Consider the following 57,671-nt stretch of genomic DNA (forward strand, 5'->3'; position numbering starts at 1 on the left):
CACCTATAACGCTTCCTAACGCGATAATTCCGAAAGCTATCGCCCATGCCATCCCTCCGGAGGTGCCGGATGCTTCTTCGGGGGTCAATTCAGTCACGTGATAGGCTGCCATGTCACTCTTCATTGTGGTCTCCGTTCCAGAGCTGAAGTGAGAAGATGCCAAGGTCCCGTCGGGAGCTCCTGGCGGCGCGCAATAAAGAGATTCAAAATTCGTGCCAATGCAGAAAGAGCGAAAAGCATCAACTGGTCTGCATGCTTTCAATGGCTGCCCCCAGAGCGCCGCGATGTGCCAAATCGCACATCACCGTGTCTCAAGCACGACAAACCCGACTAAGGGTTCTGAATGAACGTCCTGACCGGGAGCCGACAGGTCCAAGTTCGTTGAGGGCGGTAAGCGTTCGGCCATGGATGTCACAATCCGAATTATTCGAATGCCGCCATAATGGAATGGCATTTGAGCGTAAATGTCTTTCCGCATCTAAAGCAAGGACAGCTCGTTTTAGCGACTTCGAGGATGCGCAAGTCCTGGATCTCCAACTTGGCTGGCATGACCTTTGCCTCTCCGATTTGACGGCGGCGGGAACGCGCGCGTCCGGCATTCTATGAGGGGACGCCTTACTGCCTGGCGACGAAAAGCACTCCCTTTAGGCGCAGAACTTCATTTGATCGAAGGAAGACCAGACGTGAGATCTGGACATGACAAGCCGGACTCGAGACGAAAGTCATTGCGCGCAGCGTCATCGATTTTTGTCTCGAAAAAATACAGTGGGGCGCATTTGCCTTGGTATACCATTTACCCAACGATTCAGGAGTTTTCTTCAGAAATCGGCGCCCACACTTATGAGCAATGGCTGAAAAGCCTGGAAACTGATGACGCTGTTTCGCTCTATCTTCACATTCCATTCTGCCGCTCGATGTGCTGGTATTGTGGTTTTCCGACTAGCATCACTCGTCTTGATACTTTGATCATCAATTATTTAGCAATGTTGCGTGAGGAGATCCGGGTGGTCGCCGAACAAACGCCACAGGCACTCCCCGTGAGCGACGTGCACTTCGGTGGCGGATCCCCGACCATCATGCCGCCGGCAGGCTTCCTGTCGCTAATGGAACTCCTGCGCGGCTGTTTTGCGTTCGAGAAAGCGGCAAACATCGCTATCGAGGTCGACCCCCGCACGTTCACCACCGATATGGCCGAAGCCTTAGAAAAAGCCGGTGTAAACCGCGCAAGCGTCGGTGTGCAGAGCTTCGATCCCATCGTACAAAAAGCGATCAACCGGGTTCAGAGCGAGGCGCAAGTGATGACTGCGGTCCAAAACCTGCGCCTGCATGGAGTAGGGCGCATCAATTTCGACCTGATGTTTGGTCTGCCGTATCAAACAGTCCAGTCCTGTCGCGAGAGCGCGTTGCTAGCTATTGCGATGCGTCCCGACCGCCTCGCGGTTTTCGGCTATTCCCACGTTCCATCTTATAGAAAAAATCAGCGCTTGATTGACAGATCAGCGCTGCCCGATATAGCCGCGCGCGCTGAGCAGGCCTCAGTCATGGCCGATACTTTGATTGCAGCCGGCTATCTGCAAATCGGGCTCGACCATTTCGCCTTGCCGGATGATGAGCTTGCACTAGCGCAGAGAACCGGTCGTCTGCGGCGCAATTCGCTTGGTTACTCCGCCGAAACGCGCCAAACTGTGATTGGCTTCGGCGCGTCGGCCATCGGTCGTTGCGGCGAGGGCTATGTTCAAAACGAACTCACACAAAGCTTTTATAACCGACCCATTGCGTCCGGCCACTTAGCGACGTCGAGAGGCTATCGTCTAACCATCGAAGATCGCGTACGGGCCGCAATCATCGAGCAACTCATGTGCTACTTGGAGGCAGACGTACCAGCAATCTGTACGGCCCACGGATTTGATCCGATCCATCTGCGTAATTCAGCTAAGCAGTTGGACATTCTGGCCGAGGACGGGATAGTTGATGTCGACAATGGTTTAGTCCGTGTGCGGCAGGAATGTCGATTTGCGCTTCGAGATGTCGCTGCTGCATTCGATGCTTATCTTGGCCGCCCGTCCCTCTAGAGCGGGGCTCCAATTAGCGGTTGTCGTCTTGTGCGTCACCTGCTGGCATAGGTGTCGAGCAATGCCTCGCAGGCATGCAGCCACTCTTCAGCCTCGGCTCTAAGAGCCGCGCCATAAAGTCGAGTTTACAGAGCAGCCTTGGAGGTTCTCCAAATCGACGTCATCTCCTCAAGCTCGGCGTAGGTGAAGTGGTCCGCTGCCCGTTCCTAGCGATCTCCGCATCGAAATCCCCGCACTCGTCGATGAACTCCAGGCCTGGGCTCTCGTTCTTCGTACCGTTTGGGATAAGCTAGAGAGTTGCGCGGCTAGTCCGCCACACCTTCACCGCAGAGATCAGAAGAATGATTGCCAAGGCCGGAAGCAATATCGCATTCGGAACGATGCCGAGCAGTAGACCGCCGATAAATGTGCCAACGACCGATCCTGCCGCCATTACCAGCATGAACGTCTTGTTCCGGCCGATCACCGAGAAGCTCTGATCCCGGCTGTATCGCGTGAAGCTCACCAGCATCGTCGGCAGACTGACGGCGAGTGAGAGACTACCGGCGAGCTTGACTTCCGCCCCAAACAGAAGGACAAGCGTTGGGATCAGTAGTTCACCTCCGGCGACGCCGAGCAATGCCGCGACGATGCCGATGATGAGGCCTGCAATCACCCCTGCGACAAGTTGGGCTGCTCCCGTCAGCAATGGCTGGCCCGCTGTGGCGGCGTGCCCAAGGACCAGGACGATCGCGATGGCCGCGAGTATGATCGCAATGACCTTGTAAAGGGTCTCTGATCGAAGCCTCGTCGCCCAGCCCGCCCCGAACCAAGCGCCGATTAGGCTGCCCGCGAGAAGATTGACCACGATCGGCCAGTTGTCGGCGATAACACTAAAAGGCACGGTTCCTGCGCGAAAGGGCAGCGCGGTCGCGACGACGACGAGGCTGATGGCTTTGTTGAGAATGACCGCCTCAAGGGCCGCGAAATTGAAGAATCCAATCAGGATCGGAAGTCGAAACTCGGCGCCACCGAGGCCGATGAGGCCGCCGAGAGCGCCAATAATGGCCCCTCCACTGAAAGCAGCAGCAGGATGACGGGATAAGGATGTATTGGCGGTGTCAGACATGGATGTTATGTATGCACAGATATTACGATGGTGGATAGTGGATAAGGGGTGGAAGAGCCGCGAGTGGCTATGCCGCTGTCGATGCATCGCCGATGTTTTTTAGGATCCTCGAATGCTCTCTTGAGTTCCTGCAGAACTGCACGCCTGCGACGGCCGCTTCTCCTTCAACAGATTCTTGGCCTCGTCTGCAGCACGAGCCCATGCTGCCGATGCCTGGCGGGAATCTCGGCACCTCGATCGCCTTTGGACCCCTGCCACGCCGGCACCGATGGTCGGAGGGCGATCAGCGCGGCAATGCGCTGGCAACCCTGGTGAAAGCCGACGCGTTCCAGACGCGACATCAGTGAAAACACATCGCCTTTTTCCTCCCCGAGCGGGTCGAACCAGCCGCGCCCGTCATGCGTAGCATGATGATCTCACTTCCGCGGCGATACTTCATCGCCCGCCTGGTGCTTTCTCTGACGTCGATTGCAAAACCCAAGGTCGCCAGCACCGCCCGCAACCGACACTGCATTGTCCGATGTGTCACAATGTCTGGCATGCAAGACGGCGGGTTCGATCGATTACGCTGTATCAAAAAAGAGAGTTTTGCTTATGGCAGGCATCTTGCGTGAGCCATTTGCAGGTGCGCAAGAGAGCAACGATAGATGTGCGGAGAATGTGGAAATGTCAAAAAATTGCTTTCCGCCGGGGCCTGCATCCGATCCTTCTACAGTAGAACGGTCCAGGTGCAGACGAATTAAGAGGTCGTACAGGTATAGTCGAGCCAAGGCTGCACAGGAGCTTGCCGCGGTTCCCTCGCGCGGACGCCCAACTCTACATTCGTTCCAACCCGGCGAGATCCTCGATGTCCAGCGCTTTCACGGCAACTGCGGGAGGGGCTGATGATTCATGATGAAATGGATTCACTGGCGCAGGAAATCCGCGTCCCCTATTACCTCAGAGCCGGCTGGGCCTGGCCAATTCCGCGATCAGCGACAAAGAACCACAATTGTTTGCAGGGAAGGAAGACGGCCCGTAGGCAAGCTGCCTGGCCGACTTCTCCATCAGCATGGGCGGCGGGTAAGGCCCGAGGACTTGCGAACCTCGTTGTGATCGAAGCTCTCGATGTGCTCGGTTTGCGGCCTATCAAAATCCTGTTCACAACGATGGCCGCCGCCTTGCTGGCAACCACCGCCTTTACTGCGGATCCGATCCCCGCAGACCTCAGAGCAATGGCGCTGGCTACCTTCAAGGCTTTGCCATCCACCACGCCGGCAGTCGTCAACAACCCGATCACACCGGAGAAAATCGTCCTCGGCAAGGCACTGTTCTTCGATCCACGCGTCTCGGCGTCAGGCGTTTTCTCATGCAACTCGTGTCACAACCTGGCCACTGGGGGCGACGACAATCTTGAAACCTCGATCGGCCATGGTTGGCAGAAGGGACCGCGCAACGCGCCGACGGCACTGAACGCTGTCTTCAACATCGCGCAGTTCTGGGACGGTCGCGCCGAAGACCTGAAGGCTCAGGCCAAGGGACCGGTCCAAGCCAGTGTCGAAATGGCCAATACACCGGGTCAAGTCATTGCCACGCTCAAATCGATGCCGCAATATGTCGAGTGGTTCAGTGCAGCTTTCGCGGGTGACGCCGATCCCGTCACCTTCGACAACTTCGCCAAGGCAATCGAAGCCTTTGAGGCGACACTTGTCACGCCGGCTCCCTTCGATGGCTTTCTCAATGGCGATGACGCCGCAATGACTTCCGAACAGAAACAGGGCCTAACGCTTTTCATGGAAAAAGGCTGCTCGTCCTGCCATGCCGGTACCAATGTTGGTGGGAATGGCTATTACCGTTTTGGCATTGTCGAAAAGCCCAGCGTCGACGTCCTGCCGGAAAAAGACGAGGGCCGTTTTGCCGTCACCAATACATCCGACGATTTATATGTTTTCCGCGCAGCTCCGCTGCGCAACGTAGCACTCACGGCACCTTACTTTCATTCGGGTAAGGTTTGGGATCTCAAACAGGCCGTCGCCATCATGGGGACCTCCCAGCTCGGCGAAGCATTGAAGGAAGAAGAAGTCGACCTGATCGTTGCCTTCCTTAATTCGCTGACCGGAAAGGTACCAGAGGTCGCCTATCCCCTTTTGCCCGCCGAGACGGGGGGAACACCTCGCCCTGTGTGGATAAAGGAGGGGAGTAGGGGCTCTATCGGACGATAGGATCTAGGACTGAGCTATCAGACGTGCCGTAGAGGCGGCCGTACATTCCTACGACCTCCTTCTCGGTCAGGCTAGCTACACAGTCAGCCGTAAATCTCGCTACGTTTTCCTCTGCTATCTCCCAAAGATAGCGAAGCTTCACGGGGAGAAATGTCGGATAAGTGCCCTTCGATTCTGAGTATATTGCCTCATATAGAGATCGCAGAATGTTCTTTTGACCGTGCTGCTGCGCGATTAGTGGCGGGCTTTTAATGATGAACTCTCTGAAGATCTGCTTTAATAGGATGACCGTCGTCTGCTCGTCTTCACCAATCCTGACTTCTTCCGGCGACACCACCTCCGCAGCCTTGATAAAACGGCCAATTAGTGTCGAAGTGAGATTTCTGAGCTGTAGGCGCTGATCCTTGCTACCTACGTAACGCTCGTAAAGAAGACTGTCGTAAAACTGGTTAAAGAACTCGAAGAGCCGGTGCAGAGAGTCGGACAATAGCTGCTCCGCATTAGGCGGCGCGTTATGCCATTTTTCGGCGGCGGCGTCGACAATTTGGTCGTGCGCTCCGAAGACCTCAATCCAAGGTATGGCCCCGCAGCGATGGAAATCCTCTAGGTCGTGCACTGAGTAGGCGATATCATCCGCCCAATCCATAAGCGCCGCCTCGACTGTCCTCTTGTCGCCACCATGGCATTTACTCGCGAAAACAAAGGCCTCTGCATCAACCTTGTAGGCAGACCACTTAAAGGTTTTGTTCTTGTCCTTGCGATCACGCAGCCAGGGATATTTTAGTGTGGCTGCGAGCGTAGCTCTCGTTAAATTAAGGCCATTGTGTTCTGGAAATCTGAGCGCGAGGGTGGTGAGAATTCGAAAGGTCTGGGCGTTGCCTTCGAAACCGTCCTGATCGTCACCGGAGACTAGCTGATCCAGCAACGATTCACCCACGTGGCCGAATGGCGGATGCCCCAAGTCGTGCGCGAGGCAAGCTGCTTCCACCACCTCTGCGTCGATCACGCTAGCGAATTTTGGATATTCATCGATGCAGCGTTGAGCTAGGCGTCGCCCAACTTGCGCAACCTTCAGGGTGTGCTGCTGCCTGTTGTGAAAAACTTCCTGCTCGCCGGCGCGCACCACTTGCGTAATGCCGGCGAGACGGTGAAACGCGGTAGAGTAAAGTATCCGGTCGCGATCTCTTTCGAAGTCATTCCGTTGGTCGGTTTTGGTAGCTTCGTAAAAACGCTTCGAACGATCGTTAGCTGTCCACATGCTTAGGCGGCTTCGGCCACCCGACCCAAGGTAAGCCGCATCCGGCTGTCGATTTCGATATACCCTTTGTCCAGCGCAGATTGAACAGCGCGCTGCAAAGTCCGCTTGTCCTGGTGAACGGCCTTCGCCAGCTCGGATGGACGTATCGTGCCTCCGGCCGCTCTAATGGCCCTTACGACTTGATCGATATCGTTCGACATTCCAGTGACCCCTTAAAAAGAGTTGCAACCAATGCCTAAAACAAACTGTTTTAGAATTGGTTAGTTCCCAATTTTGTTCTGCTTCCCTTGGCCCAAGCTGTTTTGCCCTCAGCTCGTTACAAAATGGATACCACTAGGCTACCTGCCGGACAAGCATAGAAACCAATGGAACAGAAATCACACTACAGCAAATGTGGTGCCGCGATAGGTCAAATGAATGGCCCATGTTGTCGCAGCGGCAACATTTTTTGTCCCACAAAAAACAGCGCCTGCTTCGGTGAGTGAAATTCATCAACGAAATCAATGTTAATCTCTGTCGGTGGTGCCCCATGCCGGTGTCGCACCAGGGAAGCACGAGGCCACGCCTCCCCTTCTTTGGACAGATGCCATCCTAAGCATCGACGCTTCTAAGATCGCAATCGGTCAAAAAAGTACTGGGCTGAAGTGTCGATCACCTATTTTGCCCCGTGCATTAAAATCCGGGGCCAGGCTCTCTACCCAAGGGCAGAGCTCCATCTTCTGTGGTAAAACCAGCGTACGCGTTTGTCGCCTCGGACAGGTCGCTGATGCCCGCCAGCCAATCGACCGGACGAAAGTGGTCCAAAAATCGCTTTCCCTCGGCTATCATTGCTGGTTTCTTATCTGTTTGTCTCAAAAACGCAGTCAATCTTCAATCATGTGAAAGCATAAATGGCAGTGGGTTAAGACAAGTTACGCAAGGCATCGGCGGATCAGAACAAATGGACCTCCGACTTCCCAGCCGTGACCAATGGGGATTTTGAAGTTCACCACAAACGTTTAACGGCGGGGAACGTGTCAAACACCTCGTCCGCTGAAATCAACGCCGCCCCAAAATCCAGCGCACTGGCTGCCAAAAGACGGTCGAACGGGTCGCGATGTTCCCACGCAAGAGTCGCCCCTTTCAAACAAATCTCCGGCGCCAGTGCGGCAACTCTGCCGCCTTGTTCTACCAGCAAGCTCGGCAAATGGTTGATGAATGGCTCCATCTCCGGCCACTTGCCGATACGAACCTTCTGCCCGATCTCGAAGAAGCTGATCGGACTGACGAAAACGCTGTCGGCGTCCGTAATTAGCGCGGTTGCTTTGGCAGATAAACGCGAATCGTCGGTCAGCGTCCATGCCCATGTGTGAGTGTCGAGCAATACAGCCGTCACTCTGCCCCTTCCCAAAGCGCCAATTCATCCTCACTCATAGGCTCGAAGAAATCTGGTCCATCTCCTGTGACCTTGTCTTTCAGTAGCCCGATGGTGAACCTGTTTTGCGCGATGGCAACGATCCGGGCAACAGGAGTCTTACCCTTGGCGATGACAACTTCTTCGCCAGCCTTCGCCGCCTCAATAAGTTTGGACAGGTTCGTCTTGGCGTTATGAATTGTCACCTGCATGGAAACCTCGGCTAGCTAAGTTAGCTATACTTACTGCTTCTCCATCTAAAAATCCAGCCTCACTGGCGTAGCCCTGCAAAAATATACGCATGGCTCATCCGCTGCCGTATTGTTTGCATTGATTCGGCCTCTGTCCAGATCACGGGGATCGGTCATAGCTAATGAAGACACGATCCATCGGCAACAACGATTAGCAATCTGGGTTATCGCGGGGGCCCAGTATACGCAGCAGCTTACGACAGGAAATCTACACCTGCCGATCTCATAACACCGTCCATTAGTTGCGACTAAATTAGGTGATCAACCTTCGATTTCCATGAGGTGGCAGTGATCGTTACGGTTGGCGGCGCGGTAAGGGACGGCCGTACGGGAGCTGAATCTCACGTTGCGCTGGTCCCCGTAGGTTCAGCTTTTCCAAGAGCGCTAAAACATCGGCTTGATGTCAGGCGTAAGCCACCATATCCGGGCATCAGTTTGCCATCGGAAGCCGTTCTGTGGTTTCCCAATTGGCGTTTCGTTCACCGTAATAGCCCACGACAGTACCCTCGCCGCCGCGCTCTCGCAGGGTGCTTGCAATGCTGTCCGACCGCACTCGCAACCTGCCTATGTGAGTTCTTCAGCGTTATGCTTGATCGCGATTCTGTTCGGGAATTACGCCCCAATTTTTTTCAAGAGTCATTGCAGCTACGCGAAGAGGCGCCCATGGAATAGCTATCGGTGCGTTATCAACGATGCAAATGAGAGTGAAGTACGAACCAGGTCGAAAGGCATCGTGTCGCGGACCCGACAAACCGAAGCGGTCGCTGCGACGAGCGTCTTCATAGGAGAAGCGGGCAGGGGACATCAACCAACGATGGCGGCGCGGCCCGCGGCACAGGTTCCATGTGGGTGTTGTGGTTAAAGCTTCTGTTCCGCCACGGCTATGTTGGAACGCGAAGGAGCTGATGGAACGTGTGCCATGGGTTTGGCAGAATAGACAGCTCGAACCCGTGAGGTGGAGGCTGCCGTAATGGGTGTTGGCTGATTTCGTAAACCTCCCTCATGGACTCCGCTTGTCTATCGGCACAACGTGGGGAACCGATGCGCTTCACCGTACGCACCGTGCCGCGGGCGAGGCTACTTCGCAGCGCGGTGATGGGTGGGTTTGATGCAACAGGCCATGGCGATTGGCCACTATCATAGGCAAATGTTTAAGATCAAGGACGTTTGAGGAGCTTGCGCCTGGCTACGGTTTCGTTCCGGCGCTCTAAGGCGGCGCAGGCGCTTGAAAGGTATTTGGTAGCCAAGAAGCCCTCGCTGGTGGATAAACAAAAAAGAGCGCGATCTGGAAAAACCAGACCGCGCCAATCCGCACTGGTGTGCGGCAGTTGCCCTGGGAGGCATTATTCAGCTGGGTGGGCGGACGTCGCTTTGATCTCTATCGGCGCTTCGCCTGCAAGCGCGGCGCGAAGCTGCGCCTGGTGGAGCTCGCCTTCCCACTTCGCCACGACCACCGTCGCGACCGCATTACCGACAATATTGGTAATTGCGCGGCATTCGGACATGAAGCGGTCGATGCCGAGGATCAGCGCCATTCCGGCGACCGGCACGGACGGAACGACGGAAAGCGTCGCGGCGAGCGTGATGAAGCCTGCGCCGGTGATGCCGGCAGCACCCTTTGAACTCAGCATAGCGACGAGCAAGAGCAGGATCTGATTGCCGTAGGAAAGCGGGGTGTCGGTGGCCTGGGCGATGAAGAGCGCCGCCAGCGTCATATAGATGTTGGTGCCGTCGAGGTTGAACGAATAGCCGGTCGGAATGACGAGGCCGACGACCGAACGCTTGCAGCCAGCCTTCTCCATCTTGTTCATGAGGCCCGGCAGTGCGGCTTCCGAGGACGAAGTGCCGAGAACGAGGAGCAGCTCCTCCTTGATGTAGCGGATGAGCGCAATGATCGAGAAGCCGTTGTAGCGCGCCACGGCGCCGAGTACGACGAAGACGAACAAGAACGAGGTGAGATAGAAGGTGCCGATCAGCATGGCGAGGTTGGCGATCGAGGCGAGGCCGTATTTGCCGATGGTGAAAGCCATGGCGCCGAAGGCACCGACCGGAGCAGCCTTCATCAGGATCGCCACCAGACGAAAGATCGGCAGCGTCAGCGCCTGCAGCAAATCGACAACCGGCTCGGCCTTCTTGCCGACCAGGGCGAGCGAGATGCCGAAGAGCACCGAGATGAACAGCACCTGCAGGATGTCGCCCTCGGCAAAGGCGCTCGTCAGCGTCGTCGGAATGATGTTCATCAGGAAGCCAGCGATCGACTGCTCATGCGCCTTTTCCGCATAGGTGCTGATCGCCTTACTATCGAGTGAGGTCGGGTCGATATGCATCCCCACACCCGGCTGCACTACATTGGCGACGATGAGGCCGACGACGAGCGCGAGGCTGGAGAAGGTCAGGAAGTAGATCATCGCTTTGCCGGCAACGCGGCCGACCTTGGCGAGATCGCTCATGCCGGCAATGCCGGTCGCGACCGTCAGGAAAATGACCGGCGCGATGATCATCTTAACGAGCTTGATGAAGGCGTCGCCGAGCGGCTTCAGCTGAGTGCCGAGCTCAGGATAGAAATGCCCGACCAGGATACCCGCGACGATCGCCGCCAGGACCTGGACATAGAGATGGCGGTAAAATGGTGTCTTGCCGCGGACCTCCGCGGGATGTTCGATGATCATGATATCCTCCACGTAGGCGCCCAGTCCAGCAACGCGCCGGGCCTCCCAGGTCGCTGTCCGAAGATCGACAGCCGCTGCTGCTCGTAGAGCTAGCAAGCAATCAATGTGCCAACTGACCCACAACACGAGGAGCGCTAGCTAGTGCCCTTCCATAAACGGTAAATCGCTGAAATTGTTGGAGGAATCGCGATATTGCCGCAGGTAAAACCCGGCGGTTTCAGGTATACTTTAGATCAAGCTACTGATTCTAAAGACAAACCCGTAACCGCCGGGGCCGACAATGCGCCAAGAACGCACCGTCCAATCCAGTATATTCGATCTTTTTGCCGGACACGAGATCGGCCGTGAATTGAAAGCCATGTCTCAGTGGCTGGATGAGCATAGCGATCTGCTCGGGTTGGTGGCGCGCGACCTGCGCCGGCATGGTCTCAGACAGACCGGCCGCGAGGGGCTACCAGCCGAGGCTGTGCTGCGCTGCGCGCTGCTCAAGCAGCATCGCCAGTTGAGTTACCAGGAACTGGCCTTCCATCTCGAAGACTCCGCCTCGTTCCGCGCCTTTGCCCGGCTGCCGTGGGGATGGAACCCGAAGAAGTCGGTCTTACACAAGACGATCAGCGCGATCCGGGCGCAAACCTTTGAAGAGATAAACCGGGTGCTGCTGGCGAGCGCCCGGCAGGAGAAGCTGGAAAGTGGCAAGGTCGTGCGCGTTGACAGCACCGTCACCGCCGCACTGATCCATGAGCCGAGCGACAGCAGCCTGTTATGGGACACTGTCCGCGTGACGGTGCGGCTGTTGCAGCAGGCCGAGGCACTGGGTAGCGCCATCCCATGGCATGACCACCGCCGCGCGGCAAAGAAGCGGGCTCGGGCGATCGAATATACCCGCGGCCGCCCCAAACGGATCAAGCACTACCGCGAACTGCTCAAGATCACGCGCACGACCTTGAGTTATCTGCAGCAGGCGAGTGAACAGTTGCCCCTGACGGCGAGGCCGGCGGTTGAACTCTGGCAGGCGCAAGTCTGCCACTATAAGCCGCCGCTTGTGCCGAGCGCGCCGTCGATCAGAATCAGTCTAAACCCATTCCGGCCGACGTGAACCGTCGCCTGAGCGCCTGCGAGCGGAGAAGCAACCAAACGGCGAGACTGAAACACAAAAGCAGACGCGAAAACCCAGGCCAAGGCAATAGGGCCATTCCCGTCCACCGAAGATAACCCTGTCTCTACGGAGTGGCGGCAAGACAAGGCTTAGGGCGTAGCTGTCTCCAGCGAAAGTGCGTCGGCTACGAGGGTGTGATCAACCATATCGCTTTTGCCAGAGGAATTTTCGACGACCAGGCGTTCTTCGTCTTGATTAAGCGCAGCGTCGCAGTCTCAACAATGTCGCACATTGAACAAAGCACTATGAACGGCATCTCATTGTTTTAAAACGAGTTGTCGTATGGCAGGCTACGTGCTTCACCGGTTAACGTTTTAACGAAGATCTGAAGGGCCTTACTGATGAATGAGCAGCTCATCATGCTTTTGACAGGAGCGAGCCGAGGTATCGGGCACGCGACAGTGAAACTGTTTCAAGAGCGAGGATGGAGAATCCTTACAGTTTCTCGTCAGCCCTTTTCAGAGGACTGCGCATGGCCAGCCGCACGCGAGAGCCACATCCAGGCAGATTTAGCGCAAATCGATAAGATAGACGAACTTGCCGAAGAGGTACGAAGCCGACTTCCCGCCGGCAAGCTTCATGCGATCGTCAACAATGCAGGTATCTCGCCGAAAGGTCCGAACCAGAGCCGGCTGGGCGTGCTTGGCACTGATTCGCGCACTTGGACAGAAGTACTGAACGTCAATCTCATTTCCACGGCTTTGCTCGTGCGTGGCCTTCTTCCCGAGCTTGAGATAGGGAAAGGCTCTATCGTGAACGTAACTTCGATCGCCGGCGCTCGCGTTCATCCTTTCGCGGGCGCTGCGTATGCAGCCTCTAAAGCAGGTCTCGCGGCACTCACCAGGGAAATTGCTCATGAGTTTGCTGGACGGGGGGTTCGCGCTAATGCCATAGCCCCGGGCGAGATAGAGACGTCGATCCTATCGGACGGCACGGACAAACTCGTTAGCAGCCAAGTGCCAATGGGACGTCTCGGCGACCCGGCTGAGATCGCCGAGTCCATTTATTTCCTCTGCACGCCTGCCTCGTCCTATATCAATGGTGCTGAAATCCACATCAATGGTGGGCAACACGTATGAGGGTTTTCGTAAAGGATTGGCTCGTCAATCCTCGGCCGTTGAGCAACTGTATTAGGGTTAGATCAAGTGCTCATATTCGTTCGAACACCAAGATAACACGGCTGTCCGCAATGTTAAGTCGGGGAGCCTTCAAAATACGAGCTCAGCAACAGCGGTTCAAGGGAGGTAACCTCGAAAGAGGGCTTGGACATATGTCGATCTCAGAGCTTAGGAGCTTCAATCCCGACCTCCCGTTGACGTCGGCGTGCGAAGACCGACAAGATCGATGGAGAGGCTCTGATGCGCACATTGCTCGCGTTCAGCGCGGCGAGCCACGCGTATGTGCGATGGTCAGAGCGCCAGATAGGAAGGACCAATACCGGCGTCGGGTTTGTCGCGACCCCCTATATCATTTTCTACACTGTTCATGACGATAACTTCCGTATCGAGAGAGTTTTGCATGGCGCCCGCGATATAGAAGCTATCCTTTGAGACGATTAGCGGCACACTGCCTCTCGCGGCAGGCGGTTTTTGGCTACCCCTGATCGTTGAGCGATGCTGTCCGAGGTTCTCGGCAATCACGTCAACGCTGATCCAGCCGTACGCCAGTAATCTTGCGGCGTTGATCCATTTCGATTTGGGAGTAGGCGCGCTTCATGTTAGTTCCTTGCAAGCGATAAAGCGTGGCGGCAAGGCGGGTGGTCTTTCGATGGGATGGCAGTCGTGGCGAGCCGTCCGAGGTCTATCTTGACGGCCATAGCTATCGATGAGGTGACAGATGCTGATGACCCAGCGTAAGCCGGCGACGGTTGGCGAAATCCTGACGGAAGAGTTCATGCAGCCGCTCGACCTGACGCAGGCGGCCTTGGCCTCGGCAATGGGCGTCCAGCGCAAGCATGTGAACGAATTGTGCAACGACCGGCGTAACGTGACAGCGGCAACCGCACTGATCCTAGCACGCGTGTTTGGCAACAGCCCGGACTTCTGGCTCAACGTGCAGCGGCGCAGCGACTTGTGGGATGCCATGCACAGCCCCAAGGAACTGGCGCGGATCGAGCGCGCGAAGGCGCTGGCGACGGCGGCATAGCCCGAAAGCGCCTCTAGGCTGAGTGCATGAGCAAATCAGCCATCGCAGCCCATCACTCCGCGGCATCAAGGCGAGAGAGCGCTTGTCGCCGTCGGGCAATGACAGCGGGATCGTTCATGAAATCCTTCCGGCATGCGCCCGGCGGTCACTTTCGACAAAATCCCGATCCGCTGCAGGTCACACTCGCTCATCGCAATCAATCCCATCCGCAATCTCCGCCGTCATAAAACCCGGGGAGAGGGGACTGCAGCCGGCAGTCCCTATCAAATACTTTAGGTTACACCTTCGCAGGAAACGAAGTCAGCCACCTCCTCGAGCGTCGTTCTTGCCCGGGCTACGACCTCAAGGGCCTGCTCCTCGGTGATGATCAAAGGAGGGCAAAAGATAAGCTGGTCGCCCAGGACGCGGACGATCAGATTGTTCTGCAGTGCGGAGGCAAATGCCTTTCCGCCTGCCTTGCCGAACTGACTAAAACCTTTCCGAGAAGATTTGTCGGGTACCATCTCAACGGCAGCCATCAGGCCGACGCCGCGAACATCTCCAACCAAGCAGTGACTAGATAGCTGCTGGAGGTTCTCCATGAAGACCTTGCCGACGCGTGCTGCATTTCCGACCAGATCGCGTTCCTCGATGATCTTGAGGTTCTCAAGTGCAACTGCCGTAGCGACCGGATGGCCTGTCGTGGTGTAGCCATGCCCCCAGGTCCCGATTTTGGCCGTGTTGTCCGCGAGGATGTCGTAGATTTCCTCAGTAAACAAAATTGCTGCGAGTGGCATGTACGATGACGTAAGTTGCTTGGACGTCACCATGATGTCCGGCTTGAATCGGAAATACGTCGACCCGAACATCGTACCAAGCCGGCCGAACCCGTTCACCACCTCGTCAGCTATCAGAAAAATATCGTATTTGCGGCACAGGGCTTCGACGCCTTGCCAATAGCCTGCAGGGGGCACCAGCACGCCAGCGGCGGCCATGAGCGGCTCGCCAATGAATGCTGCAATCGTTTCGGGCCCTTCTGCGAGGATCGTGTCCTCGATCTCCTTGAGCAGCCGAGCTGTGAACTCCGCCTCTGTCTCGCCATCGTGGCCGGAAGTGCGCAGATGCGGTGTTGTCAAATGAATGACCGGAATGATAGGCAGATCGAAGTCTCGGTGATTGTTCAGCAAACCGGTCAGGCTGCCCGATGCCATGGTGACACCATGATAGCCTTTCGTGCGAGCAAGGAACTTCTTCTTCTCAGGCTTTCCGCGCGCATTGTTGACGTACCACACCATCTTGATCACGGTATCGTTTGCTTCCGAACCGGAATTCGTAAACGACACTCTGGTAAACTGCTCGGGTGAGATCTCGACAAGCTTTTCGGCGAGCCTGATGTTAGGCTCGTGGCTAATGTGATTGAACGTATGGTAGAATGGCAATTTCTGCATCTGCTTCGTGGCTGCTTCCACGAGCCGAGGCTCGCTGAATCCGATAGCGACAGACCACAGACCCGCGAAGCTTTCGATATACTGCTTGCCGCTGATGTCGTAGACATAAATCCCCTCACCTCTTTCCATGATGAGCGGACCTTTCGTCTCATGCAGGCGGGCATTGGTATAGGGATGAAGGCCGGTGGCGATGTCTGCTGCGGCCAGAGAATTGGAGAATTGGTTTCCAGTGCTCATTTAACTGCTCCGGTGGTTTAGAATGGAAGCTCCCGCGAAGCAGCGCTTTCCTTCTGAAAGCCTTCGCACCGTAGCGCCTGCGCCGCTTCGAGTGCGGCGGCGCGTATGATCAACCCGCTATTGGGTCAAATTTGATTTCAAGAATTGAGCCATCTAGGATCACGAGGGCAAGTAGGCATTTTATAATGCCCATAACCCCATATCGGTTTCCTGGAGCGCAGCGGACGACGTTTGCGACGCGCTTCCGGGAGATAACGATAGAGGCCAAGCCCATAATCTTCCTTGGTGTAAATGAAGCGATAGATTGTCTCTTTACAGACGCGGACGTGGCTGTGTCGTCCAACAGCAGGCGCCCGGCGATCTGCTCCGGAGACCAGCGTGCCTCCAGCTGGTTGATGATCTCCGTGCGCAAGTTCGGGTGCCACCACAGCTTTCTCAGCCGGTGACGCCGTTCCTTAGAAATATCGTGAGCTACCGTGCTGTAGTAGCCGTCGTAGTCGGGCGGTTCACGACCGCTACTGGTGTTGCACTTGATCTCGCGGTAAATCGTCGAGCGATGACGGTCAAGCCGACGTGCCATTTCGAACGTCAACAACTAACCCAGCATCCTGAGAGACATGGGCTCCGGGCGGTTGGGGGAAAAAGCCGGCCGCAAGCCAGTTTTTTTATGTCTTGGGGGCAGGAGTGGCAGCGTTAAGAACGCGCATCTATATCGACGGATACAATCTTTACTACGGTTGCTTACGAAAGACCGCGTTTAAGTGGCTTGACGTGCTAACGCTGTTTGAGACGCATATCCTGCCCACAATCCTCTATCGGCCGGCACCGGACACCGCCCCGGCGAAATGATTCTGCATCCAGATTGTGCGATCAAATATTTCACGGCAAAGATCATCGACAGCGCCGCAAAGGGTGAGCCCTGTCCTCGCGGGCTCAATACCACAATGCGCTAACGGCGCATTGTGGTGGTCGCCTGTCCTTTGTGATGGGCAATTACTCGCTCTACAAGGCCAATCAACAAATCGTTCCAGCCGACGATCCGAAACGCTGGCCGCGTGACTGCGACAAGATCCAGGTATGGAAGCTCGAGGAGAAGCAGTCGGATGTGAATTTGGCCCTTCACCTCTACGACGACGCGCTGAACGGGGAGGTTGATCAGGTGGTACTCGTCACCAACGACACCGATTTAGCGCTGGCGCTGGAAATACTTAAGGTTCGTTGCCCACACAGCGTCCGCGGCCTGGTGATACCGACGCGCAAGGCGGGGCGGGCGGTGACCTTGAACGCGAAGCAAACGTCTCGCTCGCACAACTCGCCCATTGGGTCAGGCGGTATATCTCGGAGGATGAGCTGCGCGCCTCACAATTGCCATATGTCGTTCCTGGCCGCCGCCGCGCCAGCATCAAGCCACACTCATGGTATGCGAAACCGCATCACCTTGCGAAGATGCTGGAAATGGCCCGGCCGGTTCTGCGTAACGAAGGTGAGATCTTGAAATGGGCGCGTAAGGAAGGCGACCATCTCGGCGGTCATCGCCCTATCGATATGATCGAGACGGATGAGGGCGCGGCAGAGGTCTTTAACTACGTAAGCATATATCCGCGACAGGCTGAAAAACACCGGCGACCAAACCGATGAATCCTGAACCAGACGGGCGGGAAGGGAGTGCGAGGGCACGCCGCGCTGCTCGAAGTGAACGTGGAGGCGGTACCCATCCCATTTGACTTCCCAGCCCCAATCGTCGCCGCCAGGCGGCCTGGTCAGCAATTTTGCGAGTGCCGGTTCGATATGATTTGGCATGGGATCGGACAGGAGCTGCGGCTGCGCCAGGTCGCGTTGCCGGATCGGGCGGCTTTGAATCGGGGCGCCGTCATCACGTAACAGCGGCTTGGAACGCTTGCGCGGGCGCTTGGTCGTGACGGCATTTTATCAGAAATATTAAAATCCATTTTACTGAACATTGAAGGTTGCCGGTTGTCTCAAAACGTGGGGATCATACCGCCAATCTCCCTTCATCGTCTTTGCTGCCGATTGGGGTGGGGTAAGGGTGTTGTGCGTTACCGGCCTATGACGGTGGAAAATTGAGGCGGCCTCATCGCGCTGCTTCACAATCAGTTCGAATCGGCGGCATCTTGCTTGAACCTCGGACGAGACACATGCAGGGCTGAATGACCACCAACGAACAGAGTAGATTGAGAGAAGCGACCAAGCACACTGCCGTTATCGGAACCGTCGTGCAAATGTGGGAAAAACTCGCCTGGGATATCGACGTGTTCGAGGATATCCAGAGGAGCTATCCAAACGAGAAGCAGCCACTTGCCTATGCGGCGATCAATATCTGCATCGCCGCCGAGAGCCTCCGAGACTGGGTCATCGAAGCCATCAGATCGCTCGCGCCAGCCGGGAGCGAGCCTTCCAAAGATAACGTTCGAGATCAGCTAGCTTTGCAGATTCCTCAGCTCAACATGTGCACGGCGATCGCGAACACCGCGAAGCACCACAATTTCAAAGAGGGAAGGTGGGTCGGCGGGCGGGTCGAGCTTGGTTGGGAAGAGGGAGACGAGGACATTCCTTCCGGCTTTGCGCTCTACCACGTCGACAACGACGGACAGAGCATGACGCTGGCTTTCAGCTCTTTCCGGGCACTCAAAGAGGCCTGGTGGAATGCGCTGGTTGCCGAAGGACTTGCAGCGGGCCGAATGCCCACTCCGGAGTGGATGCAAAACAAGTTGGCAGGATTTTCCGGCCAATCGTAGAGCTTCCCCCATGACGCTTCGACCCTTGCCGCCAACCTACCCTCCTGCCGAACCTGTCCAAGAGCAAGACGTGGCGGAATACGGGTCTTAGCCACAATGATAAAGTTGCAGTTGGCCCGGCCTACATGTGAGCCATAACACCCCCGGGACCGGCGTTGCTCCCATGCCGGCGTTTAACCTGTCATATGAGAAGATTGCATGGCGATATCACATTATGTATAGTGCAATCATTGATATCTATGTCGAAAGGACGTCATCATGGCGAGCGTGACCGTTAGGAACCTGCCGGATGAGGTGCACCGCGCGCTTCGCGTGAGAGCAGCGATGCATGGCCGCAGCACCGAGGCCGAGATCCGCGACATCCTCGAAACGATTGTCCGTCCACCGGAGCGCGTCAAACTCGGTTCTTTATTGGCGTCTATTGCCCGTGACGCAGGAGGGCTGACTGATGCTGAAGCGGAGCATTTCCACCAGCTGCGTGACAAGACACCGGCTGAACCGATGAGCTTCAAATGATCGTCATCGATACCAACGTCGTTTCCGAACTGTGGAAGGCCGAGCCCGACCGCAATGTGATGGCCTGGATCGATGCGCAGATGATCGAAACGCTGTATTTATCCGCAATTACGGTGGCCGAACTGCGTTTCGGCTTGGCGGCCATGCCAGCAGGCAAGCGACGCACGATCTATCTGAATCGCTTGGAAGGAGAGGTATTGCCGGCCCTAGCGGGGCGCATACTCCCCTTCGACTTGGATGCGGCACGAACTTATGCCGATCTGATGGCGCAAGCCAGCAGGGCAGGCAAAGCCATCAGCAATGCGGATGGCTATATCGCCGCAACGGCGTTGGCACGTGGGTTCATGGTCGCTACGCGCGATACCAGCCCATTCGCGGCCGCTGGGCTAGATATCATCAACCCCTGGGAGGCGTTATGATGGCACGGATTTTCAGGTCCTCATGTTATGTTATAACATGCCGATGCGGTGGCCAGGTTGGAATGTCCACTGTTGCGCAAAGTAGATGGGGTGGTTGCCGCCCTCCCCAAGTGGCATCGTTAGACGCTATCATATTTTAGAGCGTGTTTGGACCAGTAGCGGAGAGGACTACACATGACGGAAGTGATGATCGGGGTGGATCTTGCAAAGAGCGTCATTCAGATTCACGGTGCATCGATGTCGGGCCGGTTGCTCTTTCGCAAGAAGCTGTCGCGGGGACAGTTCTTGCGTTTCATGGAAAGCCAGTCCGGGGCTGTCGTGGTGATGGAAGCTTGCAGCAGCGCTCACTACTGGGCACGGGAATTGGCGACGCTGGGGCATGAGGTCAAGCTGATCGCTCCGCAATATGTGCGACCTTTCGTGAAGCGTCAGAAGAACGATGCCGCTGATGCCGAGGCCATTGTTGTCGCGGCACAGCGACCCGAGATGCGCTTCGTAGAACCCAAGTCCGAAGATCAACAAGCGAAAGCGGTGTTGTTCCGAGCGCGGAAGCGTATCGTGCGCCAGCGGACGGAACTGGTGAATGCGCTGCGCGCTGTACTTTACGAGTATGGCCACGTCGTTCCGCTCGGGTTAGGCCACATCAAGCGCATGGAGGCATTAGTCGATGATGCGGATAGCGCCCTGCCGAAACTCGTGAGGGAGGAATGCAGCGATCTTCTGGCCCAGATCAGCGAAAAGACCGCAAGAATCGAGGACAAGACGAAGAAGATTGCCGGACTTGCACAGCAGAGCAATGTTGCGCGACGTCTCAAGACCATGCCAGGCGTAGGCCCGATGGTAGCTCTTGCGGTAGAGGCTTTTGCCCCGGCAATGGACAGCTTCAAGTGCGGGCGAGATTTTGCGGCTTGGCTCGGTCTAGTCCCGCGACAATTCTCTTCAGGCGGCAAAGAAAGGCTCGGCCGAGTGTCCAAAGCCGGTCAGGCCGACATCCGCAGACTGCTGATCATCGGCGCTATGGCACGCGTAAGCTGGGTGAGCCGTCGATCGCCAGTGCAGGGCTCATGGCTATCGCGGATGCTGGCTCGCAAGCCGAGAATGTTGGTGGCGATCGCGCTCGCAAACAAGATGGCTCGTAGGATGTGGGCCATGCTGACGAAGCAGGAAGATTTTTGTGATCCGATGTTGGCCGTAGCGGCATGAGCTGATGCTGAACGCTGAGGACTAACACCGGTTAGGAGGTGTGAGAAGTCGATGACCTGAATGGGCGCATGATCGAACCGATCCGGATGGGGAAAACCAGGGACATTTCTGGAGCTCGCAAGCTCGGAAAGTAGATTTGGACCCGATCCGCTGATCACCATACCGGCCAGCGGCTTATGGAAGTGCCGCACAAAAAGGCCTGACAGAAGACCGCACTCGATCACATGTTCAAAAGGCCAAAACTGCTTGCACTACGGGCGGCAACCACAGAAGAAATGTCACTTTGCGCTGCCATACGACGCGACGACCAGCCCCGATCCGACCGGCTGATCCGGTTGCAAAATCAGATCGGGAAGAAATACCGCTTCGGCTTTAGCTTCAGTTTCAATTGTGCGGTAGATGTTCCAGGCGGCTTTATGCTGCACGGTTGAAACCAGGATCTCACAACGCTGCCGCTGGGTGACGTAGATGTCGCCGCTCTCTCGCCGCTGATGCGCGGCATGATCCTGGCCCTATCCTATGCCGACACTCAAGCCGGCATCGGCTTGACAGCCACAGGCGCCATGAACCGCAAGTTCGTGCACTGGGCCGTCGCTCACTTCCATTGGCTCGGCTACACATCCGAAGACCTGTACAGCATGAATAAGGTCCTCAATGAATCCGACATGCCACCGCCTTGGGCGGTGCGCGACATGCTCAGCCACCTCAAACTTCTTCGCCGGGAAAAAAAGACAGGCTGCTGTCGACTAAACGTAGTCGGGACTCCGTGACAAGGCCGAAAGCCTACTTAATCTGATCGCGAGCGCGAACTGAATAAAGTTCCAGGTCGCCGCGACATGAGAGGATCGATGCAGCAATACTTGAGGGCGTCAAGCCAGACCAGGATTTCGAGAAGATCATCGATCGCAGCAACGAGATCGGCAAGGGCGGCGGCCGGCGCGTTTTCGACGTGATTGGTGACGATTCAGTCATCAAGGAGATCATCGTTCCCACCCCCCCGCCGCCAACTTCACGGAGTGGTCGGTCTGGGTCGCTCTCAAGACTATGCGGGAGGATATCATTGGCAACGAACGCAACATCGAACTGAAGGAACAGTTCGCGGAGATTTTCGCGATAAGCGAGACCGGCCGCTTCCTTCTCATGGAGCGTCTGGGCAAGCCATTCCCAAGCTGCTTGAAGGTTGGCTCAACGACCAAAAGCTCAGCGCGTTCGGTAAGACCGCGGCGACGGAGACGTCCGCTTCTGCTTAGGCGGCGGATGTGTTGCTCAGCGGTTCAACGCGATTGGCGTATTTGCGCCTGTAGGCGGAGATGAAATCCTCGTCGCTACAGATGCAGCGGCCGCTCAAATCTTTCGCTTTCGGGTCATGCAGGTGACCTCCAAGGGGGCGCAGAAGATTCACGCGAGTGCTTGTTGTTGGACTGGTCGGAAAACCCGCACTATGTTTGACCAACTCCGCAGCCAGCATGATCCCGGCAAGCGCTGACTGAAAGGCCATCGGAACCACGGTTCGGACTTGACGACTTCCATCGCTCAGCTGGAATACAAGACCGCCGCAGATAGCCTGTTGATAAAAAGAGCGCAGCGGCTGGCCAACAAACGGGGCTAGCGATTCAAAAGGCACAGCCATCGCCGTAGCCACCCGAACTACAAAATCGTTGGGAACTCCGGCATTGGTCTGCAGGAGCGTCTTCACCAGCTCGTGTTCGTCCGGTATTCCGAATTCCTCGGCAATCAGCTGGTGCTCGTCCTTGGATTTTCCGGTCGGCATGTACATGCAACTAAGACATGCCTGACCGTCGTCGAAGCCATGCCGCGAGATCCCGAGATCGTGCTCCTGCGTCCAGGCATTCGCGATCCATCGAGGCAGAGCACCTTGGACAGCGAGACGGTCGGCGGCTGTGTCCAGCGCCACACCCACTCGGTCGAAAACCCAGTCGCCCCGGCGCGTAACATATTCCGCCCACGTCAGCGGGTGCGCCTCGACCTCGAAAGCGGTCGATCGAAGGGCGGTGCTAGCAAGCTCCGCCTTGGACATGCCGATCTCCGCTTGGCCTGCCAGGACGTAGCGCTGCAGGTTTGAGAGTTCGACCGCTTCGTGATCGATGATATGCAGGCGACCTGAGAGGCCGGATTGTTTCGCCAGGGCCCAAATCGCGCCATGGCCTATCGCGCCGAGCCCAACCAGATGCGTGTCGCCTAGGTCGGCAGCGAAGTCAATCGGACCAGCATCGCCGGCTTCAGCCTTGTTATAGCTGTATAACGAGAGGTCAATGGCCTCGTCCAACTCGGCGCCGGTCAACTGGGCGGCGAAGATGGTTCGAAACACGTTGGCGGCGCCGAAGCAACTGGCGACGCCCGCTCCAAAAGGCAGCAAACTCGAGCCAGAGCCCACCGGGCTCGTACGCGACAGTTTTGCCGCCCAACCGTCCGATCCGATGAAAAAGGTCGGGCATCGGAGTGATGGGCTCGTCGCTCCTGCAACGAGGCAGACCGTGGCGAACTTGCCGGAACGCCGGATGCCGACTTTTGGATTGATCGACTTTGCCAAGCGCTCCAGCGCCTGGGCTTGAGAGCTCGCCGCACTAGCCAAGGGGAGTATCGCCAGAACCGGATACAGTCTTGCAAGCAACCTCACAGCAAGATCTAGCGTCGCCTGGCCTTCGGCGCACGAAGCGGCCTGATCGTCGAAGGCGACGGCCACGACCTGCTTTTCAAGAGCCGCTTTGAACTCGCCCAGATGAAAATCGGCCAGGACCTGAGATGCCGCCGTAGCAGCGCGATCGATGAAATTAGCAAGGGCCATCGTTAACTCGTTATCGTGATCATTCGCGTCAGCGCCGCGGACGCGACCTCATTCCAGTTCGCCTTCGCGTCAAGTCGATAAGCGGCCACGCGAGCAAGGTCGAAAGGCTCTCGGGCAAAATTCGGCACTACCAGCGACAGGCACCCAACCGTGGTAGCGACCGCGTAGGCGTCATCGGTCGTCGAATGATAGGCGTGGCCCGGATGACTATGGATCTGCGCCAGAAGCGTCAGGCCACGTTTGTAGAGCCAGACATTGAGGCGGTGCAGTTCTTCGGCAGGAACCATCACACAGACGCCGTCGCTCGTTCGGATGTGACGCTGCGCCGGAATAACCGTTTCTGTCACCGCAAAGTGCTGGTCTTGCCGGACGCCGACCCAGAGCGCCATTCCTTCATGGCCCTGCTGACCAACCGATCGCAGATGCGCTTGCACAGTGGACACGCAGTCTTGGGGGAGGGCGACGGTTCTAACATCCTCTAACGCGGTCATTCTGGAATGGCCTGAGGTGGCACCTGCAGTCCTCCCACCGCGATTTGAACCTGAATCTGCAGCTGCTCCACCGGGCCGGTTCCGTACTTGATGATCTTGTCCAGGATGAAGGCCAAACAGCCTTCGCCAGAACCTCGATGAAGTAGCCATGGGTCACCTGAATGGGCTGGATTATCGTGGTATTCCCGGACTCCCGCCATGCACAGGAATGGTTCGTCCTCGAGACTGTTGGCCTGGATAAAATCCGTCACGGTGTTCGGCTGGATGAGATCCGGTGGGGTCCCAGACAGACGCCTCAGCATATTCAGGGGGAGATCCTTCCGGGCAATCGGCTGGCGGGTAAATGGATCGACGAAGACCACGGACAATGGTCTTAAATCGAAGTTGGTGAAGTCGATCTCGATGGCTGCGCCGATAACGCGCGGTTTCAACTTCGGGCTTGCAAATATGAAGAAAGCGATCGGAAAGCTCGCCTCGACCAGGAAGCAGCCTTGAGTCCGATAGGCATCTGCATATGGCCGGAACCGGCCGATCTCCCGATCAAACTTCGCTCGCGAGACCTCCGGCTCCACAGTTTGGAGTTCAGGCACCTGCGACACCCGCCTTCAGGCTGAGGAACAGGGTTACAGTATTCGCGAAGCCGAAATCGCCAATTTTCTTGTCGACGTCGAGCAAGGTGCCGGCCTCGTCCTTAAATTCCCAGTTCTCGGCAGGTTGAGCCACGTTCTGCGTGGCCTCAAGGGCTTTGGTGCGAACGACGTGAAGCGGCTGGTTGGGATTGGCTTCGACCTGCGTGGGCTGGCCGTTCACCACAACGATGATATCGATCTTCCCGGGACCGCCACCGTGATTACCGCCGCCCTTACCCGAATCCTTCGACATTGTCGTACTCCTGTGGCTTGCCAACCGGCCCCAAGGTGCTACTGCCGACTCATTGGTGAGCGGGCTGGCGGTCTTTGATCGTCCACTCGGCGCCACGAACCGCGAGTACATGAAAGACAGGGGATAAGCTACCGAATCGGTGCTAGACTTCTTTTAAGCGGTACTTGATCGGCAAGTAAACCAGTCGAAACTGCTTATCCCAACTATAATCGATTAGAGCATTGCGAAAGTATTCTCGATATCTTCATGTGCCTCGCAGTCGCCAGTTCGAGTGGCCTCCTGCAACCGGGCACGCCATGTGCAGCGTTCGCCGGCCGGTCTGAATTTCGGTTCGATCGAGCTAGGCGGCGCTGTGATGATTTGCATCGGGCGGCTATCGGCCCGCAATCTTGACTCAAGGTTGCGGCAACTAATGCACCAGATCGGCCATCAGCTGGCGCCGCAACCGCGGCTGATGAAACGTCCGCCGGTGGTTACATGGCAGCCGCTGCCCAATTTACTTGGACCTCGGTAACGAGCACATCGGCCTTCCGGGACTTTCGAGCAAGCCAATCCTCTGGAGGCTCCATTTCGGGATTGGAGATGCCGTCGCAACGCCGATATCTCGCAAAAGCTTCATTGAACACCACCGAGACTGCGCGCCCTTACGCGGATATCGACGCCAGGTAAGGTAATCGTACCGTACAGGAGAAGCGACATCTGGCCGCGAAGAAGAAGGGCGGCCGAGATTCTGAAGTCGTCGGCTTCCTGTCGCAAGGTTCAATTCGGGGACGGGCTAGCTTGTTCGGCCGTTAACTCGCTCGAGCAAGTCCATTTCCATCACGACGTCGGTCTGCAAGTCCTCGCCGACCGTAAACGTGGTGCTTCCGGTTGTCGCAAATCGGGCCCGTTTCTAGAATGCTATGGCTCGTGCGTTTCGCTCGAACACGGTTAGTTCCACGCGCGCTGTCGGAATTGCATCAGGTCTGGTTCCTTGCCCGCTGATCGTTGCGCAAGCTGAAGACCACTATACATATTGGAGAAGCTAACCCAAGTGCATCACGCCTGTTTTGCAGGGTAGGGCATCACGCCTCATCCTGCAAATGCTCCATGAACACCTCGGCCGGCGTCTTTTAGCCAAGGCATTTGCGGGGTTGGTCGTTCAGATGGCGCGCAAGTTGGATCAGGTCGCGCTGTGACACGGCGGCCAGGTCTGTAGTTCCTGGCATGAAGCGGCGAATGCGCTTGTTGGCGTTTTCCACGGCTCCTTTGCCACGGTGCACTCGGGTCGCAGAACCAGCTACGCGCGCCGATCCCTTCTTCCAAAGCCCTGAATCCGGCAAACTCGGTACCGCGGTCAAACGTGAAGCTTTGACGTGCAAAGGCCGGCAAAGGAGAGAAAGCTCTGATGATCTTGTCCATGATCGGGCGAGAATGCCGGCTTGGATTCTTGATGAGAACGGTGTACCGGCTCTTGCGCTCCACGAGGGACGTGACATTGGCATGGCCGAGTGGACGCTCAAAGATGAGGAGGTCGCCCTCCCAATGCCCAAACTGCGATCTGATCTATCTCCAATAAAATCAGGACGTTCGGCTATGCGATGCGAGGCTGGAAACACACCGTCGCGCGGCTTCCTGGAGCGCAGTGGACGACGTTTGCGACGCGCTTCCGGGAGATACTGATAGAGGCCAAGCCCATAATCTCCCTTGCTGTAAATGAAGCGATAGATTGTCTCTTTACAGACGCGGACGAGGCTGCGTCCGTCCAACAGCAGGCGCCCGGCGATCTGCTCCGGAGACCAGCGTGCCTCTAGCTGGTTGATGATCTCCGTGCGTAAGTTCGGGTGCCGCCGCAGCTTTCTCAACCGGCGTCGCCGTTCCTTAGAAATATCGTGAGCTACCGTGCTGTAGTAGCCGTCGTAGTCCGGCAGTTCACGATCGCTAAACGTGTTGCGTTTGATCTCGCGGTAAATCGTCGAACGATGGCGGCCAAGCTGACGTGCCATTTCGTTGACTGGATCTTTTGCCGCCACCAGCTGATGTAGGCGACGTCGGTCGGCGAGAGCAAGCTGCGTATAGCATCGGGACATGCCAAAATCTCCAAAGTGAAGCCGTTGAAATCATTGGCATGTCGCAATTGGAAATAGAATGTACCGCGGCTACAACAAATGTGGCGTAAGCTTTATTATGGAACAGCAAAGCGGCTTTGTTTCTGTTGCTTTTTCGAAGTGGCATTGTGACATTTGCCCGCTTCGGGAGCGCGGGTCATACACCCATCGCGAGGCGTCTCGGCATTTCCGGGTGTCGCCACGCTGGTGCCGGCGTCGGGCCGGCAGCTCGACCTGATATTCAAAACCCGGACGCTAGACGGACTGAGCGACAAGGAGCGCAAGAAGGCGATATCTACACTGGCTTGTCTGCTGATGCAGGCGGCCGGTCTGGCCGTCGAGGAGCTCAACGATGACCAGCACTGAGTTAATGCCGACAGCGCTACTCGCGCGCAAAGCCATCGTTTATGTTCGGCAGTCCACGCAGTCGCAGGTCATGACCAATCTGGAAAGCCAGCGACGGCAGTATGATCTTGTTGACGTCGCGCGACAGCGCGGCTTCAGCGACATTGAGGTCATCGACGATGACCTTGGGCGCTCTGCCAGCGGAACTGTTGCACGCCCCGGCTTCGATCGTCTCGTCGCCCTGCTGTGCGCCGGCAAAGTTGGTGCCGTTTTATGCTTCGACGCCTCACGGCTCGCACGTAACGGCCGCGACTGGCACCATCTGCTTGAGCTATGCGGCCTCGTTGAAGCCCGCGTCATAGACCACGACGGTGTCTACAATCCATGCCGGCCCAACGACCGTCTGCTATTAGGCATGAAGGGAAGTATCAGCGAGTTCGAATTGGGCGTGCTGAGAGCCCGCATGCTTGATGCCGCCAGATCAAAAGCGCGCCGTGGCGAATTGCGACTTTCCGTTCCGTTCGGCTACATCTGGCATCGGGAGGCCGGGCTTGGGCTGGACCCCGATCTGCGTCTGCAAGAGGTGATCCGATCCATATTCGCCCGCTTCCACGAGCTTGGAAGTGCACGCCAGGTGCTGCTGTCGATGACGAAAGATCAGATTCACTTCCCGCGACCGTCGGATGAAGGGCGCATGACCAACTTCGTATGGAAGCCAGTCCGTTATCGCAATGTAATCGGCATCCTCAAGAACCCTTTCTACGCCGGCGTCTATGTCTATGGGAAGAGCGAGAAGCGGACTGCCATCGTCGATGGACGGGCTCGGCGCAGTTACGGGCACGGCAAGCCCGTTGGCACCTGGGAGGTGATGATCCAGGACCATCACGAAGGTTACATCAGTTGGGACGAATACGAGCGCAACCAACAGCAATTGGCGCTCAATAATTATGGCCGCTCGGGCGGGACTAAATCGGGCCGCGGCGGCAAAGCGCTATTATCGGGTCTCCTAACCTGCAGACGGTGTGGGCAGCGACTGAGTGTTGCCTATACGGGCAATCCACACAATCCTGTCTATCGCTGCGACAAGCAGAATCGAATGATGGGCTTGCGCCGGTGCATGACGTTCGGTGGGCCGAAGGTCGATGCAGCGGTTGCGCGCGAGTTGTTGCGCGCGGTAGAACCGTTAGCGATCGAAGCGACCTTTGAAGCAGAGCGGATGCACCGGGAGCGGCAAGAAGACCAGCGGCACATTCACGATCTGGAGCTACAACAGGCTCGCTACGAGGCTAGCCTTGCTGAACGTCGCTATGCGGCATGCGATCCCGACAACCGTCTCATTGCCGCGCAGCTTGAGAAGAATTGGGAAACTGCGCTACGCCGCGTGCGCGATCTGGAAGTCCGCAAGCCTGCCGAAAGTCCTTCAACCATCGAGGTTGATCCGGCACCTTTGCAAACCTTGCCGACAATCTCTTGGCGGCCTGGGAGTCGCCCGATGTGACCATGCGCGTGCGCCAGCAACTGCTGCGTACACTCATCGCCGACATTGTCGTTGATGTCGATGATGCGGTGCGCGATGTGGTGTTGACGATCCATTGGAAGGGCGGTCAGCATTCGGAGCTCAAGGTCCGCAAGCCTCGGACCGGTGAACACGGTTGTGCCACCACGGAGGTTGCCTTGGCGGTGATGCGCAGCATGGCTGGTCGCTGGTCCGATGAACATATCGCCGCGTCGCTCAATCGAATGGGCATGCCCACGGGGCAAGGAAAAACCTGGACCGCGCACCGGGTCGCGTCTGTGAGGCGCGTACGCGCAATCCACGCGTACAAATCAGCCGACAAAGACGGCGAATGGCTGACCATGACAGAGGCTGCGGCGGTCTTGGGCGTGACCAATCATCGGATACGCCATCTGATCAAGACGAACGTGTTGTCTGCCGAACAGGTGGTTCCCGGCGCGCCGTATCAAATCCGGGCCAGCGACCTGACTTCTACGACGGTCCAAGCCGCGATAGCCCGAAAGGGCCGCCCGTGTCGCAGTGCTGACGCGGACACGCTTCCAATGTTTATAGATACTTAGAGAAGGAGCGCACAATGACTCAGGTCCGGCGAAGCCGCGCAGCGCCCGTTCGGCGGCATTATTGGTGAGGCAATATGCGGGAGGTGCGGACGGATTCTTGGACTAACAGGAGATAGTTCATGTATTCGTACGAAGACCGCATGAGAGCCGTGCAGCTCTACATCAAGCTTGGTAGACGCGTGAAGGCCACGATCCGTCAGTAGCGGCACTGGTCAGAAGAGGAGAACAGGTATCCGAAAAGGTCGTACGCCGCCTGATGAAGCAGGAACAGCTTGTCGTGGCTACGGTGAAGCGGCGTCGGTACACCTCTTACCAAGGCGAACTGGACGCCGCGCCGGAAAATCTGGTCGATCGTGATTTCCACGCTGCGGGGCCAAACGAGAAATGGCTCACCGATATCACCGAATTCAAGTTACCGGCGGGTAAAGTGTATCTGTCGCCTATGATCGACCGCTTCGACGGGCTCGTGGTCAGTTGGTCCGTGGGCACGCGTCCAGACGCCGAGCTCGTGAATAGCATGCTTGATGCCGCAATCGAAACGATCACCGATAGTTCCGAGCGCCCAGTCGTGCACTCTGATCGGGGTGCCCATTATCGCTGGCCCGGGTGGCTGTCGCGCATGCACAATGCTCAGCTCGCCCGCTCCATGTCACGGAAAGGGTGTTCACCGGACAACGCGGCCTGCGAGGGCTTCTTCGGACGGCTGAAAAATGAGATGTACCACCATCGCGACTGGATCAACACGACGCTTGACGACTTCATGCAGCAGGTGGATTCCTATATCCGGTGGTACAATCAGCATCGCATCAAAATCTCACTCGGTGGCCTCAGCCCCTCGGAATACCGCCGGAACCTCGGAATTGCAGCACAGGCAGTCCAAGAATTCGTCCGCACCTCCCCACAACAATGTTGGAGCTCTGTCGTAGATGGAGTGGCTCATCATGTCGTTGGCACGATTAATGCTTTAGATGATCCGCGACGTCGTGCTGGGAAATTCGATACAGGAGGGAGGCGTAGGCTCGTGTTCAGAACTGGCTGACAAGCAGTAACCAGTATTGATGACCATAAACCAGCCCGACGACCTGGCATGGCTTTTTATGGACCGGCTCCCAATACTAAGGCGCGGTTAGATAGAGGTAATGACATCATGCGGAAGAAATTGGTAGGTCTGCTTCCTGCAGGAACGATTCCTCCTGCGTCGATAAGCAAAGCTAATAGGTTTGCAGAAGTAGTCCTCACTGAATCGGCGCATCAAGCTCTTCACGAACTGCAAGATGCAGAGGGTTTGTTGCTTTGGGACATTTCTAACCCGATCATCCGAACCAACCCGCTGCCACCAAAGCTGGACTGGATTCAAACGACAAGTGTTGGAGTCGAGACAGTGGTATCCAGTGAGGTAGCTTGCTCGGACATCATTGTCACAAACATGCGTGGGATCTTTGAACGACCTATCGCTGAGTACGTCCTTGGTATGTTACTGATGGTGAACAAAGATTTTCGCCGAACCATCGAATTTCAGCGTGTGAAGAAATGGAACTGGCGATCGACCCTCGAGTTGCGGGGCCAGACAGTTGTCTTGGTTGGGCCGGGTGCTATTGGCAAAGAGATATTCGACCTTCTCACTGCGGTAGGTATGAAAGTAATCGCGGTAGGGCGCCGTGAATTGATCAGCGATCCCGTTTTTGGTCATCGGCGATCGATTTATGATCTCGCCAGCATTTTACCCACAGCAGACGCGGTGGTTCTATCGTTACCTCTGACAGCTGAAACCCATGGCTTCATGAATTATGAGCGGTTCTCGAGTATGAAGCCAGGGGCAGTCTTCGTAAATATCGGCCGCGGCGGTCTCGTTGATGAGCAAGCGTTGATCACATCGCTCGAGGATGGCCAGCTGACGAGTGCCCTGCTTGATGTTTTCGCAATGGAACCACTTCCATCAGATCATCCCTTCTGGCTAATGGAACAGGTTTTTGTATCGCCTCACATGTCAGCCGAGGTTAATGGTTGGGAGGAAAAGGCTGTCGCAAAATTCCTGGAGAATCTCGAACGATGGACTTTGGGTAAACCCCTGGAGAACATCATCGACAAAGCAGCTCGCTTACTCTGAATTACCACTCAGTCGGAAACGTTGCCGTCTCCAGGCGATCGCTAAAAATCCGAAGCCACTTCATGCCAAAGCGCGTAAAGCAGAAGTTCTGATGGACAGTGCACCCAAGTGCAGATTGTCAACACCGCAAACCGGGGGGTGTTCGTCGCGCTCACATTTCCTCTTTGCCGATTTTACATCCTGAACTGGTGGTGCGGAAGGGGGAAATCGAGACGTGAGGCCACTGATGACCTGATGTGATGGACGGCCTCCGCTCCCGGCATCGCAATGTGCCAAGATGTGGGCTGTCGAACTCACATCAGGAGATGCATCCATGGAGGAGGCTATAATTGGCCTGGATATCGCCAAGCAGGTATTTCAGGTTCACGGGATCAATGAGGCTGGCGCGATCGTGTGCCGTCGCAGGCTTCGCCGCGACGATGCCGCTGAATTCTTCAAGGTGTTGCCGCCGTGCCTGATCGGAATCGAGGCTGGCGCGACCGGACACCACTGGGCTCGAGTTCTTACGGCGCTGGGTCACGAGGTTCGGCTGATGCCGGCGTCGTACGTCAAGCCATACGTGAAGCGGCAGAAGAATGGATGCGACGGATGCCGAGGCGATTTGCGAGGCGGTGACGCGGCCGACGATGCGCTTCGTTCCGGTGAAGAGCGAGGAGCAACAGAGTGTGCTGATGCTGCATCGGGTCCGCGAGCTTTTGATCCGGCAGCGAACAATGCTGGTGAACGCCTTGCGCGGCCACTTGGCCGAGTTCGGCATCGTGACGCGACAGGGCACTGTCGGCGTCGGAATGCTAATTGCGTTGGTCGAAGACGATGATCACGATCTCATCCCGCCGCTTTCGCGGTCCGCACTTCTTCCGCTGATCGGGCAGTTGCGGGAGGTGCACGAGAAGGTCAGCGAGTTGGATCGCCAAATTCATGCCTGGCATCGCTCGAACGAACTGAGCCGTCGCCTTGAGACGATCCCTGGAATTGGCCCTATCACTGCCAGCGCCATTGCCGCGACAGTGACAGACGCCTCGCTCTTCAAATCCGGCCGACAATTGGCGGCGTGGATAGGCCTCGTATCGCGGCAGAACCCATCGGGTGGCAAAGACCGTGTCGGAAGGATCAGCGAACAAGGCGATCCCTATCTCCGTCGGCTTCTCGTCGTCGGGGCGCATGCGGTCCTCCGCTTCAGCCGCAACGGCAAAACGGCAGCGACGCGTTGGGCCGCCGTGCTTCTGGCGAAGAAGCCGTACAACATCGTCACTGTTGCTTTGGCAAACAAGATGGCGCGGATCGTGTGGGCGTTGATGGCAACGGGCAGGTGCTTTGAAGCTGCCGGCACTGTTTAACAACTCGGGACAATGCAGAATTGGTGAGGTGCTGATGGTGTAATGGCGTACGGTCGAGCCGGGATTGGAGAAACCCGATCAGTGGGTGTCGCTTGAAAGCGCGTTGACCTGTCTGGGATCCAATCAGCGGACTACATCAGCGCCAGCGGCATGAACACGCCGCAATCAAAGGCCGAATACATTCCTGCACCCAACCAATCCGCCAGAAACACCAACTTGCCCCTTGCCACGCGGAGGCCGTCCATACATGCCAAGGAAGTTTCATCCAGCGACGATTATAGACTATAGTCTAGCGCCCGTCCATAAACGTCTGTGGGTGTTTCAAAGGTTGTTTGCCAGCCGGCGGGTATTTTTGGAAGGCGTGACGGCACAAGGCCATGCAGGTTTGTCCGAAGAGCTATCTGGCGACAACGGAGGCACGTGGTATCGGCCGAGGCTTGCCGGGCGTGCTATGAATGCTGGGGGATGAGCGGCGTCAGGCCGGTCTGAGGCGGGCGAAGAGGGCGAGATTGTAAGCGACTACCGAGGACCAGAGATAAGCCTTGAAGTGGCCGAGCCCGCGCCAGGTGCAGCGCCCCAAGCCACAAGCGCGTTTCAGGCAAGAGATGCCGGCGCGGAACTTTCTGAGCTTGCGATAGACCCAGCGGCTTGTGACCATGTCTTCGATGTTGAGGCCGCTCTTTTTGTGGAATGCCATGTCGGGCACGCCGCAGGCTTTGGCCTGCCTCAGATTTTCGCGGCTAGCATAGCCACCATCAGCGGCCACCTGACGCGGCGCGACGCCATAGAAGTGCGACTTGCAATAGATACCAAAAGGTTATCCCTTGCAAGGAACGCATGATGAGAAGCACCTACTCCCATATCGACCTGGATGAACGCCGCAAGATCGCTCGCTGGCATATGGCTGGACTTGGCGTTGAGACCATCGCAGAGAAGCTTGGACGACATCGGTCGACAATATTCCGGGAGATCAAGCGGAACATGTTCGTTGACAAGGTGGTCCCAGATTTGAACGGCTACTACTGTGTGACGGCACATGACATCGCTTGCGAACGACGTGCGAAACTGCGCAAGCTGGTGCGCTTCTCGCATGTCCGGCAATCCGTAATCGACCGGATCATGCACGGCTGGTCGCCACAGCAGATCGCCGGCCGAATGCGCCTGGAGCGGCATCGAATATCGGTCAGCCACGAAACGATCTACAAGTTCGCATACTCGTCTGACGGCCAAGCAATCAAGCTCTGGCGGCACCTGCCGGATCATCGGGCTCGGCGGCGACCGCGACATCCAAGACGTAAGCATGGCCAACGGTTTAGTCCGGACCTCAACATCCTGCGCCGCCCGGATGTGGTCGCCGATCGCAAGCAGTTCGGGCATTGGGAATGCGACCTGATCCAGTTCCGCAAGAAGTTTGGAAAAGCCAACGTGACCTCGCTGGTGGAACGGGTCAGCCGCTTTGCGATCTTTCTGCGCAACAACGATCGGCAGTCTCGACCGGTCATGGACGGCGTTGTGCAAGCACTGCAGGCCCTGCCCCACCTCGCCCGTCGTTCCATCACGTTCGACCGCGGCACGGAGTTCACTGACTGGCCTTATCTGCAAGCGAGCATCGGCAGCCAGACCTGGTTCTGCGACCCGCAATCACCGTGGCAAAAAGGAACCGTCGAAAATACCAACCGGCGGGTGCGGAAATGGCTTCCTAGGGAGGTCAATCCCTTGTCGGTGACCGACGCCGACCTCATTGAGATCTGCAACCAGCTCAATGCCACGCCGCGCAAATGCCTCGGCTATCGAACGCCGGCAGAACTCTTCCGTAAGAAACTGCTCGCCCAGATGCGGCAGGCCGGTTAACTTGAAGCGGCCTGCAAGTCGCGCTTCAGCATGAACTCACACCTCTAAGTCCGTTGCGCCGGTGATGAGTACATTGCGGTTGAGAACCGGACCATGACCCTTAGCCTTTAGGCGGGTTAGCACTTCCTGCGCGTATCGGGAACCTGCCGGGTCTATACGATGGCCATCGAGCAGTTCCAACGCATCAAGGACAGCGGCGGCATCCTTCGGCAGGATGAGTTGGGCGGCAGCGGAAGCGGCCGCTCAGTGACATCTAGGAACCTGCTCACGTTTTACCTGTTAGTTGCGCCTCATCGATCCGCATGGGGCTGCGAGCTCAGCCAGGAGAAAGCGCCTTCGTGAAGCGGGTTCCCCGTAGCATCAGTGGAGCGTCCAGAAAAAAGGGCTGTCCACACTTTAGGACCAGCCCTTTTGCTCACTCGACCCGCGGATGGAGGTCAGTAAGCCGACCCTGATTGGCCATTAAGGTTATGGCGTTCTGTGCCGTTGAGCGGTGGATTGAAGACGCTGACAAGGATAAGGTCCTGATCTCGACCTCCGCGCAGATAGTGCTTGTCATGTTTGTCGAGCACATAGATGTCGCCCTTGCGGATCGGGAAGACGTTGCCTTCTAGGTCCTCGACCTCGCCCTCGCCATCGATGCAATAGCAAGCTTCAAGATGGTTGCGGTATTCGAGTAACGAGACGGTGTTCGCCCTGACTACCGTATGACACACGGTAAAGCCCATCCCGTCCTTTTCCGTGAGCAGGCGATGGCTGGTACCGCTACCCCACTCGACAAAGTAATCGGTGGCTTCGACGTCTTGCAGGCTGCGCACGAACATGGCGTTCTCCTCGTATAAGAAAATTTGACAATTGCGGTGACGCGAGCACAGAAAGATCGCGACGCCTCGTCTTATCCGCTTGATTTTTGAGGCAGACAAATGATGATTCCTAATGAGATAGTTTAGGAGTATTTATATATGCTGCCGCCGCTGGGAGCCTTGCGCGTGTTCGAAGCCGCCGCCCGTCTGGCAAGCTTTTCGCGGGCGGCCGACGAGCTGCATGTGACCCATGCCGCCGTCAGCCATCAGATCCGGCAGTTGGAGGAATGGTTCGGCCGTCCCCTGTTTGTGCGAGAGAAGCGTGGCGTGCGTCTGGCTCCAGAAGCCGATCGGTTGGCGGAAGCTCTGTCGATGAGCTTCGAACGCATCGCCGCGGAAGCGGAATCCCTAAAGCTCAGGACGAAATCAGAGATCACCGTTGCCTGCATACCCTCGATCGCGACACGCTGGTTGATCCCGGCACTGAGCGAGTTTCTCACCGCGCATACAGAGGCGATGGTCAAGGTTGTCTATGCCACGGCCGCCCAGCATTTGCGCGAAACCGGCTGCGATGTGTTGATCACGCTGGGCGCCGACACGTCGGATGGAGTTCAATGCACGCGGCTCTTTTCCCGGGTGAACAAACCGGTCGCCAGCCCGCGCTATCTCGATGGAAAAGGCAGCCTTACGGACGCCGAGGAGATTGCGGCGGCTGACCTTCTGCACGACGAGACGACAGCTCATTGGCAGCAGTGGTTCACCAAGGCCGGAGTGGCGCCGTCTCGGTCGCGGAGAGGTCCGGTGTTTCAGGACTTCAATCTGCTGGCGACCGCCGCCATCGCAGGGCATGGCGTTGCGCTTTGTCCCGTCGAGGTCTGCAGGCGAGAAATCAAGAATGGTGACCTGATCGTGCTCTCCGACATCTCCGTTCTGGAGCGCGAAAGCTACTTTCTGATCAGCAAGGTGTCGCGTCAGAAAGCCGTGGCTGCTTTCTGCGACTGGTTTCAACAGGTTGTCGTGCCGGCATCAAGCTGATGTTTCCGGCACAGAACGCGTCGACCGGCCGCCCGGCCAAATCCTGTGCGTGACGTCAATTGACAGCTGCGGTGAGCCAGTCGCGGATCCACCGTCCTGCGGGTGCAGCACATTCGCGGCTGGTTGGCGGGCTTGCTTCGTCAGATCGGAGATGACGCAGCTCCCGCTTACCCACATTTCGGGCCGAGGGTTTCACACTCTTTTGCACATCGCTGCGGCCGGGCCCTCTTTGGAAAAAGGGCTGTCGCCGGAACTTACCGACGACAGCCAAGGCGCCTCGGGAGGAGGCTGGGGATGATGCCTCTAGATTAGTACCCGTCCATAAACGTCTGTTTTTCTGGGTTTTTCAAAGGTTGTTTGCCAGCCGGCGGGTATTTTTGGAAGGCGTGACGGCACAAGGCCATGCAGGTTATGTCCGAAGAGCGATCTGGCGACCGGAGGCACGTGGTATCGGCCGAGGCTTGCCGGGCGTGCTATGAATGCTGGGGGATGAGCGGCGTCAGGCCGGTCTGAGGCGGGCGAAGAGGGCGAGATTGTAAGCGACTACCGAGGACCAGACATAAGCCTTGAAGTGGCCGAGCCCGCGCCAGGTGCAGCGCCCCAAGCCACAAGCGCGTTTCAGGCAAGAGATGCCGGCCTCGATGCCGGCGCGGAACTTTCTGAGCTTCCGATAGACCCAGCGGCTTGTGACCATGTCTTCGATGTTGAGGCCGCTCTTTTTGTGGAATGCCATGTCCCGCACGCCGCAGGCTTTGGCCTGCCTCAGATTTTCGCGGCTAGCATAGCCACCATCAGCGGCCACCTGACGCGGCGCGACGCCATAGACAGCGATATGTCGCTCCAGCATTGGCAGCAACCGCTCGCTGTCGGCTGGATTGCCGGCCTCAATGACAAGATCGAGGACCAAACCACTGCGACCGCTGGTCAGATTGAGTTATGGCCATAATCGACATCGCGGCTGCCCTTGACGATAATATCGGCGTGCGGCTCGAACAGGCTGACCAGCTTCTCACCGGCCGGCATCGGTTCGCCGGCCAGGACCCGTCGCTCGGTTTGGGCGATAATCCGTTCGATCAGCGGCTGGTAATGGCAGACCATGGCCCGCCAGAGTTCGACGGCTGGGCCTGCCAACAGGATCAATTGCTGCGCCGTCTGTTGCAGATAGCTCAAAGTCGCCCGGGTGACCTTGAGCAGCGCGCGGTAGTGCTGAACCCGCTTGGGTCGGCCGCGGACATACTGGATCGCCCGGGCCCGCCCTTTCGCTGCGCGGCGGTGATCGCGCCATGCTCCGGCACGGGCCAATGCATCGGCCCGCTGCAAGAGACGCACCATCACCCGCACGCAGTCCCATAAGAGACTGCTGTCGCTTGGCTCATGCAGGAGTGCCGCCGTCACGGTGCTGTCGACACGCACGAAACTGCCGGTCTCCAGCTTCTCCTGCCGGGCACTGGCAAGCAGGACCCGATTGATTTCTTCAAAGGTTTCGGACCGAATCGCACTGATCGTCTTGTGCAGCACCGACTTCTTCGGGCTCCAACCCCAAGGTAAAGAGAAGGGCGCAACGTAGAACAGCCTCCGCCGGCAAGCCCTCACGGCCGGTTTCTTTGATGCCCTGTCGGCGCAGGTCCTGCGTCGCCAGACTGACCACACCGCGATGCTCGTCCAGCCACCGCGACATGGCTTGCAATTCACGGCGGATCTCGTGTTCGGCGGAAAGATCGAATATGCTGGCCTGGACGGTGCGTTCTTGGCGCATTGTCGGCTCCGGCGGTTGCGGGTTTGTCTCTAGAATCAGTAGCTTGATCTAAAGTGAACCTGACGCCGCCGGGCTTTGCCCGCGAAAATATAGCAATTCATCCAATAACTTCAGTAGTTTACTGCTTATGGACGGGCACTAGGCAGTGATGTTGGGGATGGTCCGCAATCGGCACACGTTTGCTGTTCAATATATCGCACGCCAAAACCACGCTTTCTCAATGCGCTCGATACCGCCAGTCTTCGACAGCTAATCAGCGGAGATTGCTTCGGGTTGTTTGTTGATGCAAGATAAGAGAAGTCTGCTGCGAAGCGTGGCAGCAGGAGCACAATCCTGCAAATAATTTGGAGATCGTTTCAAAACGAGGAATGATGGATGACGAACGTGCATTGTCGCAAACTATGCAGAGCGGCGCTAGCTTAAGGCTGATGAGGTGGTACGATGTTGCGGCTGCACGAGCTGGGCTGGCGCCCAAACGTCTATTGAAGGAGTTCGGGTGCACCCCTACAATAATCCGCCGCCATCTTCGAGAAGGCGAAGGGGCACCATTCAAACAGCCTGCTCGGCGCACTAAGTTCGACGGACGTCATTGGCTTCGCGAGCCGCCCGCATGCGTCGCGACAGATGGAGGTGCTGCCGGTCGATGAGGCCCGACTTCAGCTCCCTTTTCGAGCACGATGACGGTGAGAGAGATCGGGATTGATCTGCTTCAGGCATATCGCTGCCAACAGGCCGGCCCGGCCCCGACGAGCACCACGTCAAATTGCATGCTCTCACGTTCTGGAGGTGCTGCCATATCTGTCATCAAAGCGCCTTTTGCAATTCCGGCATTGCGTCGAAGAGATCGGCGACGAGGCCGTAGTCGACTACCTGGAAAATTGGTGCCTCCTCGTCCTCGTCGCACGCGGTGTAATGCCTCAGATCACTTTTCCAGGGTTAAGTATTTGGTTAGGATCGAGTGTCTTTTTGATCAGACGCATCAACTCCAACTCATCCGCGTTGCGTGAATAAGATAGGTAATCTCGCTTAAGGAGACCGATGCCGTGCTCGGCAGAAATTGAGCCCCTATGTTGGCGAACACGTTCGTAAACGATGGTTGTGACCCGTTCCTTGGTGGAGGGGTCATCATTTCCCGTCGAGACGTACAAATGGATATTGTTATCCGCCACGTGGCCGAAAACGGAAATGTGGACACCCGGAAATGCCGTGACGAGAGTTGCAGAAACTTCCTGCACGTAGACATCGAGAACGCGAATAGGAAGGCTGATATCGAAACTCAAGCGGTCTGTTAGTGCGCGCAATGCACGTCCTTCGCGGACCTTCCAGAAAGCCTCGCGTTGCATTTCCGACTGCGCGATCAAAGCGTCCGATATCAGACCTTCTTCGAACATGGATTCGAGGAAGGCTTCCAGGTCAGTTGACTCGCCAGATTGCTCCACGATCACGGTGAACGAATAATCGACCTCGAAAAAGTTATGGCCCTCTCCTTGTCGACTGAACCGAAAGAATGGCTCCCACATGACCTCAAATGCGGACAGACCGCTCAACGACCTTTTGGCATGACGCAGAAGGCTGACAACATTGTCGTAGCTATTTAGGCCACACAAGGCTGTCGCTTGAACCGACGGCAGCGGCTTGAGCTTCACCACCGCGCGCGTAATAATACCAAGCGTCCCCTCGGATCCAATGAAGAGCTGTTTTAGATCGTACCCGGTATTGTTCTTCAACATGTGATTCAAGGAAGAGATCACAGTTCCGTCGGCCAATACGACCTCTAGCCCGAGCACATTGTCTCGCGCCATCCCGTGCGTGATGACGCGAATGCCGCCCGCATTAGTCGCGAGATTGCCGCCAATGTGGCAAGACCCCCGCGCACCCAGATCGATCGGCAACAAGAACCCTGCTCGTTCCGCCTCCTTCTGCGCCTGCTCCAGCACCGTTCCACTCAGCACTGTCATCGTCCCTGCAGCAGTGTCGATGTCTTCGACACCGGCAATCAGCTCCATTGAAATCGCCACGTCGCCCTTCTGTGGGTTCGCCCCGCCAGAGAGACCAGTCATCCCACCTTGCACCACGACCGGCCTGCGATACACATTGCAGATCTTCAGCGTTTCTGAGATATCCTTAACGCTGCGAGGCCGGACATATACTTGCGGCAGATTACGGCCTGTTTGGCTAGCGTCGCTGATGGCTTTCTCGGGCACACGATCGCCCGTCAGGACAAGCTCATCGCCCAGAACAGTCCGCAGAGATGTGAGAAATTCGTTGTCACTAAGGTTGCTCATCTCAAATCCAATATGAGGTTCATCTCCATTGACTGACGACCCCGGTCGATGTTTTTCGTCATCCATCTCGAGGATCAGATCCCAATAGCTTCGTAGGCGTCGGCGATCTGCCGGATTGACGCGACATAGGCTGCGGTCCGGTAGTCATCGAGTTCCGGTTGCTGTTCGATGAGGTCAGCGATGCGGGTCCAGGTGCTGCGCATAACGTCTTCGAGACCGGAACGAACGAGATCGATTTCAGCGCCGCCTTCTAGGAGTTCATCGCGGATATCGGCGGGGAACTCCTTGCCCGTCATCCGTTCAAGGGCCGCGGCAATCGTCTGGTTGCGCCGCTCGCGCCGGCGCCGCTCCATTAAGCCGAAGGGAATATGCGTGAGGTTCTTTACCCACTCGAAGTAGCTGACGACGACACCGCCGACATTGACGTAAAGATCCGGAAGGATAGTGATCCCTCGGGTGCGCAGAACCTTGTCGGCCTCGAAGGTCACCGGGCCGTTGGCGGCTTCGACAACAAGCTGTGCCTTAATGCGGTCTGCATTACCGGCATGGATGGCGTTTTCCATCGCCGCCGGAATGAGCACCTCGCATGGCTGCTCAATGCCCGTCATATCGCCGGGAAACGAGGTAGCGCCTTCGAAGCCGAGGATGCTGCCGGTCTTGATCTGATGCTGCTTCAGCGCCTCGATCGCCAGTCCATCGGTATTGGCAACATAGCCATCCCGTTCTGCAATGACGGTTATCCGAGCGCCATCTTCTTCAGAGAGGAACTTGGCTGCATGGTAGCCGACATTCCCGAAGCCCTGAACGATAATCGCGGCACCCCTCAGGTCACGCTTGCCGTTCAGGCCGACGGTGCGCGGATCGCGGAGATAGCTCTGAATGGCGAACTGCACGCCTCGGCCGGTTGCTTCGGTGCGGCCGGCAATGCCGCCCTTCGACAGCGGCTTCCCGGTGACGCAAGCGCGCGCATTGATGACATCGGTCGGATTGGCACGGCGGAACTCGTCCATCATCCAAGCCATTTCCCGCTCCCCCGTTCCAATGTCGGGCGCCGGGACGTTGACGCCCGGGCCGATGAGGCCACGTTTGTTGAGCTCCTGGGTGAAGCGGCGGGTGATGCGCTCGAGCTCCTGCGGCGTCCATTCGCGCGGATCGATCTTCAGCGCCCCCTTCGAACCGCCGAACGGCACATCGACCAGCGAGCACTTGAGCGTCATCAGTGCGGCAAGCGCCTCGACCTCTTCAGCATCGGCATCCGACGCATAGCGAATACCGCCCTTTACCGGCTCGCAGTGCTCGCTATGGACCGATCGCCAGCCGATGAAGCTGTACATGCGGCCGCGCAGGCGAACGCCGAAGCGAACCGTGTAGGTCGAGTTGCACTGCATGATCCTTTCGGACAGGCCTTCCGGCAAGTCAAGGAATGTCATTGCATGGCGGAAGTTCTGGTCAACGCTCTCCAGAAAGCAAGCGGAGCTCGTTTCTCCGGTCTGTACGCTGCGCTGTGGTATTGCATTCACTTGGGGTTCCTCCTTGGTCGGAAAGTCTCGAGCCGAAGCTGTGTCAGCTCAGCAGAACTCGATGGTCTGCACTGCGTACGAGCAGGGCATAGATCAGCGTGAAGAGCCGGCGGGCAGTGTCGTTGTCGATGTTCACTTTCGCTGACAACCGGCTTTTCAGCAGTCCGGCGGCCTCGTTGTGGACGCCGCGCCGACCCATATCCATTGCCTCAAGCCGCTCAGGCCCAGGGTGGCGAACGGCGTGTATTAACTCTCGCAGATGCGGGTGTAGTCTTTCAGCAATCGCCGGAACGGCGTCAGCGACAGGTAGTGACTGATCACAGGTTCGCCTCGATCATCAGCGACATGCAATGCCAGGCGCCCGTCGGCCGCTTCGATCCTGAGGCGATAAGGCCCGCCGTCGTGCCCAACCGGAACAAAGGTATTCGATTCCACCAGGTCAATGATTGCGATGGCTTGCTCCCGTTCAACTCTGGCGTCGCGCCCAGCGAACGACCGGTCGAGCGATACGTCGCAGAGACGGTAGTCGGCGTAGGTCATGGCACTGCCCTCACGTCGCTTCCACGCACATAGCGACACCCATGCCGCCACCGATGCAGAGCGTTGCCAGACCTTCCTTCGCGCCGCGGCGCTTCATTTCGAAGAGCAGCGTGTTGAGCACGCGGGCGCCGGAGGCGCCGATCGGGTGTCCGATGGCGATCGCGCCGCCATTGACATTGACGATGCCAGGATCCCAGCCGAGGTCCTTGTTGACCGCGCAGGCCTGCGCGGCGAAAGCCTCGTTGGCCTCGACCAAATCAACGTCGCCGATCGCCCAGCCGGCTTTCGCCAGCGCCTTACGAGAGGCTGGGATCGGCCCAGTGCCCATGACTTGCGGATCGACGCCGGCGGTTGCCCATGAGACGATGCGGGCAAGCGGCTGGATGCCGCGCTTGGAGGCCTGCTCTTCGCTCATCAGCAGGGTGGCCGCCGCGCCGTCGTTGAGGCCGGAGGCATTGCCAGCGGTGACCGTGCCTTCCTTGTCAAAGGCCGGGCGCAGCTTCGTCATCTGGTCGAGCGTGGCGCCATGGCGGATATATTCGTCCTGGTCGACGGTGACGTCGCCCTTGCGGGTCTTGACGATGAAGGGAATGATCTCGTCGGCAAAACGGCCGGCCTTCTGTGCCGCCTCGGCCTTGTTCTGGGATGCCAGCGCGAACTGGTCCTGTTCCTCGCGGCTGAGCTGCCACTGGCGGGCGACGTTCTCGGCAGTGATGCCCATATGATAGCCGTAGAAGGCGTCGGTCAGGCCGTCCTTGATCATTGTGTCGATCATCTTGAAGTCGCCCATCTTCACGCCTTGGCGGAGATGGGCGCAATGCGGCGCCATCGACATGGACTCCATCCCGCCGGCGACGATGATGTCGGCATCACCGGAGGTAATCTGCTGCATGCCGAGAGCAACGGCACGAAGGCCCGAGCCACAGAGCTGGTTCATGCCCCAGGCCGTCTTTTCCTGTGGGACACCCGCCTTCATCGCCGCCTGGCGCGCTGGGTTCTGCCCTTCCCCGGCCTGCAGCACTTGGCCGAGGATCACCTCGTCGACTTCACCCGCTTCGACGCCTGCGCGCTCAAGCACGCCCTTGATGACGGCGGCGCCGAGCTCGTGCGCCGGCGTATTGCCGAACGCGCCGTTGAAGGAGCCGACCGCAGTGCGGGCTGCGCTGGCGATGACGATCGATGGGGTGCTCATGATGGTCTCCTCTCTTGGTTCTTGCGAAGCCGGTAGAGACCGGCTCCAGCGTCTCGGCAAAAGGCTCTCTGGCCTAGTTGACGATGGTCGCCTCGGTGGCGCTGCGGATCTCCCCGTCGGTAACACCGTCGGCAAGCTCGACCAGCTTCAGTCCGCCATCGACGACGTCGAGCACACCGAGATTGGTGATGATCCGATCGACGACGCTCTTTCCCGTCAGCGGCAGGGTGCAGGCCTTCAGCAGCTTGGATTCGCCGGCCTTGTTGGTGTGGTCCATGACGACCACCACCCGCTTGACGCCGGCGACCAGATCCATCGCACCGCCCATGCCCTTGACCAACTTGCCGGGGATCATCCAGTTGGCGAGATCGCCGTTCTCGGCCACCTCCATCGCGCCGAGGATCGCCATGGCGATCTTGCCGCCGCGGATCATCGCGAAGCTCTGCGCTGAATCGAAGAAGGCCGAGTGCGGCAGTGCCGTCACCGTCTGCTTGCCGGCATTGATGAGATCGGCGTCGATCTCACCTTCCGTCGGGAACGGGCCGATACCGAGCAGGCCATTCTCCGACTGCAGCGTCACATGGACGCCGTCCGGTATATAGTTGGCGACCAGCGTCGGAATGCCGATGCCGAGATTGACGTAGGTGCCGTCTTCGAGTTCGCGGGCAGCGCGCGCCGCCATCTGGTTTCTTTCCCAGGCCATGTCTCTTCCCCCTGCTCTCACGCCGCCGCGCGTGTGGTGCGCTGTTCGATGCGTTTCTCGTGCTGACCCTGGATCAGGCGATGTACATAGATCCCCGGCACATGGATATGATCGGGATCCAGGCTGCCGACGGGCACGATCTCCTCAACTTCGGCAACACAGATCTTGCCGCAGGTGGCGGCTGGCGGATTGAAGTTGCGGGCGGTCTTGCGGAAGACGAGGTTCCCCGAGGTGTCGGCCTTCCAGGCCTTGACGATCGACAGATCGGCGACGATGCCGGTCTCCAGAACGAAGACCTCTCCATCAAAGACCTTGAGTTCTTTTCCTTTCGCAACGACGGTACCAACGCCGGTCTTGGTGTAGAAGCCGGCAATGCCGGCGCCGCCGGCGCGCATCCGCTCAGCCAGCGTTCCCTGCGGATTGAACTCGAGCTCCAATTCGCCGCTCAGATACTGGCGCATGAACTCGGCGTTCTCGCCGACATAGGACGAAATCATCTTCCGGATCTGCTTCGTCTTCAGCAGCACGCCAAGCCCGAAGTCGTCGACACCGCAATTGTTCGACGCGATCGTCAGGTCCTTGGTGCCAGCTTTGCGAATCGCATCGATCAGCAGTTCCGGAATGCCGCAAAGCCCAAAGCCACCCGCCGCAATGAACATGCCGTCGACCAGCAAGCCATCAAGCGCCGACGTCGGATTGTCGAAGATTTCTTTCATACTCCCCCCGTTAGATTCGTCTGTTGCGGCGCTGAGGAGCCGCCTGGATTTAGTCACTTGGGTTCCAAAGTCCGGCAGCGGTATCAAACGGCTGCGAGGTCTCTTTCATCCACGGTTGATGCAAACGACCTTTGGCTGGGTCATCTCTTCATAGGCGAAGCGCACGCCTTCCCGGCCCATGCTGCCGTATTTGGAACCCCCGAACGGCATGGCGTCGAAGCGATAATCCGAGGAGTCGTTGATCATCACCCCGCCCGCCTCGATCCGGTTTGCCGCATCGAGTGCCACATTAAGATTGCCGGTGAAGATGCCGGCGTGCAGGCTGTATTCCGGCTCATTGGCCAGTTCGACCGCTTCGTCGAGCGTGGCAAACGGCGCGAGCATGACGACAGGCGCAAACACTTCCTCGTGCCACAGGCGGCAGGTGACCGGCGTGCCCTCCAGCACTGTCGGGTGATAAAGCGAGCCTTCGCGCTTGTGACCGCAGAGCAGCGTCGCGCCGGCGGCAATGGCGTCGTTGACGGCTGCTTCGGTGCGTTGGGCGACCTCCTTGGAGATCATCGGACCGACATCCGTGTCCTCTTTCAGCGGATCGCCGGCCTTGAGCTTTTCTGTCGCCGCCACAAAGGCGTCGCGAAAGCGCTCATAAAGCTCGGCCTGCACCAGAACACGCTGGGCGCCGATGCAGTTCTGACCGGCTGCCCAGAAAGCGCCGGAGACGCAGCCTTCAACCGCCTTGTCGAAGTCGCAGTCATTCATGACGATAACAGGTGCATTGCCGCCGAGCTCCATCGCCAGTTTCTTCAGACCCGCCTTGCGGCTGATGGCTTCTCCTGTGGCAAAGCCACCAGTGAACGAGACCATGCGCACGTCCCGTGCAGCGACCAACGCTGTGACGATCTCGCGATCGCCATGAACGACGGTGATGATCTCGGGTGGCAAACCCGCTTCCACCAGGATTTCGACAAGGTTGATCGAGGAAAACGGCGTCAGGTTCGATGGTTTCAGCAGAACCGAATTGCCGCCGGCAATCGCCGGACCTAGCTTGTGCGCGACCAGGTTCAGCGGATCGTTGTAGGGTGTAATCGCAGTGATGATGCCGAGCGGCTCTCGCGTAAACCAGCCCTGACGCTTTTCTGAGCCGACATAAGCATCAAAGGGAACGATCTCACCGGCGTTGCGCTTTGCCTCCTCGGCAGAGAGCTTTAACGTGTTGACGCAACGAAGCACTTCCTTGCGCGCCTGTACGATCGTCTTGCCGGCTTCGCGCACGATGGTTTCGGCAAATGCTTCATGGCGGCTCTCGATGATCCGCGCAGCTTCTTCGAGGATAAGCGCGCGCTCATGTCTCGGCAGCTTGGCGGAAAGCTCTGAGCCGCGACGGGCACGGGCGAGGAGTTCGTTAATTTCGCTCGCATCCGTGGCGTCAACCGTCCCGAGGACAGACCCGTCATAGGGGCTGTGAACAGTGATCGGGGCCAAGCTGGTAGTGATATGAAGGTTGGCAGCGGTCATAGGCCGGCTTCCTCTTCCGTGGTAATGCGCCACCTGCGCGGCGGCTATGCTTCTCGGTCAGGGCAAGGAGAGATCCCTGCCCTGTTCTCAATTCGATGGAAGGGATTGGTGCGGCCGAACCTTCGACCGCCCTCCGTTAGATTTTCTGACCGTCGCGAACGAGATCGTCCATCACCGAGCGGACGGCCTTTTCAGCGATCGAGACGATCTCGTCGATCTCCGCCTTGGTGGTGACGAGTGCCGGTGCAAAGCCGAGGATGTCGCCATGGGGCATGGCGCGGGCAATGAGTCCACGATCGCGAGCAGCCTTGGAGACGCGGGCACCGACCTTCAGCGACGGATCAAACCGCTTCTTGTTCTCACGATCGGCAACGAACTCGATCGCACCCATCAGGCCAACGCCACGCACTTCGCCGACGATCGGCAGCTGTGCGAACTTTTCCTTGAGCTGCGCCTGGAAATAGGCGCCCACTTCGCGGGCGTTGCCGGGCAGGTTTTCCTTTTCGACGATATCGAGCACCGCATTGGCCGCCGCCGCGCCGATCGGGTGGCCGGAATAGGTATAGCCATGCGAGAAGGCGCCGACCTTACCGGCCCCCTCTTCCATCACCTTGTACACCTTCTCACCGACGATCGAAGCTGAAAGCGGGAAGTATGCCGAAGTCAGGCCTTTGGCGACCGTGATCAGATCGGGTTCGATCCCGTAGTGCTGCGAGCCGAACATCGAGCCAGTGCGGCCGAAGCCGGTGATCACTTCGTCAGCGATCAGCAGAACGTCATGCTTCTTGAGCACCACCTTGATTGCTTCCCAATAACCTTCCGGCGGCGGCGTGATACCACCGGTGCCAAGGACCGGCTCGGCGATGAAGGCGCCGACATTGTCCGGTCCAAGCGTCTCGATCATCTCGTCGAGCTCGGCGGCGCGACGGGCCGAGAATTCGCGTTCGGTCTCGCCGGGGTTGGCGCCCCAATAGTGGTGCGGAACACCGGTGTGATCGATCTGCGGCAGCGGCAGATCCATATGGTCGTGATAGAAGCTCATCCCGGTCATCGAGCCGGAGACGACGCTGCAGCCGTGATAGCCGCGTTCGCGCGAGATGATCTTCTTCTTGGTCGGCTTGCCACGCAGGTTGTTGTAGTACCAGACGAGCTTGGCCTGGGTCTCGTTGGCGTCCGAGCCGGACATGCCGTAGAACACTTTGCTCATCTTGCCGGGCGCCATCTTCACCAGGCGGTCGGAGAGGATCGCAAGCTCGTCCGTCGTGTGCGCGGCATAGGAATGATAATAGGCCAGGCGATAGGCCTGACGAGAGATCGCCTCGGCAACCTCGGTGCGGCCGTAGCCGACGTTGACACAGTAGAGGCCGGCAAAACCGTCGATCAGCTGATTGCCGTGCGCATCCTGGATGCGGATTCCCTTACCGGTCTCGACGATCGTCGGTTCGCCGAGCTTGCCGGTCGCAAAGTCCTTCAACTGCGTGAAGGGGTGTAGGACGCTGTTGCGATCTTTCTCAGCGATGTCTTTGATGTTGATGGTCATTTAAACCTCTTCCGTCGCCGCTTTCAGCTGCGCGTTTTTTCTTCCTGTGAACTGGGCCAGATCAAGTGCGAGCAGCAGACAGCTTTCGCTTGCCCGACCCGCTCAGATGATATTGCTCGCAGGTGCTAGCTTCATCGCATCATTTCGCTCCGGGATGACGCCGGGTTCCTGCAAACTTTCCCGCTTAAAGCAGGAATTCGTTATTCGACCGGGTTTTGCCGATTCATCCGTACCAATCGTGAAGCAGGTGCGGTTGCCGGGACATAAGTGGAAAAGACAACATGGGGATCGGACTGTCTGAACCCCGCTTGCATTAGTGAAATCGGATTGCATTCTCCGCCAATACATTCACAGATGAGAAATGGGATTTCGCAGTCTGCGGCCGTCAGTCGATGACTAGCAGTTTCCTGGGAACGCTGGACAGAAATTCCACTTGCCCATTGGTGATCACGATGCTTTCGGTAATTTCGATGCCCCAATCTCCGTACCAAAGTCCGGACATGAAATGGAACGTCATTCATGCGCGGAGCTCAGTCTTGTCGCCCTCCCGGAAGCTCGCCGAGTTCTCTCCCCATGCTGGCGGATAACCCATCCCAATCGGGTAGCCTGAGCGACTTGTCTTCTCAAAGCCGTATCGCGCCAACATTCCGGAATAGGCTTTGGCGATATCCTCGCAGAGGTTACCAGCCATCGCCTTTTCGAGCCCCGCCTGCATACCATCAAGGACGGCTTTCTCCGCGTCGAGTATCTGCTGGCTCGGCTTGCCGAGGTAATAAGTCCGTGACAACGGGCAGTGGTAGCGCTTGTGAACGCCGGCAAGCTCGAAGAAAATGCTCTCGTTGGCGCGTATAGACCGGTCCGTCCAAGTCAGATGCGGGGCTGACGCATCTGCCCCGGCGCCAAGGTTCGGGACGCAGGCCGGATAATCTCCCCAATAGACATCGACGCCGCGGGTGCCGACATATGTGAGTTCGGCAATCACGTCAGATTGCTTTATTCCAGGTCGCAGCACTTCGCCGACACGCTGATACATCGCTTCGACGATCTTCCCAGCGCCGCGCATGTACTCGATTTCTCTTGGGGACTTTACCAGCCGCTGCCAGTTGACCAGCCTGTCGGCATTTTTGAACCTCGCATTAGGAAGCGACCCTGAAAGCACTTCGAATGATCGGGCTGAGAGGCATGCACTATCCTTTTCGACGCCGATCGTTGCCGAGCCATGGCCCTCGTCCACAATGATCTGGGCGAGGGCCGACATTGCGTGCAGCGTGTCTGACTGAACATATTCGTCTCCATACCACTTGATGCGATCTTCGCCGATATAGGCCGTCCTGCGGCAACCATTGGCGTCCATGCGCCGACCGAACCAGAGTGGATCCTTGTCCTTCGTGACCACAACGCATTGGGGCACGTAATACGAGCAGCCATCGTAGCCCGTTAGCCAGCCCATGTTGGCAGGATCGGTTACGACCAATAGGTCGATGCCGGCGTGCTCCATTGCCCCGCGCGCCTTTTCGAGACGCATTTTGTATTCGGACAACTCGAACCGCAACATTTGGTCGTTCACGTCGGATGCTCCCATAACTTTCGAAAAGATATCGTCAAACGCGATTGGAAACCGAGGCGAGGGTCAGCCTGCAGAGGTCAATAATGTCGTAAATGGGCAATCCCGTTTTTGATCGAAGAGCGTCGGCAACGATGGGAAAGCCTGTGCATTCGAAGAGTATCATTGCGATATCGGGATGCTCAGCACGAAGTTGCGCGACGCGCTCGTCGACCTCCCGCTCAATCTGATCAACGTCGGTTCGGATGAACGGGCGGGCCAAAGCATTGCGTACGTAAACGCCACGTTCGATCCCTCCGACGACGACGCGCTTCCGATCCGCAGGATTTTCGATGCCCAAGAGGTCTTCACTGCAATGTCGAGAGTCCGCGGTCAAAACCGCAAGTTTTTTCCCCGGTGCAAGCTGCCGCAGCAGAGTCGGAATAAGGATCAGGCTTGAGGTCACGACCGGCACATTAACTGCCGCGGAAATCGCCCGCTGGTGACGGATGAAAAAACCGCAGTCAGCGGCAATCACGCCCGCGCCGCGGGCGATCAGCCGCTCAGCAGCTTCGATACAGGCGCGTTCGAGCGACGCTTCACCGCGAATGATCACGTCCGCCATAGCGCCCTCAACCATCTCGGTGATCACAGGCCGGTTGAAGGTCGCCGGGTGCATGAGGGACCCTTCGCGCGGCGCGCATGCTGGGCTGTCGGTCGAAATGCCCTCATCGAGTTCCAAGATTCCGAGTGTGAGGCTGCTTTGCGACGACATGAAATGAAGCTCCATTTGTTAAGTGGCCTTTGCCGTTCTGATAAGAATTCGAAATTGCGTTTGGCATTGTCGAAAAACGATGCGGGCGTTCCTTCACATCGCAGTGGCAAAGATCTTGCCGCAAAGCCTTCGCCAAAACGAAAGAGCGCGTCCGTGGTTGCCAATCGAGGCTGCGACAGCACCCCGCGGGCGCTCTTGCTGAGACGGCAGGAGAATTGCATTGAAGGCGCCGCAGAGCTTGAAACTGCCCGTGGTCTGAGGGTGCTCCAGCTTCAGATAAACGGCGACGCGGGAGATACTCGACAACGAAGACGAGTGCGTGAGCGGGGTGGTCAGAATATGGGCTTTGATGCGCTTTCGGGTATCTTCGATATCGTTGAGATCGATCATTCCGGTCACCCCTTGCGCTAGATCAATGATTACGCGCTTGGAATAGCTCCCAACAGTAGCGGATAGCCAGTTCCGTTGTCGGGATCAGCGTATTGTCAGAGACACCGAAGGTCGGCGTGTGGACGCCGGACTCGTTTCCCGGCTCCTTACTCCCGAACCAAAAATAGATGGAAGGCAAACAACTGGAATAAAAACCGAAATCGTCGCTACCAGAGCTCGCCGAGCCTTCGACATAGCGGTCCTCACCGTCCGTCTGCACGACGACCTGCTTAAACAGCGCCACCATTGCGCTGTTGTTGACCACAGGAGGCTCGCCTGCATGCGAGCTGAACTCCGCCCGCCCCCGGTGCATCGCAGCGACTCCTTCAGCTATTTCGCCAACGCGCTGGACCAACAGCTTCCTTCTCTCAGGACTGCTTGTCCGGATCGTGCCTGTCATCGTGACCGAGGGGCAGATGATGTTCGTCGCTTCACCCCCGCGAATGGTCCCAATCGTGACGATGGCGCCATCATCGACCGGCATTTCCCGGGACACGACCTTCTGCACTTCATTGATAAAGGCTCCCGCGATGGCGATTGCATCGACGCCCAGATGAGGTTTGGCACCGTGTGCCATGGTCCCAGTGAATTCCAGCGAGAATTGGTCTGCCGATTTCGTTACAGCACCCGCGCGAGCGCCGTATGAGCCAACAGGAATGTCCGTGCGAACATGAAATCCGACCGCTGCGTCAAATCCATCAAGCAACTTTTCATCGACAACCGTCCTGCCGCCAAGCGGCTCTGCTTCTTCGGCTGGCTGGAAGAAGATCCGCAGCCTCCCTGAGAAGTTTTCACGCATGCGATGAAACGCAAGTGCCGTTCCTAAGGCGATCGAGCCGTGCATGTCATGACCGCACGCATGCATAACCCCTGGCACTTGCGACCTGTACGGCAGATCCTCGCGGGCCTCACGTATAGGAAGAGCATCAATATCGCCACGCAAAGCGATCGAACGGTTAGCCCCAGGGGCCATGCCCTGTATATCTACGTAGACCCCTGTCTTGTGAAAGGTTTGTGCGGACGTCAGCCCGAATTGGGAAAGCGCCTCAATAATCCGCTTTTGAGTTTTCCACTCGTTGTTGGACAGTTCAGGCTCTCGATGCATGGCATGCCGCATCGCAACCACGGCTTGCCGCTCCGCATCGGAAAGTAAGTTGTTGGTACTTGCGTTCATTTTTGATCCCAAACCCGCCTGCCACCGTTATCAGGTGCCGACGCTAGCTGTTTATTTACGCCGAAATTTGTTGATATCTCCACTCACCATGCAGGGTTCCTGCGAAGGCGGATCAGTTGACCCTCCTCACATCTGCATCATTTCTGCTTACCATTTCCGATCGGCCTTCCCTTGAGCGACCTCCCGCTGCTCTTCGAAAGAGAAAGGAGATGGTTCTGTCCGATCGCCACGAACGTTGGGCGGTGCACATCCCGAATAACCACGCGTTTCGCGCCTGCCGAAGCGCTATCTCCAAGACCGACACTAATCCGTTGTGTGGAACTTTGCAACATTCGTCTCATCTGAGTTCACTTGACTCATTTGCATCGTATTGCTTAGGTGGCGGCGCAATCCCGCGTCCGGGCTGTGTTTCGCAGAAATGATGTGAACAGGAGTGAGTTTTGAAGCGATAGCCAGCCGGGAACGCCTAAACTAACGAGGCTTCCAACCCGACTTAAGTCGGCGTTAGCAAGCGAAATCAAGGAGGAGATTACCGTCATGAAGGTTTTGTGCCTGTGGCATGCTACGGATAACGAACTGAGAAATATCAAGAGTGCGCTGCCCCAGGGGACCGAGGTTATAGCTCCGAAAGGGGAATACTTCTCCCGTTTTGAGGCCAGTTTTGCCGATCTCGCGCCGCATGCGGTAGACGCAGACGCATTTATCGGCTTTGCCCTTCCAAAGGGCATTCTTGAAATCGCAAAGAACCTTAAGTTCTTCTGCTGGCTCCACTCAGGCTGCGACGACCTCGATCATATCGGAGCTCTGTCACATTTTCGAGCTAACGATATCAAGCTCGCAAATATCCGAGGCGCTAACGCTATTGCGGTTGCCGAGCAAGCGATGATGTTCATCTTGTCGTTGGCAAAGAAGACGCTGTTCAAACACCAAGTAACCCTGGAAGGTCGGCGGCTCTTTCCTCTTTTCGCTGATGAGTACCGGTCAGCAATGCTCCACGGTCGGACCATCGGCATTGTTGGTGTCGGCAGCATCGGAAGCTATGTCGCCAAGCAGGCGAAGGGGTTTGATATGCGCGTTCTGGGCGTACGCCGCAACAGAGACCGCCCTGCAGAGCACGTCGACGAAATGTATGGCGCGGACCAACTGCACTCCGTTCTTGGAAGGAGTGACTACGTCGTTCTGGCGACTCCCAACACTAGTGAGACAAGTCAATTCTTTGGCGAAGCCGAATTTGCCGCGATGAAGCCGGGCGCATTTCTCGTCAATGTTTCGCGCGGTAGCCTCATTCAAGAGCAGGCTCTTCACCAAGCGCTCACATCTGGTCATTTAAGGGGCTACGGTGCGGACACATGGAATCGCTACGAGTTTGGTCGAAGCTTCCCCGTGAGTTTCCTGCCTCGGCTTGAGGTGCACAAACTTCCCAATGTCGTGTGTTCCTACGACCAAGCTGCAAATGCAGACGACGTCCTGGAGCGGGATATCCGATGGGGATCCCAAAGTGTCGCGGATTTCGTAGCCGGCAATCCAATCACTCGTGAGGTCGATTTAAAGCTAGGCTATTAAAGTAGCTCGATCCGTGAAGCCATCCGAAAAATCGGGTGGCCTCGATAAAAGAAAGTGTGGTAAGTTTCTGCCATCGCGATACGCACCTTTGGCGCTGGTTGTGGCTGTCGCTGCCGCGCCGAAGCTTCTTAAATGGTGCCAGGAGGCCGCGTCGAGTGGCACTACATCTCCCCGGCAGGCCTATGCAGAACCGGTTTGTCGTGAGCTTTAACGGCAACTTCCGCTTCGGCGCCCGAAACGGCTCGAATTTCCCTCAAACCGTTGGAATTCTGCATTCCGGGAAAGTGGGACTTCGGATCGCATTTCGAGGTCTTCGAGGTTCCGGCCCATCAACCTTGCTCAGGTGTCAAGACAAATAGTCATATGCCGATAGGACGTGCGTCCGCACCACATGCAGGTAGTCGTCAACCGACACGTTTTCATCGTGGGAAGCTATGCCGACGGGCGGTGGCCCGTAGATGTACGCGGGGACACCGCGGTATCGCCAAAGCCGTGCGTCTGTTCCGGCCAGACTGACAATCGGTGCCGGCTCGACGTTGGTCAATTGATTGGCATTGCGCCTCACCAATTCGGACAACTCGCCATTGGGATCGCAATAGGCCGGCGCTGTAAAGTGGTCCTCCACAAACGTTACTTGCGAGTAACGACCAGCGATGCGCTCGAGTTCTCTTATTATAGTACCTTTGTCAACGCCTGGTGGAATGCGAATATCAACTTCGAATTTGCAATGAGATGGTATCATATTGTTTTTGAGGCCGCCGGCTATTACGCCTATATTCACGGTGACCTTGGGTACAATGTCTGCAGCGCCTTTACCCCATATCTGCTCGACGAAAGGTTCCCCCTTTATGATTGCTTCTTCGACCTCGCGCGGCGGGGACGCCGGTATCTCAGCTAAAGCCTCGAGATCTGCGATGACACGACTTGCCACCTTGATCGCACTTTCTGATTTGTGCGTGTAGGAGCCATGTGCGCCCGGCCTCCTCACTTCGAAGGTTACCCACAGTAACCCCTTTTCCCCGAAGCGAATGGCATTCCTGCCGCTCGGTTCCCCACTAAGCATGCAGTCCCCGAGAACGACCGGACAATTGTCTACGAGATATCGAGAACCCCAAGGTCCAAGCGTTTCCTCGTCAGACACACAGGTCAGCGTCAATCGCCCATTAAGCTTGTCGCGAATTCGATGCATATAGCGATATGTGAAGATCGAGGCGGCAGTGCCCGCCTTCATGTCGCAAGCGCCGCGACCGAAGATCTTCCCATCAACCATCTCCCCACCCCAGGGATCTTTAGTCCAACCCACTGGATCGACGGGAAAGACGTCAACGTGGCCGTTAAGCACAAGGTGACGTAGAGGTTGCGCCGGAGAAAAACTGGCGACAATATTGGGATACTCCTCTTTCGGCGCAACCACCTGGTATTCAAGCCCTTCAGCCTCCAGAAACGCGCAGACGTAACGTGCTGCCGCTTGGGTATTACCAGGTGGATTTGGACTCTTTACGCGAATAAAACCTCGAAGAAATTCTACGATCTCTTCACGATCTCTTTCTATAGCTGCGAGCAATTGTTCCTTCTCACCCAACGCTTCTTCTCCTCCTACTGCAAATAATGTTAGGTTCTTGTCTCAAGTTAAGACCCTGTCGTCGACATTTCCCACCCGTGAAACATAGTTTGCATCTGGGAGGCCAATTTCTCGACGCGAGTGCGATCACTAAAGTGCCCAGCCATCGCCGGAGGGATCGGTTGCGCTCCTATACCGGCCGGTGCTGGGCCGCTCAACGAGATTGACAATTCCGAGGTGGCGCTCGAGATCATAGTCTGCCAGCGCAAGCTTGAATCCGCGTTTCTCAAGGTGGTCTCGCGCTGTGTGGCAGAAGTCCCGATGAACGCGTATGGTACCATCCTTGGGGAATAGTCTTGGTAGCGTCACGAGTCGTGCCATGTCGTGGCAGACGCGAAGCCCAAACTTTAGAAAAAGGAGATAGGTGAGCGCCCCGAGGATTCGCTCGCTACCCGCAGCGCCAATCGCTAGGCGTGCGCGTCCAGGTGTTTCCAGAATCAGCGGTGACATCTCGGTCACATCGTGGGTTTGTCCTTCAAATAACGCACGCGATTCCATCGCATAGCTATAGCCGAGGGCGGCTCCCCACCATGATTGCTTCGAGCCGAACCAAGGCCCAATCGATGTTGTGAACGACATAATGTCCTCGCCACATGCGACCGCAAAGACATTCGTATTACTGTCATCAGTTTGAATGCTTGGATCTCCGAAATAGGTCTTATCGAGTTCCACCCATAGAGCATCAACTGATCCATTCATAAGGCGTACAACACGCTCGGCTATCACGCGAGCCTCCAGCTCGATGTCGATTTCAATGGAAGGCGACATTACTTTGGGTTGAAGACTCCCGACAACGAACGGAATTCGGTCGAACAGTAATATTGTCGAAAGGACGTACGCCTCCATCGCCTGTGCAAAGTCGGCGAGCACTTCTAACTTGCGAAGCTCGGCTCCTATTGCAACACCGAGAAGCGTCCAGGTGCCCCAGGTCTCCAAGTTGCCGGTAGTCGATACTCGATCGGCTTCCCCGCTCGATCCAGCAATATTAAGGGTTCGAAGCGGTACCTCCTGGATCGGATTCCTGAGGCTCTCTCCCACTCGCCAAGGACCTGCGTCGCCGCTGCGCATGATCTGCCAGAATTGATCCTCATCGGTTGAGTCCGCAAGATTTCGAAGTAGCCGGGAGAGTGCCGGGTTGCGGACAAGTGCGCGGATACGCCCGGTGTCATCGATATATATCGACCGGAGATCGTGGCTCAAGTCTGGTGCTGATCTATTAACGGCTGTCGCCAAAGCCGGAGAAGGTGTGAATCCGTCTTGTGCCACGGCGATTGCAGGCGCAAGCAAGTCGTGGAAAGACAATTTCAGTCGGCCGCTTTGTCGGAACCAAAACCAAGCGGAGATGTTGCCGGGGATCGGGATCGTGGAGCTTACATCCGAGCGGATGCGAGTAGCTGCCCCAACGCAGCCCGCCGTCCCGGCGATGGAGTAAATGCCTTGCATTCGACCAAATGGGCTGCAGTTCGCCGGGTCTGTTACCCAAGCGCACGCCAGTGCTGCAAGGTACATGTCGAACACGTTCCCCCCTTGTAGGCGTACGGCATTCGCCCCCGCCGTAGCAATTGGGTGGTTTGTCGAAATTCCAAAGTCTTTCCAGTCGTCGTCGCGACGCGCCGTGAAAATTGCGCTCTTTGACTGTTCCAACAGATCCTCCACCTGCGTAGTTCCTCCAAATCTGCACCGTTGCCTCGTTCAACTCTCAGAATGTTAGAGAGTAGCGAGCAGCAGAAACGCGTCTCGGCATCAGCGCCACTGACGCAAGATCAGCCGACTTGCGGCGGCATCTCACCAACCGATAATGGCTCTTCGTAGTAGGGAAGTTTGGTCCTTCGGGGAGCCCATTCCTCGCGAGCAATCAGTCCATGAACGTGGTCCGCGATGGCCTCCATGGTGGTGATCCAAACGTCACCACGTATTTGCATTTCCTCGATCATTCTGCACATGGCTTCGGCGCGCGCCGGCCGGGCGGAAACCCAAGGGTGCCATACGGCTATCCACATTCCCCCGTATCTGTAGGCAGCCTCAAAATCGGCCATGAACGTTTTCGAGGCCTCCTGCGGTGACCGTATGGAGCGGACCGATCCGATTTCCGAGTTGTTCACGTACTGCGCCCAATCGTCCAAAGCCCCGCTCGATGGAAGTCCCAAAAGCTCACCATGGGAGGTTTG

42 protein-coding genes and 16 pseudogenes (2 of these 58 running past the window's edge) are annotated in these 57,671 nt (G+C 57.3%); 22 read left to right on the forward strand and 36 right to left on the reverse strand.

Annotated elements, in window-relative coordinates:
• A protein-coding gene (locus RGCCGE502_RS37700; RefSeq protein WP_019280654.1) for a hypothetical protein crosses the window boundary here: on the reverse strand, positions 1 to 124 show its 5' portion. 44 nt of this gene lie to the left of the window's left edge; the window shows 124 of its 168 coding nt (coding positions 1-124); it begins with the start codon at positions 122 to 124; its stop codon lies beyond the left edge, outside the window.
• Positions 125 to 725: 601 nt separating this feature from the next.
• Here RGCCGE502_RS37700 and hemN point away from each other — a divergent pair.
• Complete coding sequence (gene hemN / locus RGCCGE502_RS33750; RefSeq protein ID WP_051158763.1) at positions 726 to 2,072, forward strand: oxygen-independent coproporphyrinogen III oxidase; 1,347 nt, start codon at positions 726 to 728, stop codon at positions 2,070 to 2,072.
• Between the two features lie 289 nt (positions 2,073 to 2,361).
• Here hemN and RGCCGE502_RS33755 read toward each other — a convergent pair whose 3' ends face one another.
• Positions 2,362 to 3,180 carry a sulfite exporter TauE/SafE family protein gene (locus RGCCGE502_RS33755; RefSeq protein ID WP_016558726.1) on the reverse strand — a complete coding sequence of 273 codons (819 nt, stop codon included), beginning with the start codon at positions 3,178 to 3,180 and terminating at the stop codon, positions 2,362 to 2,364.
• A gap of 1,148 nt (positions 3,181 to 4,328) precedes the next feature.
• Between RGCCGE502_RS33755 and RGCCGE502_RS33760 the strand changes: the two genes are divergently transcribed.
• On the forward strand, positions 4,329 to 5,381 hold the full coding sequence (locus RGCCGE502_RS33760; protein ID WP_040676260.1) for a cytochrome-c peroxidase: 1,053 nt from the start codon (positions 4,329 to 4,331) through the stop codon (positions 5,379 to 5,381).
• Here the strand turns inward: RGCCGE502_RS33760 and RGCCGE502_RS33765 are convergent.
• The 5 genes from RGCCGE502_RS33765 to RGCCGE502_RS33785 all read right to left on the reverse strand — a co-directional run bounded on the left by RGCCGE502_RS33765 (position 5,368) and on the right by RGCCGE502_RS33785 (position 10,952).
• Positions 5,368 to 6,639: a deoxyguanosinetriphosphate triphosphohydrolase family protein gene (locus tag RGCCGE502_RS33765; RefSeq protein WP_016558728.1), complete on the reverse strand. Its 1,272-nt coding sequence runs from the start codon at positions 6,637 to 6,639 to the stop codon at positions 5,368 to 5,370. The two genes, RGCCGE502_RS33760 and RGCCGE502_RS33765, sit on opposite strands and share 14 nt — an antisense overlap.
• A gap of 2 nt (positions 6,640 to 6,641) precedes the next feature.
• On the reverse strand, positions 6,642 to 6,839 hold the full coding sequence (locus tag RGCCGE502_RS37805; protein ID WP_016558729.1) for a MarR family transcriptional regulator: 198 nt from the start codon (positions 6,837 to 6,839) through the stop codon (positions 6,642 to 6,644).
• Positions 6,840 to 7,624: 785 nt separating this feature from the next.
• A complete protein-coding gene (locus tag RGCCGE502_RS33775; RefSeq protein ID WP_016558730.1) occupies positions 7,625 to 8,014 on the reverse strand; it encodes a type II toxin-antitoxin system VapC family toxin in 390 nt (129 codons plus the stop codon).
• A complete protein-coding gene (locus RGCCGE502_RS33780; RefSeq protein WP_016558731.1) occupies positions 8,011 to 8,244 on the reverse strand; it encodes a type II toxin-antitoxin system Phd/YefM family antitoxin in 234 nt (77 codons plus the stop codon). Before RGCCGE502_RS33780 ends, RGCCGE502_RS33775 begins: the two co-directional genes overlap by 4 nt.
• A gap of 1,382 nt (positions 8,245 to 9,626) precedes the next feature.
• Positions 9,627 to 10,952, reverse strand: coding sequence for a dicarboxylate/amino acid:cation symporter (locus RGCCGE502_RS33785; protein ID WP_016558732.1), 1,326 nt, complete (start codon positions 10,950 to 10,952; stop codon positions 9,627 to 9,629).
• Between the two features lie 280 nt (positions 10,953 to 11,232).
• Between RGCCGE502_RS33785 and RGCCGE502_RS33790 the strand changes: the two are divergent.
• The 5 genes and pseudogenes from RGCCGE502_RS33790 to RGCCGE502_RS33810 all read left to right on the forward strand — a co-directional run.
• Positions 11,233 to 11,988 (forward strand): annotated as a pseudogene (locus RGCCGE502_RS33790) (transposase); the annotation flags it as partial.
• A gap of 461 nt (positions 11,989 to 12,449) precedes the next feature.
• Positions 12,450 to 13,187 carry an SDR family NAD(P)-dependent oxidoreductase gene (locus RGCCGE502_RS33800; RefSeq protein ID WP_016558735.1) on the forward strand — a complete coding sequence of 246 codons (738 nt, stop codon included), beginning with the start codon at positions 12,450 to 12,452 and terminating at the stop codon, positions 13,185 to 13,187.
• Between the two features lie 213 nt (positions 13,188 to 13,400).
• Positions 13,401 to 13,567: pseudogene (locus RGCCGE502_RS37050) on the forward strand (IS110 family transposase); the annotation flags it as partial.
• Positions 13,509 to 13,658 carry a type II toxin-antitoxin system RelE/ParE family toxin gene (locus tag RGCCGE502_RS39360; protein WP_439332359.1) on the forward strand — a complete coding sequence of 50 codons (150 nt, stop codon included), beginning with the start codon at positions 13,509 to 13,511 and terminating at the stop codon, positions 13,656 to 13,658. The pseudogene RGCCGE502_RS37050 and the gene RGCCGE502_RS39360, both read left to right, overlap by 59 nt.
• Positions 13,659 to 13,944: 286 nt before the next feature.
• Complete coding sequence (locus RGCCGE502_RS33810) at positions 13,945 to 14,253, forward strand: HigA family addiction module antitoxin (protein ID WP_016558737.1); 309 nt, start codon at positions 13,945 to 13,947, stop codon at positions 14,251 to 14,253.
• Between the two features lie 272 nt (positions 14,254 to 14,525).
• Here the strand turns inward: RGCCGE502_RS33810 and RGCCGE502_RS33815 are convergent, their stop codons facing one another.
• Both RGCCGE502_RS33815 and RGCCGE502_RS37060 read right to left on the reverse strand, forming a co-directional pair.
• Positions 14,526 to 15,917, reverse strand: coding sequence for an aspartate aminotransferase family protein (locus RGCCGE502_RS33815; RefSeq protein WP_016558738.1), 1,392 nt, complete (start codon positions 15,915 to 15,917; stop codon positions 14,526 to 14,528).
• A gap of 203 nt (positions 15,918 to 16,120) precedes the next feature.
• Positions 16,121 to 16,500, reverse strand: a pseudogene (locus RGCCGE502_RS37060) (transposase); the annotation flags it as partial.
• An 872-nt stretch (positions 16,501 to 17,372) separates the two neighbouring features.
• Between RGCCGE502_RS37060 and RGCCGE502_RS38650 the strand changes: the two are divergent.
• Positions 17,373 to 17,555, forward strand: a complete 183-nt coding sequence (locus tag RGCCGE502_RS38650) for an MbcA/ParS/Xre antitoxin family protein (protein ID WP_244441842.1) — start codon at positions 17,373 to 17,375, stop codon at positions 17,553 to 17,555.
• 36 nt (positions 17,556 to 17,591) lie between these two features.
• On the opposite strand, the pseudogene RGCCGE502_RS36355 reads toward RGCCGE502_RS38650, so the two are convergent.
• A pseudogene (locus tag RGCCGE502_RS36355) lies at positions 17,592 to 17,801 on the reverse strand (non-homologous end-joining DNA ligase); the annotation flags it as partial.
• A 284-nt stretch (positions 17,802 to 18,085) separates the two neighbouring features.
• Here RGCCGE502_RS36355 and RGCCGE502_RS33840 point away from each other — a divergent pair.
• The 4 genes from RGCCGE502_RS33840 to RGCCGE502_RS33855 all read left to right on the forward strand — a co-directional run bounded on the left by RGCCGE502_RS33840 (position 18,086) and on the right by RGCCGE502_RS33855 (position 20,811).
• Positions 18,086 to 18,673 (forward strand): hypothetical protein, encoded by a 588-nt coding sequence (locus tag RGCCGE502_RS33840; protein WP_051158764.1) that lies wholly within the window; start codon positions 18,086 to 18,088, stop codon positions 18,671 to 18,673.
• 258 nt (positions 18,674 to 18,931) lie between these two features.
• Positions 18,932 to 19,189 carry a FitA-like ribbon-helix-helix domain-containing protein gene (locus tag RGCCGE502_RS33845; protein WP_016558743.1) on the forward strand — a complete coding sequence of 86 codons (258 nt, stop codon included), beginning with the start codon at positions 18,932 to 18,934 and terminating at the stop codon, positions 19,187 to 19,189.
• A complete protein-coding gene (locus RGCCGE502_RS33850) occupies positions 19,186 to 19,608 on the forward strand; it encodes a type II toxin-antitoxin system VapC family toxin (RefSeq protein WP_016558744.1) in 423 nt (140 codons plus the stop codon). Before RGCCGE502_RS33845 ends, RGCCGE502_RS33850 begins: the two co-directional genes overlap by 4 nt.
• 174 nt (positions 19,609 to 19,782) lie before the next feature.
• On the forward strand, positions 19,783 to 20,811 hold the full coding sequence (locus RGCCGE502_RS33855) for an IS110 family RNA-guided transposase (protein WP_016558745.1): 1,029 nt from the start codon (positions 19,783 to 19,785) through the stop codon (positions 20,809 to 20,811).
• A 278-nt stretch (positions 20,812 to 21,089) separates the two neighbouring features.
• Here RGCCGE502_RS33855 and RGCCGE502_RS37705 read toward each other — a convergent pair whose 3' ends face one another.
• Positions 21,090 to 21,236: a hypothetical protein gene (locus RGCCGE502_RS37705; protein ID WP_019280657.1), complete on the reverse strand. Its 147-nt coding sequence runs from the start codon at positions 21,234 to 21,236 to the stop codon at positions 21,090 to 21,092.
• 66 nt (positions 21,237 to 21,302) lie between these two features.
• Here RGCCGE502_RS37705 and RGCCGE502_RS33860 point away from each other — a divergent pair.
• Positions 21,303 to 21,598 (forward strand): annotated as a pseudogene (locus tag RGCCGE502_RS33860) (hypothetical protein); the annotation flags it as partial.
• A gap of 459 nt (positions 21,599 to 22,057) precedes the next feature.
• Here the strand turns inward: RGCCGE502_RS33860 and RGCCGE502_RS33865 are convergent.
• The 5 genes and pseudogenes from RGCCGE502_RS33865 to RGCCGE502_RS36375 form a co-directional block, all read right to left on the reverse strand.
• Positions 22,058 to 23,617, reverse strand: a complete 1,560-nt coding sequence (locus RGCCGE502_RS33865; RefSeq protein ID WP_016558749.1) for an E2 ligase fold family C protein — start codon at positions 23,615 to 23,617, stop codon at positions 22,058 to 22,060.
• A gap of 2 nt (positions 23,618 to 23,619) precedes the next feature.
• Positions 23,620 to 24,060 carry a Mov34/MPN/PAD-1 family protein gene (locus RGCCGE502_RS33870; protein WP_244441843.1) on the reverse strand — a complete coding sequence of 147 codons (441 nt, stop codon included), beginning with the start codon at positions 24,058 to 24,060 and terminating at the stop codon, positions 23,620 to 23,622.
• A gap of 44 nt (positions 24,061 to 24,104) precedes the next feature.
• Entirely contained in the window at positions 24,105 to 24,698 is a 594-nt protein-coding gene (locus RGCCGE502_RS33875; RefSeq protein ID WP_040676264.1) for a putative metal-binding protein, read from the reverse strand.
• On the reverse strand, positions 24,691 to 24,990 hold the full coding sequence (locus RGCCGE502_RS33880; protein WP_016558752.1) for a DUF2604 domain-containing protein: 300 nt from the start codon (positions 24,988 to 24,990) through the stop codon (positions 24,691 to 24,693). Before RGCCGE502_RS33880 ends, RGCCGE502_RS33875 begins: the two co-directional genes overlap by 8 nt.
• Before the next feature lie 1,112 nt (positions 24,991 to 26,102).
• Positions 26,103 to 27,059, reverse strand: a pseudogene (locus RGCCGE502_RS36375) (IS30 family transposase).
• Between the two features lie 153 nt (positions 27,060 to 27,212).
• Here RGCCGE502_RS36375 and RGCCGE502_RS33890 point away from each other — a divergent pair.
• From RGCCGE502_RS33890 to RGCCGE502_RS33910, 5 genes and pseudogenes are all read left to right on the forward strand, one after another.
• The gene (locus tag RGCCGE502_RS33890) at positions 27,213 to 27,443 is read left to right on the forward strand and encodes a hypothetical protein (protein ID WP_016558755.1); all 231 of its coding nucleotides are present in this window, start codon (positions 27,213 to 27,215) and stop codon (positions 27,441 to 27,443) included.
• Positions 27,430 to 29,498, forward strand: a pseudogene (locus RGCCGE502_RS33895) (recombinase family protein). Before RGCCGE502_RS33890 ends, RGCCGE502_RS33895 begins: the two are co-directional and overlap by 14 nt.
• Positions 29,499 to 29,700: 202 nt before the next feature.
• Positions 29,701 to 30,363, forward strand: a pseudogene (locus RGCCGE502_RS33900) (IS3 family transposase); the annotation flags it as partial.
• Between the two features lie 282 nt (positions 30,364 to 30,645).
• Complete coding sequence (locus RGCCGE502_RS33905) at positions 30,646 to 31,605, forward strand: D-2-hydroxyacid dehydrogenase (protein WP_016558758.1); 960 nt, start codon at positions 30,646 to 30,648, stop codon at positions 31,603 to 31,605.
• A 313-nt stretch (positions 31,606 to 31,918) separates the two neighbouring features.
• Positions 31,919 to 32,942 (forward strand): annotated as a pseudogene (locus RGCCGE502_RS33910) (IS110 family RNA-guided transposase).
• A 475-nt stretch (positions 32,943 to 33,417) separates the two neighbouring features.
• On the opposite strand, the pseudogene RGCCGE502_RS33915 reads toward RGCCGE502_RS33910, so the two are convergent.
• Positions 33,418 to 33,732 (reverse strand): annotated as a pseudogene (locus tag RGCCGE502_RS33915) (ISNCY family transposase); the annotation flags it as partial.
• A 50-nt stretch (positions 33,733 to 33,782) separates the two neighbouring features.
• On the opposite strand from RGCCGE502_RS33915, the gene RGCCGE502_RS33920 reads away from it, so the two are divergent.
• Positions 33,783 to 34,793, forward strand: a complete 1,011-nt coding sequence (locus RGCCGE502_RS33920) for an IS30 family transposase (protein WP_019280662.1) — start codon at positions 33,783 to 33,785, stop codon at positions 34,791 to 34,793.
• A gap of 42 nt (positions 34,794 to 34,835) precedes the next feature.
• Here the strand turns inward: RGCCGE502_RS33920 and RGCCGE502_RS38655 are convergent.
• Positions 34,836 to 35,000 (reverse strand): annotated as a pseudogene (locus RGCCGE502_RS38655) (DUF6079 domain-containing protein); the annotation flags it as partial.
• 230 nt (positions 35,001 to 35,230) lie between these two features.
• Positions 35,231 to 35,617, reverse strand: a complete 387-nt coding sequence (locus RGCCGE502_RS33930; protein WP_016558764.1) for an ectoine synthase — start codon at positions 35,615 to 35,617, stop codon at positions 35,231 to 35,233.
• 138 nt (positions 35,618 to 35,755) lie between these two features.
• On the opposite strand from RGCCGE502_RS33930, the gene RGCCGE502_RS33935 reads away from it, so the two are divergent.
• Positions 35,756 to 36,631, forward strand: a complete 876-nt coding sequence (locus RGCCGE502_RS33935) for a LysR substrate-binding domain-containing protein (protein ID WP_016558765.1) — start codon at positions 35,756 to 35,758, stop codon at positions 36,629 to 36,631.
• A 499-nt stretch (positions 36,632 to 37,130) separates the two neighbouring features.
• Here RGCCGE502_RS33935 and RGCCGE502_RS33940 read toward each other — a convergent pair.
• A pseudogene (locus RGCCGE502_RS33940) lies at positions 37,131 to 38,387 on the reverse strand (ISNCY family transposase).
• 368 nt (positions 38,388 to 38,755) lie between these two features.
• Here RGCCGE502_RS33940 and RGCCGE502_RS39365 point away from each other — a divergent pair.
• A pseudogene (locus RGCCGE502_RS39365) lies at positions 38,756 to 38,989 on the forward strand (IS21 family transposase); the annotation flags it as partial.
• Between the two features lie 202 nt (positions 38,990 to 39,191).
• Here the strand turns inward: RGCCGE502_RS39365 and RGCCGE502_RS36385 are convergent.
• The 13 genes and pseudogenes from RGCCGE502_RS36385 to RGCCGE502_RS34000 all read right to left on the reverse strand — a co-directional run.
• Positions 39,192 to 39,287: pseudogene (locus tag RGCCGE502_RS36385) on the reverse strand (electron transfer flavoprotein subunit alpha/FixB family protein); the annotation flags it as partial.
• Positions 39,288 to 39,304: 17 nt separating this feature from the next.
• The gene (locus RGCCGE502_RS33945; protein ID WP_016558766.1) at positions 39,305 to 40,672 is read right to left on the reverse strand and encodes an FAD-binding oxidoreductase; all 1,368 of its coding nucleotides are present in this window, start codon (positions 40,670 to 40,672) and stop codon (positions 39,305 to 39,307) included.
• A 74-nt stretch (positions 40,673 to 40,746) separates the two neighbouring features.
• Complete coding sequence (locus RGCCGE502_RS33950; RefSeq protein ID WP_016558767.1) at positions 40,747 to 42,192, reverse strand: Glu/Leu/Phe/Val family dehydrogenase; 1,446 nt, start codon at positions 42,190 to 42,192, stop codon at positions 40,747 to 40,749.
• A gap of 43 nt (positions 42,193 to 42,235) precedes the next feature.
• A pseudogene (locus RGCCGE502_RS33955) lies at positions 42,236 to 42,732 on the reverse strand (UPF0262 family protein).
• A gap of 10 nt (positions 42,733 to 42,742) precedes the next feature.
• The gene (locus RGCCGE502_RS33960) at positions 42,743 to 43,924 is read right to left on the reverse strand and encodes an acetyl-CoA C-acetyltransferase (protein WP_016558770.1); all 1,182 of its coding nucleotides are present in this window, start codon (positions 43,922 to 43,924) and stop codon (positions 42,743 to 42,745) included.
• A 73-nt stretch (positions 43,925 to 43,997) separates the two neighbouring features.
• Positions 43,998 to 44,627: a 3-oxoacid CoA-transferase subunit B gene (locus tag RGCCGE502_RS33965; RefSeq protein WP_016558771.1), complete on the reverse strand. Its 630-nt coding sequence runs from the start codon at positions 44,625 to 44,627 to the stop codon at positions 43,998 to 44,000.
• Between the two features lie 17 nt (positions 44,628 to 44,644).
• Positions 44,645 to 45,343, reverse strand: a complete 699-nt coding sequence (locus RGCCGE502_RS33970; protein WP_016558772.1) for a CoA transferase subunit A — start codon at positions 45,341 to 45,343, stop codon at positions 44,645 to 44,647.
• Positions 45,344 to 45,448: 105 nt separating this feature from the next.
• Positions 45,449 to 46,858 carry an aldehyde dehydrogenase family protein gene (locus RGCCGE502_RS33975; protein WP_016558773.1) on the reverse strand — a complete coding sequence of 470 codons (1,410 nt, stop codon included), beginning with the start codon at positions 46,856 to 46,858 and terminating at the stop codon, positions 45,449 to 45,451.
• A 136-nt stretch (positions 46,859 to 46,994) separates the two neighbouring features.
• The gene (locus RGCCGE502_RS33980; protein ID WP_016558774.1) at positions 46,995 to 48,398 is read right to left on the reverse strand and encodes an aspartate aminotransferase family protein; all 1,404 of its coding nucleotides are present in this window, start codon (positions 48,396 to 48,398) and stop codon (positions 46,995 to 46,997) included.
• A gap of 385 nt (positions 48,399 to 48,783) precedes the next feature.
• Positions 48,784 to 49,953: pseudogene (locus RGCCGE502_RS33985) on the reverse strand (M24 family metallopeptidase).
• A gap of 46 nt (positions 49,954 to 49,999) precedes the next feature.
• Positions 50,000 to 50,716 (reverse strand): aspartate/glutamate racemase family protein, encoded by a 717-nt coding sequence (locus RGCCGE502_RS33990; RefSeq protein WP_040676267.1) that lies wholly within the window; start codon positions 50,714 to 50,716, stop codon positions 50,000 to 50,002.
• Between the two features lie 93 nt (positions 50,717 to 50,809).
• The gene (locus tag RGCCGE502_RS33995) at positions 50,810 to 51,106 is read right to left on the reverse strand and encodes a pyridoxal-phosphate dependent enzyme (protein ID WP_016558778.1); all 297 of its coding nucleotides are present in this window, start codon (positions 51,104 to 51,106) and stop codon (positions 50,810 to 50,812) included.
• Positions 51,107 to 51,128: 22 nt separating this feature from the next.
• Positions 51,129 to 52,319 carry a M20 family metallopeptidase gene (locus RGCCGE502_RS34000; protein ID WP_016558779.1) on the reverse strand — a complete coding sequence of 397 codons (1,191 nt, stop codon included), beginning with the start codon at positions 52,317 to 52,319 and terminating at the stop codon, positions 51,129 to 51,131.
• A gap of 537 nt (positions 52,320 to 52,856) precedes the next feature.
• On the opposite strand from RGCCGE502_RS34000, the gene RGCCGE502_RS34005 reads away from it, so the two are divergent.
• Positions 52,857 to 53,882, forward strand: a complete 1,026-nt coding sequence (locus tag RGCCGE502_RS34005; protein WP_016558780.1) for an NAD(P)-dependent oxidoreductase — start codon at positions 52,857 to 52,859, stop codon at positions 53,880 to 53,882.
• A 346-nt stretch (positions 53,883 to 54,228) separates the two neighbouring features.
• On the opposite strand, the gene RGCCGE502_RS34010 is transcribed toward RGCCGE502_RS34005, so the two are convergent.
• The 3 genes from RGCCGE502_RS34010 to RGCCGE502_RS34020 all read right to left on the reverse strand — a co-directional run.
• Positions 54,229 to 55,464 (reverse strand): M20/M25/M40 family metallo-hydrolase, encoded by a 1,236-nt coding sequence (locus tag RGCCGE502_RS34010; protein WP_016558781.1) that lies wholly within the window; start codon positions 55,462 to 55,464, stop codon positions 54,229 to 54,231.
• Between the two features lie 129 nt (positions 55,465 to 55,593).
• Positions 55,594 to 57,147 (reverse strand): gamma-glutamyltransferase, encoded by a 1,554-nt coding sequence (locus tag RGCCGE502_RS34015; RefSeq protein WP_141652473.1) that lies wholly within the window; start codon positions 57,145 to 57,147, stop codon positions 55,594 to 55,596.
• Positions 57,148 to 57,266: 119 nt separating this feature from the next.
• Positions 57,267 to 57,671, reverse strand: partial view of a polysaccharide deacetylase family protein gene (locus RGCCGE502_RS34020; protein ID WP_016558783.1) — the 3' portion only. 558 nt of this gene lie beyond the right edge of the window; the window shows 405 of its 963 coding nt (coding positions 559-963); its start codon lies beyond the right edge, outside the window; it ends in the stop codon at positions 57,267 to 57,269.

This window comes from Rhizobium grahamii CCGE 502, assembly GCF_000298315.2.
In the GTDB taxonomy this organism is placed as follows: Bacteria; Pseudomonadota; Alphaproteobacteria; order Rhizobiales; family Rhizobiaceae; genus Rhizobium; species Rhizobium grahamii.

Bases quoted from the DNA above. Each gene is read 5' to 3' on its own strand.
- RGCCGE502_RS33990 (WP_040676267.1), bottom strand. From the start codon at position 50,716: ATGTCGTCGCAAAGCAGCCTCACACTCGGAATCTTGGAACTCGATGAG.
- RGCCGE502_RS33760 (WP_040676260.1), top strand. From the start codon at position 4,329: ATGGCCGCCGCCTTGCTGGCAACCACCGCCTTTACTGCGGATCCGATC.
- RGCCGE502_RS33780 (WP_016558731.1), bottom strand. From the start codon at position 8,244: ATGCAGGTGACAATTCATAACGCCAAGACGAACCTGTCCAAACTTATT.
- RGCCGE502_RS33800 (WP_016558735.1), top strand. From the start codon at position 12,450: ATGAATGAGCAGCTCATCATGCTTTTGACAGGAGCGAGCCGAGGTATC.
- RGCCGE502_RS33980 (WP_016558774.1), bottom strand. From the start codon at position 48,398: ATGACCATCAACATCAAAGACATCGCTGAGAAAGATCGCAACAGCGTC.
- RGCCGE502_RS38650 (WP_244441842.1), top strand. From the start codon at position 17,373: ATGGCCCGGCCGGTTCTGCGTAACGAAGGTGAGATCTTGAAATGGGCG.
- RGCCGE502_RS33815 (WP_016558738.1), bottom strand. From the start codon at position 15,917: ATGAGCACTGGAAACCAATTCTCCAATTCTCTGGCCGCAGCAGACATC.
- RGCCGE502_RS33785 (WP_016558732.1), bottom strand. From the start codon at position 10,952: ATGATCATCGAACATCCCGCGGAGGTCCGCGGCAAGACACCATTTTAC.
- RGCCGE502_RS33755 (WP_016558726.1), bottom strand. From the start codon at position 3,180: ATGTCTGACACCGCCAATACATCCTTATCCCGTCATCCTGCTGCTGCT.
- RGCCGE502_RS33930 (WP_016558764.1), bottom strand. From the start codon at position 35,617: ATGTTCGTGCGCAGCCTGCAAGACGTCGAAGCCACCGATTACTTTGTC.
- RGCCGE502_RS33970 (WP_016558772.1), bottom strand. From the start codon at position 45,343: ATGAAAGAAATCTTCGACAATCCGACGTCGGCGCTTGATGGCTTGCTG.
- RGCCGE502_RS33905 (WP_016558758.1), top strand. From the start codon at position 30,646: ATGCGGAAGAAATTGGTAGGTCTGCTTCCTGCAGGAACGATTCCTCCT.
- RGCCGE502_RS33840 (WP_051158764.1), top strand. From the start codon at position 18,086: ATGACCACCAACGAACAGAGTAGATTGAGAGAAGCGACCAAGCACACT.
- RGCCGE502_RS33880 (WP_016558752.1), bottom strand. From the start codon at position 24,990: ATGTCGAAGGATTCGGGTAAGGGCGGCGGTAATCACGGTGGCGGTCCC.
- RGCCGE502_RS33965 (WP_016558771.1), bottom strand. From the start codon at position 44,627: ATGGCCTGGGAAAGAAACCAGATGGCGGCGCGCGCTGCCCGCGAACTC.
- RGCCGE502_RS33995 (WP_016558778.1), bottom strand. From the start codon at position 51,106: ATGATCGATCTCAACGATATCGAAGATACCCGAAAGCGCATCAAAGCC.
- RGCCGE502_RS33960 (WP_016558770.1), bottom strand. From the start codon at position 43,924: ATGAGCACCCCATCGATCGTCATCGCCAGCGCAGCCCGCACTGCGGTC.
- RGCCGE502_RS33945 (WP_016558766.1), bottom strand. From the start codon at position 40,672: ATGAGCAACCTTAGTGACAACGAATTTCTCACATCTCTGCGGACTGTT.
- RGCCGE502_RS34000 (WP_016558779.1), bottom strand. From the start codon at position 52,319: ATGAACGCAAGTACCAACAACTTACTTTCCGATGCGGAGCGGCAAGCC.
- RGCCGE502_RS33855 (WP_016558745.1), top strand. From the start codon at position 19,783: ATGACGGAAGTGATGATCGGGGTGGATCTTGCAAAGAGCGTCATTCAG.
- RGCCGE502_RS37805 (WP_016558729.1), bottom strand. From the start codon at position 6,839: ATGTCGAACGATATCGATCAAGTCGTAAGGGCCATTAGAGCGGCCGGA.
- RGCCGE502_RS34005 (WP_016558780.1), top strand. From the start codon at position 52,857: ATGAAGGTTTTGTGCCTGTGGCATGCTACGGATAACGAACTGAGAAAT.
- RGCCGE502_RS33865 (WP_016558749.1), bottom strand. From the start codon at position 23,617: ATGGCCCTTGCTAATTTCATCGATCGCGCTGCTACGGCGGCATCTCAG.
- RGCCGE502_RS33850 (WP_016558744.1), top strand. From the start codon at position 19,186: ATGATCGTCATCGATACCAACGTCGTTTCCGAACTGTGGAAGGCCGAG.
- RGCCGE502_RS33845 (WP_016558743.1), top strand. From the start codon at position 18,932: ATGGCGAGCGTGACCGTTAGGAACCTGCCGGATGAGGTGCACCGCGCG.
- RGCCGE502_RS33765 (WP_016558728.1), bottom strand. From the start codon at position 6,639: ATGTGGACAGCTAACGATCGTTCGAAGCGTTTTTACGAAGCTACCAAA.
- RGCCGE502_RS33935 (WP_016558765.1), top strand. From the start codon at position 35,756: ATGCTGCCGCCGCTGGGAGCCTTGCGCGTGTTCGAAGCCGCCGCCCGT.
- RGCCGE502_RS33975 (WP_016558773.1), bottom strand. From the start codon at position 46,858: ATGACCGCTGCCAACCTTCATATCACTACCAGCTTGGCCCCGATCACT.
- RGCCGE502_RS33920 (WP_019280662.1), top strand. From the start codon at position 33,783: ATGAGAAGCACCTACTCCCATATCGACCTGGATGAACGCCGCAAGATC.
- RGCCGE502_RS33810 (WP_016558737.1), top strand. From the start codon at position 13,945: ATGCTGATGACCCAGCGTAAGCCGGCGACGGTTGGCGAAATCCTGACG.